The sequence below is a fragment of the Deferribacter autotrophicus genome, assembly GCF_008362905.1.
Classification (GTDB): Bacteria; Chrysiogenota; Deferribacteres; order Deferribacterales; family Deferribacteraceae; genus Deferribacter; species Deferribacter autotrophicus.
This window is the reverse complement of record NZ_VFJB01000009.1, coordinates 115344-173014: the sequence shown is the minus strand read 5'-3', so window position 1 is coordinate 173014 and position 57671 is coordinate 115344. Positions and strand designations below refer to the sequence as shown.

Below are 57671 nucleotides of genomic sequence, written 5' to 3'. Positions count from 1 at the left end.
AAATAGAGCACGTTAAATCTTATCTGTTTATTGAAGAGGCTCGCTTTAGTGACAGATTGAAAGTATTTTGGAATATAGATGAATCTCTCATGGATTTAAAAATACCAACCTTTACATTGCAACCTATTGTAGAAAATGCGATAAAACATGGCATCTCAAAAATGGTTAATCGTGGAATTTTAAGCATTTCTGCCTATAAAGATGACTCTAAATGCATTATTGAAATAAAGGATAACGCTGGGGCTTACAATCTTTTTAAAAATAAAAATGGATTGGGTATGAAGATTGTTGATAAACGAATAAAAAACCTTTGTGGATCAGAATATGGTGTTTTTGTTGAGTGTATAGATGGTGAGATGACAAAAGTGAAGATAGTACTACCGGAAAAGGGGTGCTTGTGAAACTAAAGGCAGTTATAATTGATGATGAACATTATGCAAGACAAGAGTTGAAGTTTTTACTTGATGAATTTGAGGAAATCGAGGTAATTGCTGAATGTTCAAATGCTTTTGAGGGTATCAAAATTATAAATAAGTTTAAGCCTGATATCATTTTTTTGGACGTTCAGATGCCTGGAATAGATGGTTTTGATATGTTAAAACTGATTGATGATGAAAAAATTCCTTATGTTGTTTTTGTCTCTGCTTATGACGAGTATGCCATTAAGGCGTTTGAAGAGGATGCTCTTGATTATGTGTTAAAACCGGTTGAAAAAGAGAGATTAAGTAAGACGATTGAAAAAATTCGTGGAGCTTTGATTCAAGGTAGCAAACCTCATTATAATATGGGAAAACTTTCAAAAATTCCTTGCAGTATAAAAAACGTTATAAAACTTGTTGATGTGGATGAGATCCAGTATGTAAAATCTGATATTACAGGTGTGCATATTGTTACAGAAGAGAGAGAGTATTTTACTGATTTAACGTTGAAGACAATAGAACAAAAAACTGATCTGTTCAGATGTCATAAGCAATATCTTATAAATCTTGATAAAATTGATGAAATACTTCTTCAAGAAAATGGTTCTGCTATAATTATCACTCACAACAAATTCCGTGTTTCTGTAAGCAGAAGATATTTTAAGGTATTGAAAGAAGTGTTAGGTATTTAGTTAATTCCGCTTATTTTCATTTTCTTACCTTTCATAAAAAAATAGTGCCTCTTAAACAAGTGTCAATTTAAACAGCTAAAAAATTTTTTTATTTTGTTGATTAAGAATGTTGGGAGGTGACAATATGTTAATATTTTTTGCATGTGTAGCGCTGTTAATTGGCGGATATTTCATTTATGGTAAGATAGTTGACAGGATTTTTGGCTCAGATCCAAACCGTATCACTCCAGCCAAAGAATTGAATGACGGTGTTGATTTTGTGGAGATGTCTCCGAAAAAAATATTCTTAATTCAGTTACTGAATATTGCTGGTTTGGGGCCAATATTTGGTCCTATATTGGGAGCATTGTATGGGCCTATTGCCCTGATATGGATCGTTATCGGTACAATTTTTGCTGGTGCGGTTCATGATTATTTTTCAGGTATGCTTTCCATCAGGTATAAAGGGGCAAGTATTCCGGATATTGTTGGGGAAAATCTTGGTTTTGGATTTAAGCAGTTTATGAGAGTCTTTTCTGTAGTTTTATTGCTGCTTGTTGGAATAGTTTTTGTACTTGGACCAGCAAAACTTCTTGCTAATCTTTCAGGAGCAAATACAGCTTTGTGGGTAGCTGTTATTTTTGCGTATTATTTTATTGCTACAATCCTTCCAATTGATAAAATTATTGGTAAGGTTTATCCTCTTTTTGGCGCGATATTACTTTTTATGGCTGTGGGCTTGATTACAGCATTGATGGTGAAGGGGTATCATTTCTACCCAGAGGTTTCTCTGACAAATTTGCACCCTAAACATTTACCTCTCTGGCCTTTGATGTTTATAACAATTGCTTGTGGTGCTATTAGTGGTTTTCATTCAACACAATCTCCTATGATGGCAAGATGCTTACCAAATGAAAAGTATGGTCGAATGGTGTTTTATGGAGCAATGGTTGGTGAAGGTTTAATTGCTTTGATTTGGGCGACGCTGGGTATGTCTTTTTACAATAATCCAGAGGCGTTGAACGCTGTTCTTGCGAAAGGGGGGCCTGCGCTGGTAGTTAAAGATATATCTACTACTTTGCTTGGCGCAGTAGGAGGATTGTTTGCAATTCTTGGTGTTGTTGTACTCCCTATCACCTCTGGTGATACAGCATTTCGTAGTGCAAGGCTCATAATTGCAGAATTTCTTAAAATTTCTCAAAAAGAAGGTGTTAAAAGATTATTAATTGCAGTTCCTCTTTTTATTGTAGGTTTCATAATTTCAAAGTCCAATTTTGGAGTTATATGGAGATACTTTGGCTGGGCAAATCAAACACTTGCAACGGTGACACTCTGGGCTGCTGCAGCATATCTCATTAAAGAGGGCAAATTGCACTGGATAGCAACAATACCTGCAACATTTATGACAGCTGTTGTTACAACTTACCTTGCTTATGCTAAGATTGGTTTTGGATTAAATCTGAACACTTCTACAATAATCGGTATTGTTGTGGCGATATTGTCTTTTATCACATTTATGATGAAATTTAGATTTCCTAAAATTGTTGAAGCGGAAAATGTAAGTTAAAAAGGAAGGGGCAGCACATTGCCTTTTCCTTAATTATGTTTTTTTCAAAAAATGAACATTTTATTGATGAAGAATTTTTCAGATCTTGCTTATCCACGAATTGGAATAAAAACTTTATTGGGGATATTTTGCTGACATTTATTGATTTTGTTAAATAGAGATGAAGGGACTAGGTTTTTAGTATGTAAATATTCTGTTATGGAAAAATTTATAGATCAGGATAAGTTTTCAGTAAAAAAGGAAAGTTGCTGATTATCTTTACCCACGTTTACAAAGAGTGAAAATAATAAAAATTAACAAAGGAATTTAAAGTACCTAAAGGTGGGATTTTGAATTAATTTTAACAGGGGATTTAATTTCAGAGAGTTGTTAAGATGACTATTATAAGCCTCTTTTATTGTATTACTTTGGATGAAACGCAAGGAGTATAGTATAGGAATTCTAAAATAATATTATAAATGTATTTAATTGAAGGTAGATTGTTAATTTCTTTTTTTAAGAGCAGCAAAAAAGATTATTGATAAATTCAATAAATATGTTTAAAAAATATAATAATGTTGTAAATTTATGTTATAATAAAAAAATATGGAAATAATATTTGTAATTTTATAAACTCCATAAAAAGGTAACGTTTATGAGAATAATTGATTTACTCACGGAAAATCAGATTGAAAAAGCAAGAAAATTTCTAAATGGTTTTGGACTGTCTTTTGAAGATACATATGATGAGATTATTGGGGTATATGTAGGAGAAAAGTTAATAGGAACTGGAGCTTACCACAAAAATGTTTTGAAAATGGTAGCTGTTGATAAGGATTATCAAAATCAGGATGTATTGGGCCTTATTTTAACCGAGCTAATTGATAGATGTTACAGGGCAGGATATGAGCATTTATTTCTATTTACTCTTCCTTCAAATATAGAAAGTTTTACCGCATTGAATTTTAAACTGCTCATCACCACATCTAAAGCTGCTCTGTTAGAATATGGAAATGATATAAATACATTTTTAAACAGATATAAAGATTATGTGCATGAAGGTGAAAATGGAGGGGTTGTTGTAAACTGTAATCCTTTCACCAAAGGACACAGATATTTAATTGAGAGAGCATCAAAAGAGGTTGATTGGTTATATGTCTTTGTTGTGAGAGAGGACAGGTCAACTTTCTCCTTTGAAGACAGATATAAGCTGGTGAAAAAAGGTGTGGAAGATTTAAAAAATGTTGTTGTTTTAAATACAGGGCCTTATGCTGTCAGTAGTGTTACATTCCCATCCTATTTTTTGCATGACAAAAAAGATACTATGATTTCTCAGATAGAAGTTGATCTAAAAATATTCTGTAAATACTTTGCTCCATTTTTTTATATTCGAAAAAGGTTTGTTGGGACAGAACCGTATTGTAACATTACTAACACATATAATGAGATGATGAAGAAGATACTACCTTCATACGGTATTGAGCTTGTTGAGATCGAAAGGCTTAAAAATGGTGAGGGGTTTGTTAGTGCATCAAAAGTGAGAAAATTCTTGGCAGAAAACAGAATAGAAGAAATAAAGAATTTGGTCCCAGATGTTACTTATAACTATTTGTTGGATTTGAAAGAAAAAGAAAAGTTATGTTCGATAAATATAAAGGGGAGACACTGATGGAGATCAAAAGAAAGGCAAAAGCAGGTACCATGCAGTCATCAGACTTGATGGTATTTGTAGAACCATTTCATGAGTTAAAAATAGAAATAGAATCCACCGTGAAAAAACAATTTGAGGATTTGATTAGAGAAAGGGTAATGGATGTGCTGAAAAGACTAAATGTTGAAAAGGGGTATTTCAAAATTTCTGATAGGGGAGCGTTGGATTATAGTATAGAAGCAAGGGTTGAAACTGCTGTGAGAAGAGGAGCGGAGTAGATTATGGAAGGAATGTGGTATAAAGAGTGTAGCCAGGGCAGAAGATTTATTATCAAAATCTCTCCTAAAGAGAGTATTGTTAAGAAGTTGATAGAGTTTGCTACAGAGGTAAAAATTAAAAATGCTGTGGTAGTTTCTGCCGTTGGTTCAGTAAAAGATGTTGTATTCAGAGGGATAAAGACAGGTGCAAAGCTTCCAATTACCGAGCCTAGGATGCACATTCATAGAGTTGAGGGTCCCTTGGAACTGCTTGGATTAGAAGGCAATATCTTTCCCACAGAGGACGATAAAGTTGATTGTCATTTACATATTTTGGTTGCCAAATCATCTGGCGAGGTTTTGGGTGGGCATTTGTTTGATGCAGAGGTGTTCGCTACTTGTGAAGTGGTTGTTACAGAGATTCTTGCTAGTGGAGTTGAAAGATATAGATCTAAAAGTGGCGGTGTAAAAACTATTTTTATTGAGGAGTAAAATGGCAAAAAATTTTAAGCTTATAAGATCCTTACTTTATGTTCCTGGTAATATGCCCTCAATGCTGCAAAATATCCCGATATTTGACTGTGATGGCGTGATTATAGATTTAGAGGACGCAGTTCCAATAAATGAAAAGGATGCTGCACGTATTTTGGTAAAAAGCTTTTTAAAGATATTTCATGATAGAAAACAATTAATTTTCATTAGAATTAATCCAATTGATAGTAAATGGTGGTATGAAGATTTGAAGGCAGTGTTACCAGAGAAACCTGATGGTATCAGGCTTCCAAAAGCAGATACTCCTGAGATTGTAGAAAGATTGGATACAGTTTTGACAGAGTTTGAGGAAGAGCTTGGATTTGAAATTGGTCATTTCAAAATAATCCCCTCAATAGAGAGTGCTTTGGGTGTTATTAATTCTATAAAAATAGCTCGTTCATCAAAACGTGTAATCGCCTTAGCTTTTGGTGCGGAAGACTATACAGCAAGTATGGAAATTGAGAGAACCAAGAGCGGTGAGGAATTGTTTCATGCAAGAACAAGGGTAGTATGGGCGGCAAAAGCTGCAGGGATCCAGGCAATTGATACGATTTTTGCTGATGTAAGTGATATGGATGGGCTTAGGAAAGAAACTGAGCTTATTAAAAAGTTGGGATTTACGGGTAAATCTCTGGTTAATCCCAGACAAATAGATGTTGTACATGATGTATTTGCTCCTAGCAAAGAAGAAATTGAATATGCTTTACAGGTTGTTGAAGCTATTGAGAGAGCAAGGGAGATGGGTACAGGTGTTGTATCGTTGAATGGTAAAATGGTTGATGCTCCTGTAGTAAGAAGAGCGGTAAGAGTATTAAAGACTGCCTATTCTTTAGGTTTGATTGATGAAGACATTGATGAAGAGGTAATCTATGGTGAAGAATAGTTTGGGCAGGATTATACCTGAAAGTTTTAATGGAAAAAAACTTATCCCTTATAAAGATCCATATAGTCTTATGCCGAAAGGGAAAAGAGCGGAAAAATCTCTAAAAAGAGTAGGCCCTGGACACAAAAAGCTGCTAAAAAGTCTTAAAGATGCAATTTTAGCTGCTGGTTTGAAGGATGGAATGACTATTTCAACTCATCACCATTTGAGAAATGGGGATTACCTGCTGAATATGATTATAAAAGAGATTGATGAGTTGGGTATTAGAGGGATAAAAATTGCTTCCAGTTCCATTCATCCCGTTCATGCTGCTCTCATACCATATATAGAAAAAGGGGTTATTGCCGGTTTTGAATGTGGAGTGAATGGCCCTATAGGTGAGCTTGTATCAAAAGGAGAATTGAAGTGCCCTGTTACTGTTAGAACACATGGAGGCAGAGCAAGGTCTGTAATTGAAGGAGACGTTGAGATAGATGTAGCTTTTATTGCTGCACCTACCTGTGATGAGTATGGTAATATAAATGGTTATTTTGGTCCTTCGGCGTGTGGTAGCCTTGGATATGCACATACCGATGCTATGTATGCAAAAACTGTGATTGCTGTTACTGACAATTTAGTAGAATATCCAGTTTCACCGATAAGCATTCCGCAGACATTGATAGATTATGTTGTAACTGTGGATAAATTGGGTGATCCAGAAAAAATTGTTTCAACCACAACAAGGATAACTAAGGATCCTGTAGGATTGATAATTGCAAAATATGCAGCAGAGGTAATTGAGGCATCGGGGCTGCTTAAGAATGGATTTTCTTTTCAAACAGGTAGTGGTGGGATCTCTCTTGCAGTAGCAGAAAATGTTAAAAATAAAATGATTGAGAAGAAGATAAAGGGAAGTTTTGGATGTGGTGGTATTACGGGATATTTTGTAGAGATGTTGGAAGCTGGGTTGTTTAATGTTCTTTTTGACGTTCAGTGTTTTGATTTAAAGGCTGTTCAGTCTATTGGGAAAAATATGAATCATATAGAAATAAGCGCAGATATGTATGCAAATCCTTTTAATTGTGGTGCTGTTGTAAATAAGTTGGATGCTGTTATATTGGGTGCCACCGAAGTTGATGTCAATTTCAATGTTAACGTAAACACTGAATCAAACGGTTATCTTCTTCACAATACAGGTGGACACAGCGATACTGCAGCTGGAGCAAAACTTGCAATTATCGTGGCTCCATCAATAAGGGGAAGACTTCCTATAATAAGAGATGAAGTTACTACAATCACTACTCCTGGAGAAACTGTAGATGTTATTGTGACGGAAAGGGGAATTGCTGTTAATGATAAACATGAAGATTTGAAGAAGGAGTTGATAAAGAGAAAGCTTCCTGTAAAGGACATAAGCGAGTTGCAAAAGGAAATTTATGCGATAACTGGCAGGCCAAAGCCTCTGGATTTTGAAGATGAAGTAGTAGCATTGATTGAATACAGGGATGGATCTATCATCGATGTCGTTAGAAAAGTTAAGGAATGATTTATTATTGGATAGAGAAAAGCGTGAGGAAAAGATATGTGAATTGTTGCAAAGAGTTAAAATACCTGTGGTCTTTTTTTCTTTGAATATCCCTGGGGAAAATAAAGCATTACCTGGGACAAAAGAACTTGCTTCTTTTGGTATAAAACTTATATGCACCAAGGTAAAAGATGTTCAGCTTATCGAGGATGGAGTGGATACTCTGGGCCATTATGCTCTTTTTATCGTGAATGGAGATGTTTGCCATATAAAGAGGAAGATGGTTGAAATAGAAGAGATGTTCGATTTTTGCAGGCTTTTTGACATTGATGTCTATGATGTTTCTGCAAGGCAGATTAAACGGAAAGATTTGGGACTTTCAGAGAGAAAATGCTTAATTTGTGATAAACTGGCTTACGAATGCATCACTGAAAGAAAACACAGAGAGGATGAACTTGTCAAACGTGTTTTTGAAATCATCGAAAACTTCTTATCTAAAAAAAGTAGCTTACTTTCTTAGAATAGGTGCATTGGTAGAGCTGTTTCTTACGCCAAAGCCCGGTCTTGTAGATTTAATTGATTCTGGTTCTCATAGAGATCTTGATTTTGACAAGATGTATAGATCTATTTTAATTATGAAAGATTATCATGATGAGCTAATTACGGGGCTTTGCGATGGCTTTAGTTTTGCAGATTTGCAACAGATTGGGATAAAAGCAGAAACAAGAATGTATGATATGTTTGGAACAAACACTCATAAGGGCTATATTTTTTTGAGTGGTTTATTGTTATGCAGTTTATATCTTTCTGATGATAGTCAGGATAATATAAGGTTAAAGATAATAGAGTTGTCTAAAGAGCATTTTTCAGATGATAAAAAGTTTACTAACACTTTTGGTGGTATTGCTAATGAATGTCTGAAAGGACTGCCTTCTGTATTTGAAGAAGGACTGCCGGCTTTGTCTTTTTACTACAGTTTTTCGAAAGATATTAAAACCTCTCTTTTTTATTTGTTAGCGAGGTTGATGCAGACTGTGGAAGATACAACTGCTATTCGCAGATGTGGTATAGAAGGCTTAAAAAGATTGAAAAGAGATGGTTTTGAAATTGAACGATCGATTTTATTGGGGGAAAATTATAAAAATTTGCTTATAAGCATAAATAGGGAATATCAAAAATTGAATCTTACCATGGGGGGAGTAGCTGATATTTTGGGAATATGTGTGGGATTTTTTTACGCTAAAAAGACTGGCATCACATTACTTTTTTAGTGTTTAATTTGCAATATTGCGACAAGATTATTTATTCTGGTGTAACTTCAATATAAAATTTATATATTATGACAGTAAGTTATGAGTTTTTTTGAGTTTTTCTATGAAAAAGCAGTAAAAATAGAATTTAATATTTAAATATAAAGACAGCGGTCAAAGTTTTTTACTCTTTTCGAAAGGGCGACGCGAATTAACAAATATCACTTAGGTTCCAGAGAATAAAAAATTTATCATTCAGCAGTTATTACTGATTAATTCGTTTCTGCTGAAAAAGTATATCTTATTAATAATTAAAAAATACTTTATTTATAGCATTTGTAATGGTGTAACTTAAAGGGGGTTAGCACCCCCTTTAGAACCCCCGAAAATGCTGAGTTTACAAAAAATTATATAAAATATAAAATTTTATTAATTGTGGGATAAAAACTAGCAAAATCATAAAAAAATATTATTTTTAAATTAGTTCTCACTGAAAAAGTGAGAACTAATTTATATTTTATAAAATTGATAGATAGAGATATTTGATTTTTTCCTAACTTCTTTTTAATACTTGTGTATTGATATATGAGTGTTTTGTGCTAAAATATCAGAAGAGGTGAATTTTGAATTTTATTAGGACCTTTCGTAATATTAATAGATTAAAAGAGATTCTTTTTGTAATAGCTAGCCACGGTTTTGGTAAATATCTAGATGATATTTATTTGTCATCTTTGATTGGTTTTGGGAAAAAAATCATAACGTTTGGAAGATATAAGAGAACGTCTGCATTACCTGTAGAAGTTCGTATCAGAGAAATGCTTGAAACTCTTGGACCTACTTTTATAAAACTTGGGCAGATGTTAAGCACAAGGGATGATTTAATCCCAGCTAAACTTGCTCAGGAACTTTCAAAATTACAGGATTCAGTTCTTTCTATCCCTTTTGAAAAAATAAATGAAAAGTTAAAGAGAATATACAAAGAACCATCTAAATATTTTGATTATATTGAAGAAACTCCTTTAGCAGCTGCTTCCATTGCTCAGGTGCACAGAGCACGTTTGAAGAATGGTCAAGATGTTGTCTTAAAAATAAAAAGGGAGGGGATAAAAGAACAGGTTGAAACCGATTTTGCAATTGCATTGTGGATTGCAAAGACTGCAGAGAGATATATCGAAGAAGCAGCGGAATTGAGAATAAGTGAGTATCTGGAAGAGTTTTACAACCAATTGCAGAAAGAGTTGGATTTTGAAATTGAAATTGCATATATGAAAAGATTTAAAGAATTCTTCAAAGATAATTCAAAAATTGTGATTCCTGAAGTCTTTGAAGATATAAGTAATGATGATGTCATTGTAATGAGTTATCATTCTGGTATCCCTATTGATGAAATAGAAAGATTAAAAAAGGCTGGTTTTGATACTAAAGAAATTGCTGAAGTTGGTGTAGATTTTTATATGCAGCAGGTTTTTGATTTACATCTTTTTCATGGAGATCCTCATCCAGGGAATTTTGTGATAGATGAGAAAGGACGAATTGTTGTCTTTGATTTTGGTATTGTAGGGAAGATAGATAGAGAGTTATTAATACATTTGAGTCATTTATTTAAGTGTTTAATAGAGTTTGATATTGAAGCACTTGTTGATGAATTTGTAAATTTTGGAATTATTAATGAAGATCAAGATATTAGAAAGATAAAAAGTGAACTTACCGATTTATTGCTTCCTGTTTATGGTAAAGAACTTGAAAGAGTAAATATGAAGAAAAGTATTGAAAGGATATTTGTAATTGGGAAAAAATTTAAGTTTTATTTTCCTAAAGATTATTTTTTAATTATGAAGACTTTTATGTTTTTAGAAGCTACTGGTAGAAAATTGTATCCTGATTTTAACATGATTGAATATGCAAAGGAGTATGCATATAAAGTGATCAAACATGAACTTTCGTTTGACATTTTATTAAATGATTTTAAAAGACTTATTGCTGATTACAAATATGTAATTGAAAATTTTCCTAAAAACTATAAGAGGTTGGTAAAAAAAATTGAAAATGCTGAATTAGGAGTAAATGTTATAATCAAGGAGCTTGATGAGTATATCAAGCATCATGATAGAGCATCAAACAGGTTAGGTTTTAGTATAATGATTGCTTTTACAGTTTTTTCAAGTACTATAATGTTGATAGAAAATTTTGGACCAAAAATTTATGGTATTTCAGCTTTTGGTATTGCAGGTCTTTTTGCTTCCATGATGATGGGGATATTGTTAGCAATTGGTTATTTTAAATCAGGAAGGTTGTAAATGTCATCTCGAATAATATTTCTCGGTGGTGCAGGCGAAATTGGTATGAATATGTATCTTTATGAAAGTGACAATAGTGCAATAATTGTAGATTGTGGTGTGAAATTTGCAGATAGTAGTTATCCAGGTATTGATATGATTATTCCTGATTGGGGATATATTGATAAAATCAAAGATAAGCTTTGCGGAATAATACTAACTCATGGTCATGAGGATCATATAGGGGGATTGAGCTATTTTCTTAAAGAATATGAATTGCCTATTTATGGAGGGGAGTTAACGTTAAGGCTTGTTGAACACAAATTAAAAGAGAGAAAGATTAAAGTAAAAGATACGGTTGTACATGATGGTGATATTTATAATTTTGGTGATTTTAAAGTTGAATTTGTAGGAGTAACACACTCTATTCAGGATACTTTTGGACTTTATATTGAAAATGAAGATTTTAAAGCATTGCATATTTCTGATTATAAAATGGATCAAGCTCCTGTAAATGGGAAACCTTTTGATGTTCATAGATTTATGGAGATTGGGAAAAGAGGAATTACTGTATTATTATCAGATTCTACGAATATTATTAATGATGGGATTACACCATCAGAATCTTCTGTCTTCAATGATTTGTTAGATGTTTTTCTTCAAGCAAAGGGGCGTGTTTTTTTTACTACTTTTTCTTCAAATATTGATAGAATTAAGCAGGTTATAGAAATTTGCCAGCAAATTGGTAGAAGAGTGGTGGTTGATGGTACTTCAGTGATTAAAAGTGTAAAAATTGGCAGGGAATTAGGCTTGTTAAATTTTTCCAATGAGTTGATGGTTAGTTTAACAGAGGCTAACAAAATAGACGATGATAAAATTTGCTATATAATTTCAGGTTGTCAGGGTGAGGTAAATTCGACTCTTTACAAAATAGCTGCAAATGAAAGAAAAAGTTTAAAAGCAAAAGAAGGAGATCTTTTTATTATTTCAGCAAGGGTTATTCCGGGAAATGAACTGAATTTAAACAACACAATAAATAAGCTTTATTATTATGGCGCAAAAGTGGTGGATATAGAAGAGAAGAAAATACATGTGTCTGGACATGCATCTAAAGAGGAAGCAAAATTGTTATTAAATTTTATAAGACCAAAGTATTTGATACCGATACATGGTGAATTTAGGCACATGAAAACTCACATTGAGCTGTTGGAAGAAGTGCATTATGATATTCAAACTGAAGGTATTTTTGTAGAAGATGGTGATGTTATAATTTTTGAGGATGAGAAACTGTTTGGCAAAGGCAAAATAGAAGTTGGTAGAAGATATATTGATGGAAGAGGTGATTTTATTTTAAGTGAGGAAGATTTAAAGATAAAGAAGCATCTTTCAAGGGATGGGATTGTGCTTGTACAGGAAATTAATGGAGACTTTAATTTTGAAATTATCGGTTTTAAGCTTGAGAGAAGAGATATTATAATGTTGTATAATTTTTTGGTAGATAATCTGATTGATATGGATATTCCTCGAGAGGAGCTTGTAGAGAAAATTGTAAAACGATTCTTTAAAAGAAGATTCGATAAAAGACCTATTGTAAAATATTTGATATAAAGGAGTGAAAAGTGAATATTAGTGATGCAGTACTTCTCGGATTTATTCAGGGAGTGACTGAATTTTTACCAGTAAGTTCAAGTGGTCATCTGGTGATTGCTCAAAGCTTAATGAAGAATTTTAATCAACCTGGTATTCTTTATGATATTTTGCTACATTTTGCTACTTTGCTTTCTATACTTGTTTATTTCCGAAAAAGAATAGGAAAAATTATTATTGCCTTTTTAGGGCTTTTTATGAGGAAATATAGAGTGGCATATTATGAGAATAAAAGGTTTTTATGGGGAATTATCATTGCTTCAATACCCACAGCAATTATCGGTTTATTTTTGGATAAGTATGCGGAGGTTTTATTTTCAAAGATAGTTTATGTTGGGTATGCTTTAATAATAACATCAATAATTCTTTATTTATCAGATAAAAGTAAGGGGCATCTTGAGATTGATGGAGCTAAGGCTTTCATTATTGGAATAGTTCAAGGTTTAGCAGTTGTACCAGGGATTTCGCGTTCGGGATCCACTATTGCTACTGCTCTTTTTTTAGGAGTGAAAAGAGCAGAAGCTGCAGAGTTTTCGTTTTTAATGTCTATCCCAGCTATTTTTGGTGCTACATTGCTGCAATTAAGGGATGTGAATATAGTGAGTTTGAATAATTTAAATGCATATCTATTTGGTATGGCTACGGCATTTATTAGTGGTTTGATAGCACTCTCCATGGTTATTAACTTTGTGAAAAGAGCTAATTTAAAGATATTTGCGATATACTGTTTAATTGTGGGGATAGTTGCAGTAGTATGGCTTTAGATGAAAAAAAAAGAAAGATATTAAAGCTCTTAATAGCAGTATTTATTTTTATTTTTGTTGCAATATCACTGTTTACATATTCAGAGAGTGATCCGTCATTTAGCAATTTGGTTTTTACAGATTTGAGTCTAAAGGTCAACAATGGATTTGGTAAAATTGGTGCGTATTTTGCTGATTTAATGGGTACAATTTTTGGTTGGGGTGCACTTGTATTTGTGATAGCATCTATTTTTGTTGTCAGGGATATTTGGAGAAATGAAAGTTGGTTTAAACTGTTTTCAAGATTTGTCTCGCTTTTTGCTCTATCTGTATTTTTAGCTTTTTTTAGTGGTATTGTAGGGGAACATGATATTTTCTTCAAAGGAAAGTTTGCAGGGGGGGTTTTAGGTATTTTTTCTCATTATTATATCGAAAGTTTTTTTGGTAAAATAGGCGGCATTATTTTGACCTTTTTTGGGATTATTGTTTCTTTGTTTTTTGCTTTAAATGATATAGCGCTTAAGGGATTTGATTTTAGTTTTATAAAAAAGATTAGTTTTAAAAGAGAAAATAAAAATGTAGTTTCTAAAAGGAAAAAAAATAAAAGTGAAAAGAAAAAAGAAGACGTGAAAGATGAGCAAGCAAATGAAGTTATGGAAATTGATAAAATAATTGTAGAAGATGACATAAAAATATCTCCGATGTCAGATGTAAAAGAAGCCAAAAAAATGAGATATACTGTGCCCATAGATTTGCTTGATGATTATAATGGTAAAGTTTTTACAGTATCTGAAAACGAGCTGAAAAGGAATGCTGCAGTTTTAGAGGAAAAACTAAGATACTTTGGTGTTGAGGGAAAGGTCAAAGATATCCAACCTGGTCCTGTAGTAACATTGTATGAATTTGAGCCTGCTCCTGGAATAAAAATCAGTAAAATTGCGAATCTTGAAGATGACCTTGCTCTTGCAATGAGTGCGGTAAGTGTGAGGATAATTGCTCCCATTCCTGGGAAATCGGTTGTAGGAATTGAATTACCTAATGATAAAAGAGCGACTGTATATTTGAAAGAGTTGTTAGCTTCTGAGCAATTTGTTAAGAGCAACTCTCCTCTTACTATTGTCCTTGGAAAAGATATTTCTGGTAAACCATACATTACCGATTTGACAAAAATGCCGCACTTACTTATTGCAGGTACTACTGGTAGCGGTAAAAGTGTATCGATAAACGGGATTATTTGTTCAATTTTATATAAATCCTCCTATGAGGAAGTAAAGTTTGTGATGATTGATCCAAAGATGGTGGAGCTAAGCGTTTATGACGGAATTCCTCATCTTGCAGCACCCGTTGTAGTTAATCCGAGAAAAGCAGCGAATGTTTTGAAAAATGTTGTGGAAGAAATGGAACAAAGGTATGCTCTTCTTGCTGAAAAAAAGGTAAGAAATATAAATTCTTACAACAAAATAGCTGAAAAGGAAGGATTTGAGAAGCTACCATTTCTCGTGGTAGTTGTAGATGAGTTTGCCGATTTGATGATTGTTGCGGGTAAAGAGGTGGAGCAGGCTATTATTAGAATTGCCCAAATGGCAAGGGCTGTGGGGATTCATCTTGTTCTTGCCACACAAAGACCGTCTGTTAATGTTATTACCGGAATTATCAAAGCGAATATGCCTGCAAGACTTTCTTTTAGGGTTTCATCAAAGACAGATTCAAGAACAATTCTTGACCAAAATGGTGCGGAAGTTTTACTTGGAAAGGGTGATAGTCTTTTTATACCACCAGGTAGTAGTGAGCCGATTAGGATTCACGGATGTTTTGTAAGTGAAAGTGAAGTTAATAGGGTGGTTAGTTATTTAAAAGGGGTCGCAGAACCTGTCTACAATATGGAACTTGTAAGGGATGAGAGTGAGGACACTAACGGAGTAGATGAGAGTGAACTTGACGATAAGTACTATGAAGCTTTAGAGCTTGTAAAAGAGAAAGGCTTTGCGTCCATTTCTATGATTCAACGTTATTTAAGGATAGGTTATAATAGAGCTGCGAGAATCGTGGAAATTATGGAGAGACAAGGGATTATAGCTCCAAGTGACGGGACATCAAAACCAAGAGAAGTTTTAATAAAAGAATGAGAGGTAAGAGATGGCTGATTTGAAGACATTTTATCTTGGGTATGAATTGAAAAACCCAATTATATTAGCAAGTTGTTCTTTAACAAAGAATGTTGATAATATTTGTCAAGCTGAAAGTGCTGGTGTTTCTGCAGTAGTTTTGAAGTCTTTATTTGAAGAAGAGATTAAATCTGAAATGGGTGCAGTTTCAAATGATTTTCACCCAGAAGCTTATGAATATGAATATTCTTCAGCAGGGCTTATGTATGGAGCCTCAAAGTATCTTGATTTGATAAAAGAAGCTAAAAAACGTGTAAAGATTCCGGTTTTTGCAAGTGTCAATTGTATTGATTCTGAAATATGGATTGATTATGCAAAGTCTATTGAAGATGCTGGTGCTGATGGTTTAGAGCTTAATATTTCTTATATTTCTTTCAATATAAATGATGATCCAAGAGAGGTAGAAAAAAGATACTTAAACATCGTGGAAAACGTTAAGACGAGTTTGAACATTCCGGTAGCAGTAAAAATTGGATGGTATTTTACTTCAATACCATATATGGTGAAAAGTTTAAAGGATGCTGGTGCTGATGGTATAGTGATGTTTAACAGGTATTATCAATTATCGTATGATATTGAGAAAGAGAAATTTATGCTAGTAAATTATTTCAGCAGTGATACTGAAACTTATCAGGTACTTAGATGGGTAGGGATTGTTCATAAACAGGTTGATATTGACATTGCTGCGACAGGGGGGATTCATAATGCAAAACAAATATTGGAACATATTTTTATGGGTGCATCTGTGGTAGAGCTTGCATCGGTCTTTTATAAGAATGGTATTAAATATGCAGAGAATTTATTAACAGAGCTTAATGAAATTATGGACGACTTAAATATGGCTTCAATTAAAGATATTAAAGGTAAGGGTATTGATACTATTGAAGAGTTTAAAAGTCTTGAAAGAGTTCAGTATATGAAGATTCTAGGTGGTGAAGAGTGAATTAAGAATGATGAATTTTAAATGTTGAATTGTGAATAATGAAGGAGAGTAGGAATAACTGGCGTCACCCCATTTTTTTGACACAGAACAAGAAGATGTTATTAATTTCAATAAATTACGCGAAAAAAGCCAGAGATAAAATATCTTCCTCATTCTCGTGGCACATCCAGTGCCACTGCGAGGTAAATCCCTCTAAAACCGCCGTCTATGGCTCATTTTTGGGGATTTAAACCCGGAAGATATTTTAACTCTAGCATATATAAACGAGATTTTGTAAAAAATGGGGTGACGCCAGGGTTAGGAATAAAGGAAATAGGAAGTTCAAGGTTCAATGTTCTAGGTTAGGTGGCAAGTTGAGAGGGAGGAGAAATTATTGTGTGAGAGTAGAGTGGGATGGATTTGTTAGAATGTGAGGTGTAATGGGTTCTATTGAGAGTTTGTTGAATGTTGATTACTTAATAACTTTTTTTTTAGTAATTATAAGGATAAGTGGTATTTTGTTTACTGCACCTGTATTTGGTAGTGGTGTAGTAGATTTACGTTTACGCCTCTTTTTTTCTATTATAATTGGATTGCTAATTGTTAGTAATGTTCCGATACTTTCTTTTCAAAATGTCTCAACTGTGTTGTTTATTTTAATTGTTTTAAAAGAGTTATTGATAGGGGTTGCAACAGGATTGCTTGCAAGATTTATCTTTACGGGAGTTCAGTTTGGAGGGCAGCTTATAGGGTTTCAAATGGGGTTTGGTGTAGTAAATATTCTTGACCCTCAAACAAATACACAAGTTTCCATCATTGCTCAGTTTCAGAATATCATTATGATTTTGATTTTTTTAGCAATTGGAGGGCACAGACTGATTATAAAAGCAGTTGCTTATTCTTTTAATACTGTTCCATTAGGATTGTTTGTATTTGATAGTAAAAGTTACTTTTTTCTCGTAAGTGAGTTTGGTTCTATATTTTTAACAGCCATTAAGATTATTGCTCCTGTATTTGTGACTCTTTTGCTGTTACATGTGGTTATGGGTATAATGGCTCGTCTTGTACCACAGATGAATATATTGATTGTGGGGTTTCCTGTTCAGATAGCCTTTGGGTTAGTTGTTCTTTTGTTAAGCCTAACATATTTCTATACAGTCTTTGAGAAAATATTATATCAATACTTTAAAAGTATTGATCAACTTTTTAGAATGCTGGGTGGCTGATGCCGGAAAGAAGTGATGCTGAAAGAACTGAAGAGGCTACGCCGCGAAGAAGGCAAAAGGCCATTGAGGAAGGTAATGTTCCTAAAAGTAGAGAACTATCTACGGCAGTAACTTTTTTGGTGAGTGTTCTTTTTTTGTATTTTTACACACCAGTTTTTATAGAAAATTTTGAAAAGTTTCTTAATCATGTTTTGAATTTTTCGAGGCCTGGTATTGATAAAGAGATTGCTATACAGGTATTTGATTTTAGCATTCAGTTTATACTGAGAGTTCTTGCACCATTTTTTGCACTGATGCTTGTGGTGGGGGTTTTGGTTAATATTGCACAATTTGGATTTATTATATCACCTAAAGCATTGGAGCCAAAATGGGATAGGCTAAATCCGGTAAACGGTTTTTCAAACCTGTTTTCGAAAAGAAGTTTTGCAGAGCTTCTAAAATCTTTATTTAAGATTTTTGTAGTGGGGATAGTGGCATTTTACATCATAAAAGGGAGGATGGTTACTATCCTCAATCTTGCTGATACGGATCCTTTTTCCAGTATGGCTTTTTTAGGTAAGTTGATTTTTGAGTTGTGTTTTAAAATAGGTTTGTTGATTTTAATAATGGCTATTTTAGATTTTTTCTATCAAAAGTGGCAGTATGAGCAGGATTTAAAAATGACAAAACAGGAAGTAAAAGAGGAATTTAAGCAAATGGAAGGGGATCCTTTAATCAGACAGAGGATTCGTAATATGCAGCGTGAAATGGCTAGAAAAAGGATGATGGAAGAGGTACCAAAGGCTGATGTTGTAATTACCAATCCTATTCATTATGCTGTTGCATTAAAGTATGAAACGGGGAAGGATAAAGCCCCAAAGGTAGTGGCAAAGGGGCAACGGCTTATTGCTCAACGAATTAAAGAGATTGCCAAAAACCATGGTGTGTTTATTCATGAGGATCCACCTCTTGCAAGGTCCCTTTATTCTCAGGTGGATATAGGTGATGAAATTCCTGAAAATCTTTATAAAGCTGTTGCTGAAATACTTGCCTTTGTATATAAAATGAAAAATAAGAAAATTTCCAATCAGTAGGTGTGTAATTAAATGGCTGAAAATATGATTATGAAATATTTTAAACAATCAGAGATGCTTATAGCTCTTGCTATTGTAGGCATTTTGATTGTTATGATTTTACCAATGCCTGCACTTCTTTTAGATTTTTTTCTAACACTGAGTATTACATTGGCAGTGATAATATTACTTGTTTCGGTTTACATAAAAGAGCCTCTTGAGTTTTCTACGTTCCCTTCCGTATTACTAATTGTAACACTTTTTAGGCTTTCGCTAAATGTAGCCACAACAAGAAGAATCTTACTCCATGGTAGTGAAGGGGAAGAGGCTGCTGGAGCTGTGATTAAAGCTTTTGGTCAATTTGTTGTTGGTGGCAACTTTGTAGTGGGTTTTATAATATTTTTAATTCTTGTAATTATAAATTTTGTAGTTATTACAAAGGGTTCTGGAAGGGTTGCAGAAGTTGCTGCCAGATTTACTCTTGATGCAATGCCAGGTAAGCAAATGAGCATTGATGCTGATTTGAATGCAGGCTTGATTGATGAGCAGACTGCTAGAAAGCGTAGGGAAGAGATACAGAGACAGGCTGACTTTTACGGAGCTATGGATGGTGCCAGCAAGTTTGTGCGGGGAGATGCGGTTGCTGGATTAATTATCACTGCAATTAATATTGTAGGTGGTCTTATTATTGGTGTGGCTCAGCATGGTATGACGATAAGTGATGCAGCAAAAAGATTTACCATTTTGACAGTTGGGGATGGGCTTGTGAGTCAGATTCCAGCGCTGATAGTTTCCACTGCTGCTGGTATTGTGGTGACAAGAGCAGGAGGAGAAGCTGATTTAGGGAGACAGTTGATAAGTCAGTTGTTTCAAAGTTCAAAAATTTTATTTGTTGCGGGTGGAATACTTTTCTTCTTTGCAATAATTCCTGGGATGCCTAAGGTCTCTTTTATATTACTTGCTATTCTTCTTTTTGGTATGGGTTATATGATGAGGAATGTAAAGGAGGGTGTTTCTGCTGAGGCTGAAGAGAAAGAAGAGGAAGAAGCTGAAGAAACGCCAGAAGAAGAGATGGTTAAAGAGCTTCTTGATATTGATTTGATGGAGCTTGAGATAGGTTTTAATCTGATTCCTCTTGTTGATACAAATAGAGGTGGGACTCTTTTAAACAGGATTAAATCGATACGCAGGCAAATTGCAATGGAAATGGGATTTATTGTTCCGCCAATTAGAATTAGAGATAATTTACAGATTGATCCAAATTCGTATTTGGTTTTTATAAAAGGGGTAAAGGTAGCATCTGGTACAGTATATCCAGATAAATACTTGGTTATGAACCCCGAAGGAGATCTTGAAAATATTGATGGTATACCTACAAAAGAACCAGCTTTTAATCTAGATGCGAAATGGGTGGATGAGATTGAGAAGGAGAAAGCTGAGCTTGAGGGGATGACGGTAGTAGATCCATCTACGGTAATATCTACCCATTTAACAGAGATAATTAAGACATATGCCTATGAATTGCTTGGAAGACAGGAAACTCAGGAGTTGATTGATAGGTTAAAAGAAAAGTATCCTAAGCTTGTTGAGGATTTGATACCTAATATTTTAGATATTGGTCTGGTTCAAAGGGTTTTACAGAATTTATTAAAAGAGAGAGTTTCTATTAGAAATTTGCCTACTATTTTGGAGACACTTGCATCTTATGGGACACAAAACAAAGATATTGAGTATCTTACGGAGAAGGTTAGAACTGCGTTGAAAAGGCAAATTACAGAAAGTCTTTTAGCGCCGGATGGTAGGCTGTATGTTTTTACCTTAGCACCTCAAATTGAGCAGATGATCGCTCAGAATATTCAGCAGGGAGATGATGGAAGGGAAGTGGTGATGGAGCCAACTACTGCACAGAAACTGTTACAACAGCTTATAAATAAAACAAAAGAGATAACTGAACAAGGATTTAATCCTGTTTTGGTAATATCACCACCTATAAGGTTTCCTTTTAGAAGATTTGTGGAAAAATTTGTACCAAATCTTTATGTTATTTCTCATAATGAGATTTCTGAGAATGTTCAAATTGAGTCATTGGGAACAGTGGAGATTAAGTGATGAAGATAAAAAAATATGAAGTTTATGATATGCGAGAAGCTATCGAATTAATAAAAAAAGATTTAGGGCCTGATGCAGTTATTTTATCCACCAAAAAGATTGTTAAAAATGGAAGTTTTGGCCTCTTTTCAAGGCCAATAATTGAGGTGACTGCTGCTATTGATTATGAACCAGAGGTTAAAAGTAAAAAAGAGAAACTAACTGATAATACTGTAGAAAGTAAAAAAACTGATATTGATATTGAAGAGCTCATAAATAGACTTGGACTTGATAAGTTTGAAGTAGTTTTAAAAGAAATAAGTGAAATTAAAAGACAACTAGCAGAGATGAAAAATCAGAGTAAAACAGAATTTAGTGGCATTGACCTGCCTGAAAGATTAGGTTCTTTTTACAGTGTTATGGTAAAAAATGGTGTTGATGATATTATTGCATATAAATTTTTGAAAAAAATAGAGAAAAGAATATCTGCAGATTTTAGTAAGGCTCAGATAAAAAAAATTGTCGTACAATTATTGGGAGATCTTATTCCTGTTGAAAAAGATTATTTTACATCACTTAAGCAAAAGATTGTAGCAATGGTGGGGCCAACAGGTGTTGGCAAAACAACTACTATTGCAAAGATTGCTGCAAATTTGAGCCTTAAATTCCAAAAAAAAGTTGCACTGATTACCATTGATACTTTCAGGATTGGTGCTGTAGAGCAACTCAGAACATATGCAGAAATTGTCAATATACCATTAAAGGTTGCATCAACGCCTGAAGAATTAAAGTCTCATATTGCTGAGCTTAAAGATTTTGAATACATCTTTGTGGACTCTATGGGGAGAAGTCAATATGATGATGCACAAATCAAAGAATTAGCTACTTTTTTAGATGCAAGCCCATTAATTACAACGGTTTTAGTGTTATCTATGAGTTCAAATCATGCTGAGATGTATGACACCTTTGACAGATATAAAATGTTGCATCCAGAATATTTAATATTTACAAAACTTGATGAAACCAGGCATTTTGGACCATTGATTAATGTTCCTATTATTAAAAAGGTACCGCTGTTACTGCTTTCCACAGGGCAAAATGTACCTGAAGATTTAGAGATACCAGATGGCAGGAAGATTGCTATAAAGTTGTTAAACGAAATTCAGAGGATGTGGAGAGAGTAGTGACTGATCAGGCAGGCCTTTTAAGAAAAATGGCTTGGGCTAAGAATAGAAAGTCTATTTATATATCTGTTTCAAGTGGCAAGGGTGGTGTAGGAAAAACAAATTTTGCGGTAAATCTTGCCTATCAGCTTGTAAGGAGAGGGAAAAAAGTTCTTCTCTTTGATGCTGACTTGGGACTTGCTAATGTGGATGTAATTTTAAATATTGCACCAATGAAAACAGTTAAGGATTTTATTTTGAATAATGCAAAAGTGGATGAGATAATAATAAAGAATGTAAAAGGGATTGACGTATTTCCTGCTTCAAGTGGTTTTATGGAGTTGGCACACTTTGAAATGGAAACTTTTGAAAAGATTTTGGATATGTTTGTGATGCTTGATAAAAGCTATGATTATATAATTTTTGATACAGCTGCTGGAATTGCTGAGAATGTTCTCAGGTTTGTTCTTTTTTCTGATCTTTTTATAGTTATAACACTTCCAGAACCCACAGCAATAACTGATGCTTATGCATTGATTAAGGTTGTCCATAATAAAAATAAAGCTATTACTCCATATTTTGTTATAAATATGGTCAAAGGGAAAGATCAAGCTGAAACGGTTTATGAGAATTTAAAAAAGGTTATTATAAATTTTTTAAAAAAAGATGTTAAATTATTAGGATTTATAAGAAGGGATGAAAAACTTGTAAAAGCAGTAACAAAGCAAAAAATTCTGTCAGAAGTTTTTCCGATGAGCGAATATGCCAAAGATTTGAACAAGATTGCTGATAATGTTTTGATATTTAATGATAAAAACAGAAGTATCAATATGGAAGAATTCTTTGTTATGAGAGGCTGATATGAGAGGAATTTATGGACATGTGGCATTGCTCATTGCATCTTTAGTGTTTATAATATCTTTTACTTATAAAGTGATACATTTGGACGAAGTAAGTTGCTCGGTTTTTTTTAGAGATTTGTTAATTTTTATAGTAATATACAATATAGCAAAATATTTCTTTCGATACATTGAGGAAATGTTTAATAATTACAGAAAAATAATATGAGTAGTTACTACAAATTAAACAACAATTACTTAAATCAAGAAGAATTGATTAACGAATTTATCCCTAAAATAAAATCATGGGTTATTAGAGCTGTAAATACTCTACCGGATAGTGTTGATGTGGACGAAATTTATTCTGCGGCATGTTATGGCTTTGTGGAAGCATTAAATAGATATGACAAATCGAAAGGTGTTGATTTTAAAGCGTATGCTGAGCGAAGAATAAAAGGTGCAATTTTAGATTGCCTTAGAAGTTTGGATCACCTTTCGAGAGGAATGCGTAGCAAGGTCAAAGATTTGGAAGAGAAAATTGCAAAATTATCAACAAAATTGGGAAGGAAACCAACGGTTGAAGAAATGGTAAAAGAATACAACATGGAAGAAGACGAGGTTAATAAGCTGCTAGAGCTGATTGAAAACTCTGATAAGACAAGTCTTGATACAGTTGTGGGAGATGATGAAAATAGCTCATTAGTTGATTTTATTAAGAGTGATATTTTAACTCCGGAAGAAAATATAGAAAAACGTGAATTAATAAATATATTAGCAAGAGAAATTGAAAGTTTAAAAGAGAAAGAGAGGCTTGTTATTACACTTTATTATTATGAAGAATTAACTATGAAGGAGATTGGGGAAGTTTTAGGTATTTCAGAATCGAGAGTGTGTCAGATTCATAACAGTGTAGTGGATAAGCTTAAGAGGAGGTTAAGGAAATATTATGAATAAGATAAAGGTGTTGATTGTAGATGACTCAGCTTTTATGAGAAAAGCTATAGAAACAATGTTAAGAAAAGACCCTGAAATCGATGTGGTAGGTTTTGCTAGAAATGGTAAGGAAGCTATTGAGTTAGTTGAGTCATTAAATCCAGATATTGTTACTCTTGATATAGAAATGCCTGTTATGAACGGGCTTGAAGCTTTAGAAATAATAATGAAAAAGTTTCCCAGACCGGTAATAATGGTGAGTTCGTTAACAACTGAGGGGGCAGAGGCTACTCTTAAAGCATTGGAATTAGGTGCGGTTGATTTTATTCCGAAAGATAAATCTTTTGCTACTTTGACGGTAATGAAAATAGAGAGAGATTTAATTGAAAAAATAAAGCATTTTGCAAGGAAAAGAATAACTGGAATTTTTCCTCATAGAGCTCAAGCTGTTACTTTCAAAAGAGAGCATACAGAGGTTAAACCTGTACAAACTCAACCTGTAAGTAGACCTGTAAAAAAAGTTCCTATTAATATGGTTTTGATAGGGACATCGACAGGTGGTCCTCAATCATTGCAGCGTGTTATACCACAGATAAGTCCAGATATAAACAAACCAATATTAGTTGTTCAACATATGCCACCAAATTTTACAAAGTCTTTGGCTAACAGACTTGATTCTTTGAGCAAATTGACTGTGATAGAAGCTCAAGGAAAAGAAAAAATTGAGCCAAATGTGGTTTATATTGCAAAGGGTGGATTTCACCTAAAGGTTCGTAAAATTGGGACGAATTATTATACAGAAGTTACAGAAGAACCTAAGAATGTGCTACATATACCAAATGTTGATGTGATGGTGAGTTCTGCTGTTGAGTGTATAGGTGGTAATGGCCTTGGGGTGATTATGACTGGTATGGGGTCTGATGGAAAAGAAGGGTTGAAAAAGTTGAAGCAGAAAGGTGGTATTGTAATTGCGCAGAATGATGAAACTTGTGTGGTATACGGGATGCCACGGGCTGTGGTAGAAGCAAAAATAGCTGATGAAGTGGTTCCTTTAGATAAGATTGCTGAAAGAATTGAATATTATTGTAAATAAAAAAAAATGGATAGAATATGGCTGATATCTTAAGTCAAGAAGAAATTGATGCTCTTTTATCTACAGTAGCTGAAGAAGGGCTGGATGAAAAGAAGGTTGATACTTTAGAGTTTGTTCCTAAGAAAGTATCGGTATACGATTTTAGAAGACCTGATAGGGTTTCTAAAGAACAACTTCGTTCTATCAGGAACTTGCATGATAAATTTGCTAGAAATTTCAGCTCAGCGTTGTCTAATGTTTTAAGAGCGATTACAGATATAAATCTGGTTAGTGTGGATCAGATGACATATGGTGAATTTTTGATGTCTCTTCCTGATCCCACAAGTTTTAATGTGGTAAGCATGATTCCACTGGAAGGAAATGTAGTTTTGGAGATTAATCCTTCTATAGTTTTTCCTATTGTTGACAAGTTGTTGGGTGGAACGGGCCAGCCGTTATACAAATTGCGTGAATTAACCGATTTGGAACAAAAGCTATTAGATGGAGTAATTAATCTTCTCCTTAAAGAGCTAGAAGATGTTTGGAGACAAGTTATTCCTAATGTGAAATTTAAAAAGGAAGTTAGTGAAAATAGTCCTCAAGTTATACAAATTGTTGCTCAAAATGAAGTTGTGGTTTTAATTGTGTTTGAATTAAAGTTTGGAGAAGCATCTGGTTTAATAAATCTTTGTTTTCCTGCAATAACTTTGGAACCAATTTTAGGGAAGATTAGTTCACAGGATTGGATAATAGGTGGTAAGAAAGGTAAGTTTGGAAATTATGAAGAACAGATATACCAATTATTGGAAGATATTTTAGTAAATATTCATGCAATATTGGGTGAAAACGTTTTGACAGTAAATGAGATTTTATCATTAAAAGCGGGAGATACTGTAATTTTAAATAATAAAGCATCTTTGCCTGCGATATTATATGTTAATAACTTGAGGAAGTACGAGGTTGAACTAGGTATTTCAGGTGTTAAAAAAGGAGTTAAACTTAAAAGAATCATTGAAGAAAATAAAGTTGGGGTAGGTTCGTGAAAAATATAATTAATTTAGATGAAATGCCAAAACTAAAGGAAGTAGTAAGTTTAATTAAAGAGCATTTTTCAAGTTCTTTACAGACTGTGATAAATCAAGATGTAAATTTGCAGGTGGAAGAGTTTTATACAGGCTACTTTGATGATATTATCGGAGATATAGAAAACCCTATTTTTATAAGGGGTGAAGATAGTGAAAATAACTTATTTTGTGGATTTATTTTTAATTTGAAAGATATAACAGCATTAGTTGATTATATGATGATGGGGGAAGGAGAATCGAAAGATGAGCTTGATGATGAGACAAGAGATGCTGCTAAGGAATTGACAAATCAAATTATATCATCGTTGAATGTTCCTTTATCTGGTTATGTTGGTAAAAAATTTAATTTTTCTGTGGTTGATGTTACATATGAGAAACCAGATTTTGAGGATGAGATTTCTGGGATCACATTTGACCTTAAAGCTGATAAGATTGATTCAAAATATATATTTTTTGTAGATGCTAAGTTTAATAATATGGTAAGCCTTAAAGATGAGGCAGATGATATTTCACCTGATTTTGGTGATTTTACAGGTACTTTAGGTGAGGAGGGGGAAATTGAAATTGGGGGTAATATAGATCTTTTGCTTGATGTGGAAATACCTGTTTCTGTTAAAATTGGTTCTACAAAAATGTATTTAAAAGATATTTTGGAGCTTGGGCCAGGTAAAATTATAGAGTTAGAGGAATACGCCGATGAACCAGTAGAGCTATTGGTGAATAATAAGGTTATTGCAAGAGGAGAAGTGGTTGTGGTAGACGGGTATTTTGGCCTGAGAATTCAAGAGATTGTTAGTAGAGCTGAACGGATAAAAAAATTAAAAGATTAATTTATTGAAAAATCTTGAATAAACTTAAGTTAAGATGTATTTAATTTTTAAATACAGTTTTAGGAGGCTTTAATGGCTTACGATGACGTTATTATAACTGTTGATGATTCATCAACAATGCGAAGAATTATAAAGAATACACTACATAAAATAGGGTTTTCAAATGTGTTAGAAGCATCTAATGGTGTTGAGGCATTGGAAGTTTTATCAAAAAACAAAGTAGACCTTATCATAACTGATTGGAATATGCCTGAAATGGATGGGTTAACTTTTGTTAAGACAGTTAGAGCGAATAGAGAGTATGATGAAATACCTATTTTAATGGTTACTACAGAAGCAGCTAAGGAAGATATCTTGATAGCATTAAAAAGTGGTGTAAACAATTATGTGGTTAAACCTTTTACACCAGATACGTTAAAGGAGAAGGTATTTAAACTGCTTGGATATTAAAATGAGTGAATATTTAAACGATTTAAATGAATTAATTGATATTGCAAAAAAGATTAATAGTGGGGATTACGATTTAATAGAGATTAATATTAAACCAGAGAGCGAATTATTTCAAATTGCTCAGTATTTTAATGAAGCTTTGAAAAAGCTTAAAATAGTAGATGATGCTTTTTCTGATGCTTACGAGGATTTACCTTTATTTGAGAAGATCTTGCGTGAAATAATCAATGATATGAAAAATGCTACTGAATCAATTTTAAGTGAGATTGATAAAATTAACTTTAATATAGATTCTATTAAAGAAAGTTTAAAAGGGTTGAAAGAAGCAATTAAAAATGGAGATTTTGATAGGGCAAAAATTTATTTAAATGGGATCAAAGATTCGGTTATGGAAGGGGAGGATATCTGCTTTGATATGATAGCTGCTTTAGAGTTTCAAGATATAACCAAGCAAAAAATTGATAAACTTATGATGATTTTGAATGAGATAGAAAATAGAATTGCGGATTTGATAATCAAGCTTGGGTTAAAAAGTAATAAACTTGATCCAGAAAAACTGAGTGAAGTGAAAGAAAAGAAAGAGGTGTTAGAGGACCAAGAATTAGTAGATAAATTACTTGAAGAATTTGGTCTTTAGGAGATTATAATGAATAATGAAATGAGTGATTTAATACAGGATTTTTTAATTGAGACAGAAGAACTTATAGAACAGCTTGATCAAGATCTTGTGGAACTTGAGCAAAGAAAGGATGATTTGGATTTATTAAATAAAATTTTTCGTGCTGCTCATACAATCAAAGGATCATCATCTTTTTTAGGTTTCGATAAATTAACAGAAGTTACCCATGTAGCAGAAGAGATATTAAATAAGTTACGTAAAGGGGATATGGTAGTTACTACAGAGGTGATGGATGTTCTTTTGGAATTTGTTGATTGTGTGAAAAGAATTGTCGAGGATATAAAGAATGGTACTGATTCTACAGATACAACAGAAATTGTAAAAAAATTAAAATTGGTAAATGAAGGTAAGGCATTAAAGAAAGAACCCCAGAAGGATGTTCAAAAAGCAGAAAAATCAAAGACTGCAAAGAAAAATGAGCCTTCACAGATAAGTAAAATAACAAAGGCTATAGAGCAAACAATCAGAGTAGATGTAAACAGACTTGATACATTGATGAATCTTGTGGGTGAACTTGTTTTAAGTAGAAACAGAATTGCTCAGATATCAGCAGAATTTGAAAAAAAATTTGATGGCGACTTTTTGGTAGAGCAACTCATTGAGACCACTTCACATCTTGGTCTTATTACAACAGAATTACAATTGGCCGTAATGAAAACAAGGATGGTCCCCATTGGAAAGGTATTCAATAAGTTCCCGAGAATGGTTAGAGATTTATGCAGAGAGCTTAACAAAGAGATAGATTTAATTATTTCGGGAGAGGATACAGAGCTTGATAAATCGGTAGTGGAAGAGATAGGTGATCCTTTAATTCATATGCTGAGAAATGCTGTTGATCATGGTATTGAGCCACCTGAGGAGAGATTGAAAAAGGGTAAACCAGAAAAAGGGACAGTTTATCTTACAGCATATCACGAAGGTAATCATATTGTTATAGAGATACGTGATGATGGAAGGGGGATGGATCCTGAAAAACTCAAGAAGAAAGCCATTGAAAAAGGGGTTATTACGCCAGAGGAAGCTAAAACATTAAGTAAAGAAGAAGCTTTTGGACTTATTTTTAAACCAGGTTTTTCCACTTCAGAAAAGGTTACTGGAGTTTCTGGCCGTGGTGTAGGAATGGACGTGGTTAAGACTAATATTGAAAAGCTGAATGGTATTATACAAATTGAGTCAGAAATTGATAAAGGAACTACCTTTAGGATGAAATTACCTCTAACTCTAGCGATAATACAGGCACTTTTGGTGGAAGTGTCTGGTGAGGTTTTTGCAGTTCCCATTGTATCTGTGATTGAAACTGTAAAGATTGATGAAAATGAAATACATAATTTTGAAGGAAGAGAAGTCTTAAAATTAAGAGAATCCGTATTATCTTTGGTAAGGATTAATGAAGTTTTTGAGTTAGAGCCCACTTTCAGCAATGAAATGTATGTAGTAGTGGTAGCATTGGCTGAAAAACGTGTGGGATTTGTGGTTGATAGACTTATAGGACAGGAAGAAATTGTAATCAAGTCATTGGGTGAATATTTGGGTGGAACTGTAGGAATAGCAGGTGCTACTATAATGGGTGATGGTACCGTACGGCTGATACTTGATGTCGCAGGGATAATGGATATCGCATCAAAGATGCCAAGAATTCCAAGAAAAAAGAAAAGTAAAAGTGTTACGACAGAATCTGTAAATGAAAAAAGATTAAGACTTATGCTTGTTGATGATTCTGCCACTGATAGAAAAATTATGAAAAGGTTATTGAGTGGTACAGGTTGGATAGATGTGATAGAAATTACAAATGGTAAAGATGCTATAGCTGCAATTAAAAATTTTGACGTGGATATGATAATAACTGATATTTTTATGCCAGGAATGGACGGATTTGAGCTGTCAAGGTCTTTAAGAGAAGCTGGATATAATGGACCTATTTTGGCAATTTCATCGAGAGGGGAAGTTAACGATAGTAAAAAGTTTTCTGCATACGGTATAGACGCGTTTCTAACAAAACCTGTAGGTTTGGATGACATTTTAAATAAGATAAATGAACTTAATTCAATTTATAAAAAATAGTATAATTTTTCTTTTACTTGTGTTTGTTTATGAGGTTACCACCTTGGATAGGAGGTTTCAAACTGTAAGCAAGTTGGATTACAAATCTTTTTATTTTTATAATGGTGGTGCAGATGTAATAAAAGAGTTAAAGATTGTTAAGACTTATTCCGATTTTGAATTTAAAAAGGCTTTAAGGGATTTTAAAATTGAAAAGACAAATTATAAGAAACTTCTACCTAAGTCTGTTGATCGTCCTGTTAAGTATCAATATATCTGGTGGAGATGAAAAATATAAATTTAAGGTTATTGCAGAGAAACCTGGTTCTATAATCACATCTTTTTACGTATACAGTAAAAGTAGTGAAGATGCTAAAGAAGAAGTTTCATTGAATGGCTGGAAAGTTATTAGTGTAGAGAGGATTGAATCAACGGAATATAAACAAAAGGTAGACAATGGTGTAGTAAAAAATGCATTACAAACTGATTTTGCAAAATTGAAGCTTATAAAAACTTTTTATTTCGATAAAGGAGCATTTTCATTTAATTTAGATAATGACACGATAAACTTTATTAAATCATTAGATAAGAATAAAGTTTATTATATTTATGGCCATACCGATTCATTGCCAGTAAACCCCAATGATAAGTATAAAAATAATTATGAGTTATCTATATTAAGAGCAAAGTTTGTAAAGGATCTTTTAAAAAAATATGCGGATATTGATGAAAATGCAAAAATTGTTGGTTTAGGTGAGTTTTATCCTTTAGTATCTAATAGTTTTGAAGGAGCTGTTCAAAATAGACGGGTAGAGCTTTATGAATCAGATTAGAAAAATAGATCCAAAAGATTTGTATGATATCAACATTGCTAATTTTTATAATTATGTTGCCGAGATAATGGATGATTTTCATTATGCATTTCATATCAGTATCAGAGAGATCCCAAATAAAACTAGGTGTGAGATTTGGAAACATAAAAGAAGTGACGATGAGGCTTTGGTGTGGGTGGAGGTTGTTAAAGAAAGCAAAGATGTGGCTTCTGATACTGTTGTAGAAGTGCTTAGAGTTATGAATGACAACAATCTTACAAAGTTGTTCTTTTTCACTAATGGTTCATTGAAGGATGGCGATAGACAGATTTTAGATGATGAAGGGCATTTTATTTTTACAACTGATGAAATTATTGAAACGTTGATTGCTTTGGATAAGAAAAAAATTCCTAAAAAGAAATATGTAAGAAAACAAGTGAAGATTCCATCTGGTTTTGTTTTAATTAGAAATTATCTTCGTAGCAGAGAACTACCTAAAGAAAAGAATGTGATTAGAATAAATTTGATAAAAGATATAGTTGATAAGTATATATCTCTTTATGAACCAATTAAGAACATAATTTCAAATATAAAAAATTATGATGAAATACCTGATGATATAAAAGAGAGATTAAAAAGGGAACAGTTTAAATTACTTCCTAATTTAATTGTTATTTCTACATATAGTTTTATGGATAAATTTCAATACTTAAAAGTAGATCTATTTAATTATGTAAAGCTGTTAATCATGTATATTGGAGCCATCATAGAATATGAACCAATGGAAGATGTGGAGAAATACAAAAGTGAGATTGAAGAATATCTTGATAGATTTAGCAAAATAGAGGAAGAGATTGATCAGTATAAAAAAGAATATATTGATGAAAATAAACGATTATCTGTGAGATTGTTAGTATCTTCAGTTTTGTTTATTATTATCTTTTTAATATTATTAATAATGTTGGTAGTTAAAGGATGAAAGGTTTTGATTTTTCTGCACTGCTAGACAGTGTTGATGAAATAGTTATGGTGATTGATGAAAATTATAGTATTCAGTTTGTAAACAATAAGTTAAAGTTATTAACAAATAAGACTCCATCTCAAGTCACAGGGAAAAAATGTTATTCAGTATTATTTAAAAGAACAGAACCTTGTGAGAATTGTCCGTTGTCCTATTTAAAGGAAAAATGTTTTGCTAAAGATATTATACACGATACTATTGATTTTAGAGGTTTTAGAAAGATTTTTAGAGGAAAATTTGAATGTGTTGGTGATAGATATTTTGTAGAAGTTTTTGATGATATTACTGAAGGAAAGGTATTGGTAGATAAACTTACACATCAAGCAAAGGAGTTAAAAGCAAACAATGTAATTTTAAATCTTAAAAAACTGGAGGTTGAGAAAAAGCATCGGTTTTTAACTAAAGTAATAAACAGCATTAGTGACGGTTTAATGGTAGTAGAAAAGGATTATTCAATAAATATTTTAAATTATAAAATATCTGAGTTCGTTGGGAAACATTCTGATGAACTAAGAGCAGGTAAGTGTTATGAAGTTTATGGTTTTTCTGAGCCATGTAAAGAATGTCCTTTAATAGACAAAAAAATAACAAAATCTGTTAGAAAAGTTAATAAGAAAACTCTTACCCTGCAGTTTAATAGATTTGATGATTATATTGTTGAAAGTATACGTGATACAACAAGAGAGATTTTGCTTCTTGATGAAATTAAAAGGCAACAGCAGGATTTAAAAGAGAAACAGCATCAGATGATGAAACTTAATGAAGATTTATTAAAAATGAATGAGAAGCTTAAAAAAGCTCAAGAGATTATTGATGAGGAGTTGCGCCAAGTAGGTGAGATTCAGTCGAGTCTTTTACCTGAAAAATTACCGGAAATAGAAGGGTATGAGTTTGGAGCTTTTTATACTCCTGCTGAGCAAGCAGGTGGTGATTATTTTGATTGTATTGAGATGAGCAACGGTTATTGGGGATTTACTGTGGCTGATGTTAGCGGTCACGGGATTCCTGCTGCAGTAATAATGGCAATTACGAGAGCTATAATGCGCTCTTATACTTATGATGTGATATCTGCAGCAGAGGCCCTAAATATGGTAAATGAAATTTTGTGTGATAATATCTATACGAACGATTTTGTTACTATGTTTTATCTTGTAATGAACAGTCTTACTGGTGAGTGCAATTATGCGAGTGCAGGTCATAATCCTCTACTTTATTTTGATAAATCGGAAATGGTTGTAAAAAAAGTTACAGCAAATGGATTATTTTTAGGTACTTTTGATATGGTGGAATATGAAGAGGGGAGTTTTACCTTTGATAATGGTGATATTGCATTCATGTATACTGACGGATTGGTAGAAGCTATGAATAAAAATGATGAACAGTATGGATATGATAGATTAATAAATAAGATAATTATGTTTCACAATGAAAAGTGTGATGATATAATAAAATATATAATGGAGGATGTAAAAGAGTTTACGGAGGGTAGACCATTTGAAGATGATATAACAATATTCATAATAAAGAAGAAGGAGGTTTAATTATGTACGAAGTGAAAGATATTGCGGGGAAAAAAGTTGTTTATTTGACAGGGGAAATCAATGCTCAAACAGGGCAGGCAATGAAAAATGAAGTGTTAAAGTTTTTCAATGATGTGGATACAGTTGTTCTTTCATTCAAAGGTGTTGTTTATATGAATAGTTCAGGATTGAGAGAAATTATAGATTTATACAAACAAAGCAATAAGAATAAGAAAAATTTAAGAATTTGTGATTTATCAAGTGATTTAAAGGAGATGTTTTCTTTCACAGGATTAGATAAGATATTTAAGATTTTTCCTACCGAAAATGATGCATTGAGGTAATTTATGTCATATAGATGGGATAAAAAAGGTGATGTTTTAAAGGTTATTTTAAGCCCAAATATTACTTCTAATGATTTTAAAAATATTGTGGAAGAGTTGAAATCCTTTGACGATATAAGAGAAGTTAGGCTTGATTTAAAAAGCTGCGAATATATTCAAAGTAAAGTTTTGACTGGTTTTGTACAGTTGAATAAATTTTGTAAGGAGAGGAGTTTAAATCTCATCCTTGTAAATGTTAATGAAAGTATTGTGCAGTTGCTTGAATTAACAAATCTATATTCAATCTTTAAAATCGAGCGAGATTTTACTTCTTATACACCAGAAGAATTGATAAGCTTCTTTGAAGATGTGGAGCTTGCAGATAAAGTGTCGGATTTTATCGCGGAAAATTATAATGACAATTATAAGTCTTTGATGAAAAGTCTGATTAAAAGTGATGATCCTATCTTAAAAGAGTATGCAATATTAACCGTAGGGAAAGCTCACGATTATGATTTTTTAGAAGATGTTAGAGCAGCATTACAAGATGAAGTGGGAAATGTGGTAAAAGCAGCAATAACTGTCTTGGGCTGGTTTCAAGATTTTGAGTCTAAAGAAAAGATATATCCTTTCTTAAACAGTGAGTTTGTGGATGTGGCTGAGGCTGCAGCTGCTACAATTGCTTTGTTAGCAGAAGAAGATGATGCTGAAAGATTAGCTGAGCTACTGGAAAGAAAAGATGAGAGATTGAAAAAGATAGTGATTCAGGCGCTTACCCTAATAAATGATGATAAATGTTATAAAATTGTTAAAAGGGAGTTAGAAACAGAAAAGAATGAACTACTTATTGCCTATATTATAAAAATGCTTTCCTTTTTTAATAAAAAGGAAGTGGAAGATATTTTGATTAACTATCTATCTCATAATTCTAATATTGTTAGAGAGACTGCTGCTTCATCATTAGTGAGGATAAATGCTGTATCGAAAATAGAAGATATTTTAAAGAAAGTTACAGATTCTGATAGTATGGTAGGATATTTTTCTACCAAAGCTGTGGGAGAATTGTGCAAGGATAAGAGTTGTGCAGATTATTTAATGAAGGTTTATCATAGTGTAGCTGAAAATGTGAAATTGGCTATTATTGAGGCTCTTGGAAAAATAGGTGCTGACTGTGCAGATTTTTTATATCAGGCACTTTCTGAAAAAAATGAGGATATTAGAAAAGAAGCTCTTAACTCACTTTATTTGGTTTTAGGAGATAAAGTTAAAGATATAGCACTAGAGTGTTTGAAAGATGAAAGTTGGTTAGTTAGATACAAGGCAGTAGAAGTTCTTGGGAAGATCAATATTGCAGATTTAGAAAATATTTTAAATGAGCATTTAAAAGGTGAAAGTAACAAATTTGTAAAAGAAAAAATATATTCATTATTGGGAGAGTTATGATTAATTCTGGAATAATAAAAATTAAAGATGATGAGTTTTTTGAACTTGCAGAATTAATTTATAAACATTCAGGTATTTTTTTCACTCAAAACAAGAAATATTTATTGGAAAATAGATTATCTAGATTACTTCATGAGCATAACTTCACTTCTTTTAAGGATTATATTTATTATCTTAAATATAATTCAAGAGGGAAGGGTGAACTAGAGAGGTTAATAAATTTAGTAACAATTAATGAAACATATTTTTTTAGAGAAAAAGGGCAAATAGATTATCTAGTTGGTAAGGTCATTCCTTCAGAAATTCAAAAAGGAAAGAGAAGCTTTAAAATCTTATCAGCTGCTTGTTCCACTGGAGAAGAACCTTATAGTATTGCAATGGCGTTAAAAGAAAAGATGCTAGATACAAAAGCGAGATTTGATATTATTGGGGTAGATATAAATACTGACGTTGTTAGGACTGCACAAGAAGGTATTTTTCGTTCTGTATCATTTAGAGGAGTGGATCCAAAGATTATTGCAAAGTATTTTAAAAAAGATGGATTTAATTACTATTTATCCAATGAAATTAAGCGTATGGTTAGATTTATGCAAGGGAATATAACTGAAAGAGCCCTTTATTTGAAAATAGGTAAATGTGATGTCATCTTTTGTAGAAATGTACTGATATATTTTGATGTAGAGACGAAAAAAAAGGTGATAGAGCATTTTTATAACTCATTAAATAATCCAGGCTATTTATTTTTAGGACATTCTGAGACAATGAATAGACTCAGTGATAAATTTGAGATGAATAATTTTAGAACTGGTATTGTGTACATAAAAAACAAGTGAGAGAAGAATGGGATAGGGCCAAAAGACTTGCAACATGTAATAGGGAAGATAAGTTTTCCTGAAAAAGTTCAGGATGTTCTTGATAAGAGTAGTTTTAATAAATATGGTTTTGTTTCTAAAGAATTCATAGAAGGTAATCTGGTTAATTTATCGGTTATTACGAATATTAAAAAGATTGAAATGCCCGTAATTGATAGTAGAAAGAGAGTAAATAAGTTTATGAAAGGTAAGTCTAGTGATAAAAAAGTGATGAGTAAAAAAAGAAAATTTATTATAGAAGAAGAAGTGGGCAAAATAATAGATACAGAGGGTTAGGTATGAATAAAGTTATTTTAAAGGTTTATCAACCAGAAGATGTAAAAACAGTTTATGCTATGTTTGTGGATGAAAGAAATTTTGGTATAAAATCAAACAGCTTAAGTGAAGATTTATTTATGGATTCATTGAAAATTAATGCATTGTGGTATGAAGGGGATGTTTTGGTTGGAGCTGATGTAGAGTATACGAGAAAAGATAAAGATATATATTACTTTAAAATAACCTCAAAAATAGAAAAAGGATTAAAAAGGGAGCATTATCGTATAGATTATAAAGGTAATTACTATATTAAATTGATTGACATGGATTCAGTGAGTGAATTTAAGAGGTTAATAGATAGAAAGAGTATTCAGGCAAAAACAACAATGTCAAATAAAATAAAAAATATAATCCAAAAAGAAACTACTAACATGCAATATGTTCTGAGATTTTTATTAGAAATTGATTTAAAGCTGGATGCTATTCTTGAGATGGTAGGGGACAAAGAGGTGGACTTAGATTTCATGTTGGTTGATGCAATTGATATCAGCGGTGGCGGTTTAAGTTTTTTCTCACCAGAGCAAATCAATAAAGATTTGTATTTATATATTGAAGGTGATATAAGAGAGGCGATGAATAGGGTTAAGTTTTATGCCTTAGGTAAGATAGTTACAGAATTTAAAACACCTAAAGGGTATATATACGGGGTCGAGTTTAAATATATAGATTATGAATTGAGAGAAGATATAATAAAATTTGTTTTTGAAAAGGATAGAGAACTTATAAAAAAAGCATTGCAAAGCTGATGAGGTAATAAGTGAATTATAGTTTGATTTTAATAATCGCTTTTTTATTGATAGGTATTTTATATATTTTTATTTTTATTTTGTTAGTAAAATTAAAATCTATCGAAAAAAAACTAATTGATATATCCTATGAGGATGTGCAGATCATTGTTAATGACTTGAAAGAATTACTAGTGGAGAGTGAGAGGGTTTCAGAACAAATCGATAATAATCTTAGAGAAAAGGAAGCTTTGCTTGAAGATCTTGTGGATCTAATTGATGCAAAAATAAACAGGCTTGAGGCAATTTCCTCATCTGTTCCGTCAGAAAAGGATTTGAAATCTCAAATTATAGCTCTTTATAAAAGTGGTAAAAACGTTTCAGAAATTGCCAAAGATTTAAATATATCTGTTACAGAAGTTAATCTTGTTTTAAAATTGCTCTATGAAAATTGAGAACAGTAATCTTTCACATATTCTCAGTAAAGAACTACCTCCGTTGAAAAAAGGTGAAGTAGTAAATGTAAAAGTAATAAGATTAATTGATAAAAACCGGTTTGTAGTAAGTATTAAAGGGAAACTTTTAAAAGCTATGATTAATTCTGAGATTACTTTATCTAAATTTAAAGCTGAAGTTATAAAAACAGAACCATTTTTAGAGCTGAAAACTGTAAAAGAGCCGGTTCAAAATCTTGACGCAATTTTTTTAAAAAAGATTGCTGTAAAATTTAGTAAAGATGAGATTTTTAAATTTCTAAGATCTTTTACTCACTTTGATTTAAAAAAGTTAGACAAAGAAGAGATAATGAAATTAATAAAGGATAGCGGTTTGTTTTTTGAAAAGAAGATTGCTGATGGTGAGGATGTGTCTAACGATGTGAAGGGGCTTATTTATAAAGATAATAGTAACTTAAAAGATATGTTTTTGAAGTTACAGGTAAATCTTTTAATGCATGGGGAGATTTTTTTGCCCTTTAAATCAGTGGAGTATGGCATAAAGGATGGAGAGATTAAAATAAAAAAAAGTAGAGAAGGTTTTTATATTACGATAAAAACAACTTTTTCCAAACTTGGGACAATAATGGTTAAACTAAGAGAATTTCAAGGAGAAATAACAGGTACTATATTTACGGAAAGTAGGTTTAAAGAATTGATAAATCAGATAAATATTGAAAATGTTAGATTAAACTGGAAAGAACTTAAAGTGGAAGAAATAGAAAAAGAGTTTGATTTCGATTCAAAGTTGATATCATCTTTAGGGCATTTTGAGACGATTGTATAAAAAACTGGAGTTACACCGTTTTTTGTGAAGAGATAGTGAAATAGGGAAATATAAACAGTTCAAGGTTCAAAGTTCGACGTTAGCACTAAGCATTAAGTATTAAGTTTTTGCGAAGAGCGCTAGCGACGAAGCAATCTACATAATAATTTTTTCAGTATAAGCGCGTTGAGTTGTTATAATGTATTTCCAATGTATTGTTTTTGCGTAATTTTGTAGATTTTGGGGTGCTCAAAATAAAAAAGTCCTTTACAAATGAAAAGTATGTTGTTATATTTTACATATGATGAGTTCAATATTTTTTAACGCTAATTTGACATCAAATTTTAAAGCTTGGTGGTGGACAGCATTGGATAAGTAGGCTGTTCACCATAGATGTGCGATTAAAAGGGCCGTGTGGTGGACAGCCACACGGCCCTTTTTGGTATACAGACTTTAAGGGCCGTGGGATGAAAAATCTCACGGCCTTTTTTTTTGAAAACTGGAGGTTGAAATGATAAACATTACTTTTGATGAATTTAATAAATTGTCAGAAAAATACACTCATATTCCCATTGTCAGGGAAATTGTGGGAGATATTTATACTCCCATTTCGCTTCTTAGAAATTTTTCCAATGAGAAATTTTTATATCTCTTAGAAAGTGCGAACATTGATAAGAGTTTTTCAAGATTCACATATTTTGCAAAAAGGCCTGAAAAAGTGTTACTGTTTCAAAAGGGGAAACTTATTGAAGTTGCAAATGGTAAAAAAAGTGAGATTCTTTTAAATCCCATTGATTACCTAAATTATGAGATGAATGCATTTAATGGGATGAGAGATGAAAATATAGGAGATTTCTGCGGTGGTTATGTAGGTTTTTTTGGATATGAAATGGCAAATTACATGGGAATTTTGCGTAAGAGGATAAAAGAACCTGATGAGTTACTTATGGGATTGGCATTGATAAATGAGTTTTACGTTTTTGATAATCATTTAAATAAATTTTATGCTGTTTCAGTGGTAAAGACAGATTTAGATCTGGAAGAAGCTTACCGAATGGGACTGGGTAGAACCATTGAAATGGTGGATGAGCTTCACAGGGTAAACTTTGACCTGTCAAACTCAGATGAAATTATCTCTATAAAAAAGGATTTTGATAAGGAAGATTTCATAGAAATTGTGGAGAAAGTGAAGAGAGAAATAATTAATGGTGAAGCAATACAGGTTGTTATATCAAATAAATATGAAGTAGAAGGGTTTATAAATCCCATTAATTTTTACAGAGCGTTACGCAATATAAACCCTTCGCCGTACATGTTTTTCTTTAAATTTGAAGATTACATTGTATGTGGTTCATCCCCAGAAATTCATCTAAAAATCAAAGATAATAAAGCAATTTTAAAACCCATTGCAGGCACTTATCCTGTGGAAAAAGATATAGAGTCTGTAAAAAATAGTCTTTTAAATGATGAAAAAGAAATTTCAGAACACCTTATGCTTTTGGATCTTGCAAGAAATGATCTTTATAGCGGTTGTTATCCGGAAACGGTAAAAGTTAATTCTGCTTTTATCCCTGAGGTATATTCCCATGTGGTGCATATAGTTTCAGAAGTGGAGGGAGTGAAAAAGAAAGAAATAAGCAATCTGGATTTATTTATCAGAACGTTTCCTGCTGGCACAGTTTCAGGTGCTCCAAAGGTGAGAGCTATGGAGTTGATAGATGAGTATGAAAGGAGTGCAAGGGGGTTTTATGCAGGATGTGCTGGATATTTCTCTTTTGCAGGGGATATGGACACGTGCATTACCATCAGAAGTGCTGCTTTCCTGAAAGGGAAAATGGTATTGAGGGCGGGAGCAGGTATTGTGTATGACAGTGTGCCTAAAAAGGAATTTTACGAGGTAGAAAACAAGTTGGGGGCTTTGTTCAAAGCAATAGAAGTAACAAAAAATATGGAGAGTGGTCATGTTTTTACTGGTAGATAATTACGATTCTTTTACTTACAACCTTTTTGCACTTTTTAAAGAGGCAGGTGTTGATCTTGATGTGATAAAAAATGATGAATTTAAAGATGCATCAAATTATGAAGGAATAATTATTTCGCCGGGGCCATCAAATCCTCAAAATTCTGGTTTTTCAATGAAATATATTGAGGAATATGCCGGGAAAAAGCCTATCTTTGGCGTCTGTCTTGGTATGCAGTGTATTGCCTATTATAAAACCGGAATAATTCGCAGTGCTAAGACTATTATGCATGGGAAGATTGATGAGATAGTTAAAACTAATGACTCAAGGATTTTGAAGGGGTTACCTGATAGATTTAAATCTGTTCGTTACCATTCTCTGGCTATAGAAGTAAGTGAGCAGTTTGTCTGTGCGAGGGCGTTATCTGATAATGAAATTATGGCCATAGAGTTTAATGAGGAAAAGCTCTATGGAGTTCAGTTTCATCCAGAATCTATCAAAAGTGAGTATGGCTTACAAATTGTTAATAATTTTATAAAAATATGTAGGGAGGATGTGACATGAATGAAATAATCAAAAAAGTATATAGTGGGCAAAAACTTACTGAGAATGAAGCATTATTATTCTTTGATGCAATGATGACTGGCAGTTTAAGTGATGCTCAGATAGGTGGAGCATTAATAGCTATGAAAATGAGAGGGGAAAGTGCTGATGAGATTTTTGCAGCGGCTAAAGTATTAAACAAATATAAAATTAGATTTGAACACAGCAAACAAAGATGTATTGATACATGTGGGACTGGTGGTGACGGTAAAAGTTGTGTGAATGTGTCATCAGCAGTGGCTATTATACTTTCGTCCATGGGATATCCTGTAGTAAAGCATGGAAATGTGGCTATAAGTGGTAGAGTAGGTTCTGCAAATATTTATGAAGCTTTTGGTATCCCTGTGAAAATGGCGCTTGATGAAGCTCAAAAGTTTTTTGATAACCACAATTTTGTTTTTCTTTTTGCACCAAATTTTCATCCTGCAATGAAGTATGTTGCCCCAATAAGAAAGGATTTGATGGTGCCCACAATTTTTAATCTTCTTGGACCTTTAGCAAATCCTGCAGAGCCAGAGTATCAGATAATAGGTGTGGGGGATTCATCCAAATTGAGCGTTTATGCTGAGGCAGTAACAAGGTTTAAGAATAGGAAATTTATAGTTTATTCATCAAAAGATGGATATGACGAAGTTTCAACAAAGGATATGACAATCTGCTACAAGATTGTTAATGGGGTGGCCGAGCACTTAACCGTTAACCCTGAGGAGTTTTTTGAGCCTTTTGATATGCCTTGTGTAAGGGATGAAGTTGAAGCAAAGAGACTTTTTCTTAATGGAATAACTGGAGAAGATGAAAACGTGGCCAAACTTTTTGCACTCAATACTGCCCTTGCTCTTCATCTTTTAGAAGATATAGATTTGAAGAGTGGATATTTGAAAGCGTATGAAAAAATAAAAAGTGGTGAATGTTACAATAAGATGAAAATGCTATCAGCTGTTGAGGTATAAAATGTTTTTAAAAAAGATTTATGAGCTTAAAAAAGCTGAGGTTAAAGAACTTAAAAAAGGAACTGAGAAAAGAGTTAAAGAGGTTATCCCTTTTGAAAGATTTCTTCCTGATAGAAGGATTATAGCTGAGGTGAAGCAGGCTTCTCCGTCACTTGGTGAAATAAAGAAGGTGGATGTAAAAAGACAGGCTGAGTTGTATGAAAAAGGTGGTGCAGCAGCTATTAGTGTACTTACGGATAAAAATTATTTTAATGGTGATTTCAAATTTTTAAAAGAAATTTCTAGTGCGGTAAATTTGCCCATTCTTTGTAAAGATTTTATTGTTGATGAGGTTCAGATTGATTTGGCTTATGAGTATGGAGCTGATGTAATTTTGCTCATAGCTTCGATGTTAGAAGGTGATGAGCTAAAAAAATTGTTTGATTATTCTAAGAAATTAGGTCTTGAGGTGCTTGTGGAGATACACGAATATGAAGAGCTCTATAAGTTAAAAGACCTTGATGTGAAATTTCTTGGAGTCAATAGCAGAGATTTGACCACATTGAAGGTGAATAAAGAAAAGGCGTTGAAAACGATGTCCAAAATAAAGGGTAATTATATCAAGATTGCTGAAAGTGGAATTGAGACTAAAGAAGATATAAAAAGATTTAAAGAGGCTGGGGCTGATATGTTTCTTGTGGGTACATCTTTGATGAAAAGTGATAATCCTGTAGAGTTGTTAAAGGAATTATCTGAGGGGTATTCATGTTTGTAAAGGTTTGTGGTATTACAGATTTTTGTCAGATTGACTGGGCAGTGGAGCTTGGTTTTTCTGCTATTGGCGTAGTTCTTTATCCAAAAAGCAAAAGATATGTGACCAGTGATTTCGCAAAAAAATTGAGTAGTTATGCAAAAGGGAAAATACTCACAGTATGTGTGAGCCTCACTTATGATGACATGAAGGATTGTGCTAATTTTTTTGATTATGTGCAAATTTATGAATACAGAAAAGTTAAAGGCTTAATATATGCTTCTTCTGCTGAACCAGCTCATAGAGATTATGAATATTTTATGTTTGATGCAAGTATGGGAAAAGGTATTTTTGATGAGGATATACCTGATTGGATATACAATTATAGAGAGAAGCTGATTTTTTCAGGTGGTCTTGATGAAAACAATGTTCGTAGCGTGATAGAAAGGATTAAGCCTTTTGGTGTAGATGTGTCCTCATCAGTTGAAGAGTCTCCCGGGATTAAAAGCTATGATAAAATGAAAAGATTTATTGAAGCATGTAAAAATGCAATGACAGAAAAATAACTGGCGTTGCCAATTTAGTAATTAGTTCTCACTTAAAAAGTGAGAACTAATTATTCAATAAAAAATTTTTTATGATTTTAGTTTTCGTTTTATGAAATGCATTTTATAAATACTTAAAAAGGGTTACATCCCCCATTTTTTTTGTAAAAATTATTCAGAAACTGGGGGAATTTTTATAGAAATATTGAAATAAATCAATTATTATAAATTAGTTGCCACTTTTCAGTGGCAACTCCTACGTTTTTTTGTTGTATAAGAAAATTATATTATGTAATGAATTAAGAATGGGACAGAGGACTACAGTGGGAATAAGCTTAAAAGCTTCATATTTAGTCTGTCCCCCGTCCCGAAAGTCCCTATTGGTTGATTTGGCTATCAAGCCACTGTCAAACGGGAGTTTGGATTCGGGACTAAAATATTTTAAGTGAGGTTTGACATGAAAAATGACAAATTTGCTTTCTTTATAGGTGTTGATGTTTCCAAAGATAAGTTTAATTGCGCTATTATTAACAATAAGCTTGAACTTCTCAAAGAAGCTGAATTTCAAATGGACATTGATGGTTTTAACAGCTTCTATGACTTGATTAAAAAGTATGACTCCTCTATCATTGCTCTTGAATCTACTGGCAGCTATCACATTAACCTCTTAGCATCCCTTGTATCCAAAAAGAAAGATGTCTGTCTTATTAATCCAGCTCTCATCAAAAAATTTGCCCAATCCGTTACTCTCAGAAAAACCAAAACCGATAAAATTGATGCTGTTATCATTGCTAAATTTATAGCTAAGAATATTGAACATTTCAATTATTTTGCTCTTCCTGAGTCCAATGATATTATCGCACTTGCCAGGATGAGAGAACATATTACTCAGCAGATTGCAAGAGTTAAGACTCAGCTTAAACAGCATCTTACTGTAGTATTTCCTGAACTTGTGGCAAATGCCAATGTATTTACTCAATCCATTTTGCATATCCTTAAACATATGCCTACAGCTGAAATCATCAGGAATGCTAATGAAGATGATATTCAAAAGATTCTTGATGAATTGAAGTTTGCACATAAGTCAAATATTACCCCTCAGAAGCTCATATCCCTTGCTAAATCCTCCATTGGTATTTCCTCTGATATCTGGGCTACTGTCATCAAAGAAGATGTTGAAATGCTCATATTTCTTAATAGCCGACTTGATAATATTACGAAGGAATTTATTGATAAAATAAAATCTTCCAAAAAAGATGATATGGAGATTATTACTTCTATCAAAGGAATTAATGATATTACCGCTGCCCATTTTCTTGCAGAAATTAAAGATATAAACAGATTTGCCAACAAAGGTAAACTTGCTGCCTATGCCGGGATAGATCCTGCTATTAAACAATCCGGAAGTATGTATAGTAACGGCAGAATAAGTAAAAAAGGATCCCGGTCCCTTAGGCGTATTCTTTATCTTATGGCAAGTGGTGTTATGAAGTTTAATGAGTATTTTAGAGCGTATTATTTGAAAAAGAAGGAGGAAGGTATGCCTCATAGAAAAGCTATGATTGCATTGTGTAACAAACTTGTGCGTGTACTTTATGCCATGCTTACAAAAAAAGAGGTTTTTCATATGCCTAAATTATCTTAATAATTTTTAATATTTATAGTTGACTAATTAGAAGTTGATAATAGATAGATTGCATGTACACAGAGGAAAAACATTTTTCGGGAAACCTGCCTCGCAGTGGCACCGGACGTGTCACGAGAATGAGAAAAATGTTTTCCCTCTGTAGTTTTGTTATTGTTGTTTTGGGAGATGAAGGAGAAAATATAGAGGTGGAAAATGGAAAAATTATTTTATGGTGAGTTTGGTGGCCAGTTTGTTGCAGAAACCCTTATACCTGCTCTTGATGAACTTGAAAAAGCATTTCTTAAAATAAAAAATGATAAAAGATTTAAAGAAGAGCTTGATGATTTGTTAAAAAATTATGCAGGTAGACCAACCCCTGTATATTTTGCAAAAAATCTTTCAAAAAAATATGGGGTAAATATTTATCTAAAAAGAGAGGATTTACTTCATACAGGTGCTCATAAAATTAATAACACACTTGGTCAGGCTCTTCTTGCAAAATATATCGGGAAAAGCAGGGTTATTGCAGAAACCGGTGCAGGTCAGCATGGTGTAGCCACTGCAACAGCTTGTGCACTCTTAAATCTTGAGTGCACAGTGTATATGGGTAGCGTTGATGCAAAAAGGCAGGCTGTGAATGTGGAAAGGATGAGGATGCTAGGTGCTGAGGTAAGAGTGGTAGATGAGGGGAGTAAAACTTTGAAGGATGCTGTGAGTGCTGCTCTTAGAGATTGGGTTAGCAGTGTGGATAATACACATTATCTCATTGGCTCAGCAGTGGGGCCATACCCATTTCCTGAAATAGTGGCTCATTTTCAATCCGTAATTGGTAATGAAGCAAAAGAATACTTTTTTACAAAAGGGGTTATGCCGGATGTTGTGGTGGCCTGTGTGGGTGGTGGAAGCAATGCCATAGGTATTTTTAGAGGTTTTGTGGATGATAAAGATGTGGAGTTGATAGGGGTAGAAGCAGGTGGTATTTCTGATGAGCCTGGAAACCATGCTATGAGTATTGGAAAAGGTAAAAAGGGGATTTTTCAAGGTAGTCTCTCTTATGTGATTCAGACAGACGAAGGGCAAATTGCAAGGGTTCATTCAATTTCTGCAGGGCTTGATTATCCTGGGGTGGGTCCAGAGCATGCCTATTTAAAGGAGATTGGTAGAGTGAAATATGAATGTGTGAGAGATGAGGAAGCTCTCAAAGCTTTTTTTGAGTTGACAAGGAATGAAGGGATTTTACCAGCTTTAGAATCGAGTCATGCTGTTGCCTATGTTCTTAAAAATTGTGAAAAATTTAAAGGTAAAAATGTGTTGATAAATCTTTCGGGAAGAGGGGATAAGGATTTGCATATTATACATGAAGCAAAGGAGTTGATATGAAAGGGGTATATATTGTTTTGAATTATCCAGATAAAGAGAGTTTTAGAAGAATTTATGATTATTTGATTAATAGTAATTTAATTGATTTTATTGAAATTGGATATCCATTCAATGATCCTGTGGCTGATGGTGCAGTGATAGCTGAGGCTGTGGAAAAAGTGCATGATAAAGTGAGCTATAATGATTTGAAAAAAATATTGGAGATTTCGTGCAATAAAAAAAAGTATGTGATGACTTATGCAAATGTAATATATAGTTATGGGATAAAAGAGTTTAGCAGAGATTTTACACCTTTCTTAGATGGTTTAATCATAGCTGATTTACCAAACCGGATGCATACATTTTTTAAAGAAAGAGATTTTAGAATCAAAATTACCCCTTTTGTGACACCTGCAAGCAGACTTGAGGATATTGAAAGTCTAAAAGGAAGTGATGCAGATTTTATCTATTATGTGGGGGTAAAGGGAACAACTGGCACATTTACAGATGGTAATAAAAGTTTAAATGAGGAAAAAGTGAAACTTATAAAAGAGGTTACTGGTAAAAAGGTTGTGTATGGCTTTGGAATAAGAAGCAGGGGTGATGTTGAGAGAATTTTAAAATTTGCCGATGGAGTGGTGATAGGCACTGAGATTGTGAAAAGACAGCCAAATTTTGAGGAATTAAAATCATTTGTTGAGGAGGTTTATCAAGAGCTTTAAAATATAAAGCAGATTTTATTATACAACGAGCATTGATTATACTAATTTAAGGTGATGAGTTTAGTAAGCTCATTGTTGGATTATGCCTATTTGGCAATCTGTTATATTGGAATTGCAACCATTTTTTAGACACAAAGTTAAGCAATCATTTCATTTAACTTACAAAAACTCTGATATTTCTCATCAGGTGTCAAATAACCTATACCAGAATGTAATCTTTTCCGGTTATAAAAACATTCAATATATTCAAAAATTGCATTCTTCATCATTTCCCACGTCATACCTTTCAGAAACTGAACCAATTCTACCTTTACAGTCTTAAAAAAACTCTCAGCATACGCATTATCATAACAATGGCCATCAGATGTCATACTTTGAGAAATCTTTAATCTCTTCAATTCATTACGAAATTCTAAACTGCTATACTGGCTCCCTCTATCTGAATGAAATATTGATGGTATCCTTCCACAATGTTTAACTGCAAAACGAAAGGCTCGTAACACTGTCTCTCTCGCACTCATACCAGTAGAAAATGCATAACCAACAATCTTACGACTATACAAATCCATTATCGTCGTTAAATATTTCCAACCACCTGATACTTTCAAATACGTTATATCTGATACCCATACAGAATCTGAACCATGAATAACATCATTCTTTTTCAACAAATTCTCACTGTATTTATCCTTATAATTCCTGATTGTTGTTCGTTTATAACTCTTACGAATCCTGCTCCTGATTCCAGCCTTGCGCATTATATCTGAAACCAATTTGCGACTGCATTTATAACCAATACGAATTAATTCGGCATGAATACGTGGACTGCCATATAATCCCCGGCTGTCCCCATATATCTCTCGTATTTTAGATAATAATTTTTGCCTGTAAATCCTTCGTTTACTCAAACCTTGACATCTCCATTTATAGTAACCACTGCGACTCACTCCTAATAATCGGCACATTCTCTCTACACTATAATTCCTCATATTATCCCTTATAAACCTGTATTTTTCGAGCGAGCTGATGAGAAAATGGCCAACGCCTTTTTTAATATTTCTCGCTCCTCCTCCAAATCCAATACCTTCTTGCGAAGCTCATGATACTCTTTCTCCGATGGCTTTAAATTACCTTTGCCTGGAAAACATTCCTCATTATCAGACTTGTAAGCAGAACGCCACTTACAAAGCAATTGATACGATATGCCAAGATCTGAGGCTATCTCTTTTACGCTCTTATCACTATTAAGTGTCAGTTGGACCGCTTCCAGCTTAAATTCCTTGCTGTAACTTCTTCTTGATTTAATCATAACTGAACCTGCCTTTCTCCTTTAGTCTAATACTTCCTTAACTCTTTGTCTACTTTATTGTAGCAAATCCATATTTTTTGCTGTTAAAATTTATCCTCAGCAAATTATCCCTTTTTAAAAAAGCTACTAATCCTCATTATCTAATGAGAGATCAAAAATATGCATATCTCCCACATATTTCATAATACTGTATTTTTTTAGAGAGGATAATTTGTCTACAATCTTTGAAATTCTTTCAGCAGAATCTTCGCACATCTTCAGATATTTATCGATAGTCTTAAGAGCTTCTGGATGTTGAGTTTCTAATAGAGTTCTTATTATTTCAAATCCCATGGTTAAAACAGTTAGAGGTTGATTAAAGTGATGGGCAATACCTCCACCAAGCTGGAGTGCAACCTTATCCCTTTCATAATTTAATAGCTCTTCTTCCATTTCTTTAGTGCGTAAAATCCTTTTTACTCTTGCAAGAAGCTCATTTTCATAAGATGATTTTAAGATATAATCATCAGCTCCTCTTTCAAAGGCTTCGTCAATGGCTTCAGCATCAGCTTTTACTGTGAGTATTATGACAGGTATTCTTTTTAAGTTTTCATCATCTTTTATTTCAGATAGAACTTCAAAACCACTTTTTTCAGGCATTAATAAATCAAGGAGAATTAAATCTACATGGTTTTCTCGTATGAAATTTAGCGCTTCATCTGAATTTTTAAAGCCATAGAAATTGCATTCAATAAATTTATTTAGTTTTTTTTCAAGATTTATTAAAACAGATTCTTCATCATCAATGGCAACTATATTTTTTTTCCTAAATGTCATATTTCACCTCATTATTAAGATAATTTAAAATTTATATGATTTAAAATTATTTTTTTTATTGCTTCTTTGTTAGCTAACGGCTCAAATGTACTATTAATATTCAAAAATTTCAATGCAAGCGTAAAAAAGACTCTTGCATTTTCTAGGTCACCCAGCGCCTTTAATGAAAGGGCTTGATAAAAGTAATATACATAATCATCTTTTAACATTGCAGCTTTTCTGAAATTATCAAGAGCATTTCTGTAGTCCTGTTTGAGATAATAATACATACCTGCCAAAAAGAAATATTCATCATCTTTTAAAGAGTATTTGAATTCATTTAATTTTTTTTCTAAATTGTATGTATCCTCAGAATCAATGTGTATCATCAATTCTTCTAATTTGGAGTCTTTAAGTTCATGGGATGATTCAACACTTATATTGTGTAGATAATTTAAGGCGTCATCTTTTCTGTTTGATAATAAAAGGGCATTTATATCCTTTTTAACTTTCTTGAAATTGATAACAGGTTTTGGTTTTTTATAAGTAATGTCTGTGATATCACCAGTCTTTTTATATACAAATGTATCTTGAATATTTAATGGAGTATAACCTGATTGATTTAGCAGAGTAAACTCTCCTGGAGCTAAAAATAGATAACCATTATCAACCAGGGAATCATTTATAAAGCGTTTTAGTATGTGGGCAATATTTTTTTGAGAAAAGTATATTAATACGTTTCTGCAAAGGATAAGATGACAATTTGGGAAAAAAGGGTCGTGCAATATATTATGTCTTTTGAAAGTTACCATTTTTTTTATGTTTTCTTTTATATGGTAAACGTTGTCTTTTTTATCAAAATAGGTGTTTAAAATATTACTATCGAGATTTCTTATATGCCACTTTGAAAATTCTCCCTTTTCAGCCACTGCAAGGGCATCTCTGTCGATATCTGTACCGATAATGGTAATTCTGTCTTTAAGATGAGGATATTTTTTGTCTATAATTATAGCAATGGTATAGGGTTCACATCCTGTGGAGCAACCTGCAGACCAGATTTTGATGTTATTGAAGTTTTTAGCAATTTCAGGAATTATAACATCTTCAATAGCTCTAAACTGGTTTTCATGCCTGTAAAAAAAAGTCTCGTTTATGACAAGAGATTCGATAATATCTTCTAACAGATTTGTGTTTTTCAGTGATTCTTCAATTATATCATCGATGGATGATAATCTTTTTTCAGCTATACGATTTAAAATTGTATGCAGGTTAGATTCATAAAAACCATAAACCCTAAAGCCACTCACATTTTCTATTTTTTTGCAAAGCATGTTGAAGAGAGTCCTATCCATTTAGTAACACCTCATTCAGTGAGCACAACTCAAATACTTTATCACAAAATCCAGCATTAAGTACAGATTTAGGCATTGTATCAATTAAAGCCTCATCAGGAGATTGACAAAATACCATGCCTCCATATTTTTTCACAGCTTCAGCACCTTTTAAGCCATCAGAGCACATTCCGGAGAATATGGCAAATATGGTTTTTTCTCGAAAAATTTCAGCAACACTGATAACGAATGGGTCAGCAGGTGGGGAATAAAGGTCTGTTTCTAAATGGGGCTTGGTGATAAATTTTGTAAGTATTGTTTTCTTTAAGGTGGTGTGATAATTCGGATGAAGGACATATAAACAATCTTTTATTTCAAAAGGGATGTCAAAATCTACTGCTATCACCTCTTTGTTGGTTTTAGAGCGCAGCCAATCTATATAACCATCAAACATCATTGGTTCTATATGTTGTATTAATACAAAAGGTGAGGGAATGACCTCTATTTGTTTTAAAATGTCAGGTGTGATTTTTGGACCACCTGTAGACATGGCAAAAATGATAATTTTATTAGAATCAGTTTCAAATGGGTCAGGTATTATAATCTCTCGTTTTACTTTCTTTTTCTTATTCTTATACTCTGATATCCGTTTTTTCATAATAAAGGCATTTTTAATTTTTCTGAGTAGAATCTTTGCAAAACTTTCATTTATATTTTCAGGTTTATTTATCACATCAATACAATAGTTGTGTATCAAATCAAAAGCTTCCTTTATTATGTTATTGTCTAAAGAAGTGAGAACTATAATAGGCAATCCAAATTTCTCAAAAATAATCCTTGATGCCTTTTCACCATCCATAACAGGCATATCAAGGTCCATAAATACCACATCTATTTTTTCTTTTTCACAGATTTCTACGGCTTCTTTACCATTTTCAGCTGTAAAAATTTGATTTATTTCGTCATACTTTGAAAGCAACTCCTTTATTGTTTCTCTAACAAAAAGGGAATCATCTGTTAATAAAATGTTAATATTGTGCACCTATTAAACTCCTTATCTTGTCTAAAAATTCTTCACCGGAAAATTGGCTTTTTGTTATGAAAAAATTTGCACCACTTTTTAACCCTTTATTTATGCTTTCTTTATCAGAGAGAGTTGAAATAAGTATGATAGGGATATTTGGATTTTTTACACCAGTTCTTATCTGCTTTGTCAGAGTATAGCCATCCATTTCAGGCATCTCAATATCAGATATAATAATTTTTATATCATCCCTATTATTGAAAATATTCAATGCTTCTTTTCCGTTTGTTGCTTCAATGACGTCAAAACCAGCTGTTAAAAGAATGTGTTTTTCAAGTTCCCTTGTGGCAAAAGAATCTTCTACAAGAAGGACTTTTGGTCGTTCTTTTGTGTCTTCTATGGTAATTTGCTTAACAGGTGTTATTTGATTGATTTTTTCATACAGATAATCAAGATCTATTAAAGGTATAACTGAGCCATCATAGTTTGCGATGAAATGAGAATAGGTTTTTAAATGTTCAACAAGCCCACCATATTTGTAAAGCTTCATTTTTGAGTTTGTTTTTATATCTTTAGCTGTGATACCAAAGATTTTACCACGGTAGTTTATGAAGATGATGTAGTTATTTAAGTCATTTTCACAGTTTAAAATATCAGAAGTGTAAGAGAATTTATAAGCATTGTCATTTACCGTGTAAAGCATTGCATTGTCACTGTAAATAATTTTTGATTCATCAAAAGTCATTATTGATTCGATAGAATTTAAAAAAAGCGCAAAATCTAACCCAGCATAGTGAAATATTAGGACTTCAGTTTCCATAAAACTAACAGGAACAATAAGAGAAAATTTTGTAAATAAATCAGTTTTGTGATCAATCTCGATTTTACCACCGACTTTATTCATTACATCCTTTACAATGTATAGTCCTTCACCTCTACCGGAGATATCTGTGGTTTTATCTTTTGTGGAAAAGGAAGATTGAAAAATGAGATAAATTACTTCATTGTCGCTCATATCATCTACGTTGTATCCTAAAGACTTAGCTCTATTCCTTATTTTGTTTATATTGATACCTCTACCATCATCTTTTATGGTAATTTTTGCATAATTTTTATCAGCTATGCATTCTATCTCAATTGTCCCTTCGGGATTTTTATTTTTTTTAATTCTTTCAGCCGGTGTTTCCAAACCGTGATCCACACTGTTTCTTATCAAATGGATAAGAGGCTCCTGCAGTTTCAGTAAGATATCTTTGTCAAATTTTATATCTTCGCCTTTTATTATAATTTTTACGTCTTTTCCAAGCTCTGCTGCCAATGTTTTAGCACTTTCTTTTAATGTTTGTGTAATTTCTTTAAATTTTAGCATTTTGAAAGAGAGTGCAGTTTCATGGTTTATTCTACTGCTTATTTTTATATCGGTAATTATTTTTTCCAAATCATTTGAAAGATTATGGAGTTTTATTTCATTTGTTTGAATGATATTTTGAATAAAGTTTTTATATTTTTCATCTGCTATGTTTGATTTTAGTGACTTAAGATTATCAAATATTGACTCAATTAATGAAATAATGTTGCTTTTTAAAAAGAATAAATTTTCAGATTTAGATATCATATTATAAAGGTTTTGTAGATGTTGGTTCAGCTCTATTTCATGTATTTTGTAAATATTTTGTTTTAATAGGTTACTATTGTCTTCCTCAAATGGCAAAGATGTTATTTTGTCGTTGGTTGTATGGCTGTAAGAAGAGAAATCCTGCAGTTTTGAAATCTCTTCTGTTAGACTTTCTATTTCTTCATCAGACACATTGTCAATGTCACTAAGTATAGAAATGATTTTATCAGCTACTGAGTATAAAAAATTTATAAAACTGCTATCAATTTTATCAGGAATATTTCTCATTGATTTTACTTTATCTTCAATGGCATGAATAAAGCTGGAAAAAGCCTTGTAACCCATCATTCGGGATGAGCCTTTTATTGTATGGAGATATCTAGCTATGAGTTCGAGATTATCCTTTTGCTGTTTAGGATCAAGTAGTTTACTGGCAGCAGATTTAATGTTTACAGTGTTATCTATGCTTTCTGAAAGAAAAATTTCTTTCAGTCTTTTATTCATTATCTACCTGTTTCATAATTTCTCTTAGTCTTATAATATTTTCTGAAATAATGTTTGCTGATTCTTTAGTTTCTTCACTTGATTTAGTAATATCAGTAATTGCCTGAGAGATGTCTTTTACAGTGGCTGTTATATCATTGAGCCCTATTGTGTGGTCTTTAAAAGACTCGGTAATGTCAGTAATATTTACAGCTATTTTTGAAACTGAATCTTTGTTTTTCATTATAAGGTTCTTTAACGGTTCAAAATAATCTTTGGAGTGAAGGATGTTTTTCAGTGCTTCTTCTGTAGTCATAGTGGTTTTGTTTATACTGGTGATTATATCATTTACCATTTTTTTAATATCAGATGACGTTGATTCTGCTTTGTGGGCAAGTTCTTTTACCTCTTGCGCTATAATAGTAAATTTTTCGGATTCGTCTTCAGATTTTGCTGCTTCAATGGCTATATTAATTGCAAGAATCTTTGTTTGATTAGCTATGTCAAAGATACTGTCAACAAAGGAGGTAATGCTATAAGCCTTTTCTGTTAGTCCTGCAATTTCATTTGATATAAAAGTTGCAGATTGATTTATTTTATCTATAACTTTTTCAAATTCTAACAGTTTATCTGTGCTCTCATAACTGCTTTCTTCAATATTTTCTATGAGTTTTTTCATTTTTTCTAAAGAGATATCAAGATTTTTTACCACATTTCTTATTTCATCAAGGGCAGAGCTGATTTCTGAAAGTGCTGAGCTTTGTTCTGAGAGAGAGGATGAAGTGTTTAGTACGGTAGATTTCAACTCATTAGATATAGAAGTCAATTCGTAAATGGTAGATTCTATCTGCTCAATATTTGATTTCAAGCTATTATATTTATTAGATATAAATTCAATTTGCTTTTTAAACTTTGTGATGTCAGTTATGATAAAAAGTGTGTTATTATCAGAGGTTGTCCTTTTGCGAAGTAATAAAGTGTCATTTTCAAATTGAAATTCCTTATTGTCTTCCAGTACATCAATGATGTTAAATAAATCATTAAAAGATTTGTGTTTTAAAAGTTCATCTTTTTTACCAACTTCAACACCAAAATATTTGTAAACAGAATCTGAAACAAAAATAATCTCATTTTCTAGATTTTTTAGTAAAACAAGATTTGTGGTAGTTCTGATAATATTTTTAAAAGCATTTTTTTCCTGAGTTTCTTTATTAATCTCATCAATAAAGGTTTCGAATATGTTTTTAAGTTCGTCAGGCAGATTTTTTATATCAATATCCTTAAGTTTTTTATTTTGCAAAGATTTTAAAAGGTTGTATAAATAATCCACTTCTGATTGATAAATTTTTGAATACCTGATTACACCCCACAAACCTACTAACAGAATTAAGGCAATGATAAAGGTGAAGAGTAATGCTTTATTAAAGATGTTTGCACTGTTTTTAATGATTATTTGATTGTTAAATGCGTAATGTTTTTCTGTTTCAACAGGTTGTTCAGGATCATTAATGCTCTGATAAACTGGATAAAAAGCAACTTTGCTGTTTGAAAAGGTGATTTCCTGACTAATAATGTATAATGTTTTTTCGTCCAATCTATAAAAGGTATTAATATTTATTTTGTTTTGGTTGCCTGTAACAGCAGTAACTGGTTTGCCAATGATAAGATCATTGTAAATGAATGATATTTTTGTGACAGGAGTTGTCTTTATCTCATTAATTACCTGGAGAGGAAGAAAATTATCATCACTATTTTTTATAAGTTTCACTATTTTGTAATTTTCAGAAGGTTTAAAATCTTTCAGACCATTTTCAAGAATAGACTTTAAAATAGTAAAATTTTCTGCTTCTTTTGATTTTATTATGTTTTCAAGTTTTAGTGATTCAATCTGTGCTAAAGCTTCATATTTGTTTTTAAGGTATTTATAAAAATATGTGGATGAAACAAATAATAAAAATGCTGAAAATAATATATAAATATAAATAATTCTGTTTAAATATTTAGCAGTGGTACCTTTATTCATTTTATGCCTCCTATTCTCTAATTTTCAATTCAGATGCCTGAAAAAGCATATCATGATTTAGTAAAAAATGATTTAAATTGTTATAGAGTAAGATTTTATTTTTATTTAAAAATGAAATGTTTGTAATATTTTCGCTGCTTATAATTTTATAATCAGTAGCAGTATCGATTTTTTCGATTGCAAAGGAGATAAATATATTATTTTTAGAGAAAAATAGTAAGTAGTTAATGTTATATGAAGTTATGTCAAAGAAATGACCTAAATTGTAGACAGGTGTGATTTGCTCGTTAAAAACGGTGAAAGTTAACAGTTGAGGTGGTAAGTTAGGCAGTCTTTTGAGATTTGAAATAGACGTAGATTTGTAAATATATTTTAACTCTATTGCGAAACCTATATTTTTTATATAAAATAAAGACATTGTATCCATTAAATAAAATTATATACAAATAGGTATAAATGACAACTATTTTGATAGTTGATGATTCTTTGTTTGTTCAGGAAAGTTTGAAAGAAGAGTTATTCAAGATAGATAAGGATTTAGTTGTATTGTGCGCCAAAAATCCTGTGGAAGCGGAGAAGATTTTAAAAGAATACATTATTGATTTAATGCTTCTTGATGTGAAGATGCCTATAAAATCAGGAAATATTTTTTTAAAAGAGATTCGCAGTTTGAGTTATTATTCAGATTTACCCATTGTGATGTTGACAAGTATTACTGAAAAAGCGCTTATTTTGGAGTTGGCAAAGTTAGGAATAGATGGATATGTGGTTAAGAATAATTTAGCAAATATAAGAGATAAGATTGAAAAATTTATTAAAAATCCATCAGAGATAAATAGACTGAAGCAGTTTTCAAGAGTTAGTGAATTTATTTCTTTGAAGGATAGATGGTTTCAGCAGCTTTTTGATTTGCTTTATGATGGAGATTATTCTTCTCTAGACATGGATGTTTTAGAGGAACTTAATAGAGGTTTGAAAGTAGTAAATAAAAGTTACAAACTTAGTAATTTAGAAAATGATCTGAGAATAAGGATTTTGGCAGGTGCTATTTTTCTTAAAAAGCAGAAACCTATTTTTGTATGGCAGGAGTATTCATTTATTGAAAAGTTAAAAGAGAAAGTCATAGGACTTTTGTTAGGATTTTACCTTTATGTGATATTGAAAGGTATTTATGAGACAGAGATGTACTCTCTTATTATAACGTATATTTTGAATCTATTTATAATTGGAGAATATTGCGGTAGGCTTAAATATGATGTGGAGATATTAAGCCAATTAATTAAGAAGCAGTTTTTACTTTTTTATAAAATGTTTCTTCAGAATTGCCCAATAAAAATGCCAAACTTTTTTGAAGATTTACAAAGAAAATCAGTTAAAGAGATACTATTTATGATAGAAGATGTCAGTAGTAATTTATTTCCGGATAACCCTTTTGAATTAAGTGTTGAGAAGGGGTTTAATAATAAATTCGAGGAAATGCATCAAATTATACTGAAAGAAATTTATAAAAATATATAAAAAAAAGAGGCCTTTTGGGCCTCTTTTAGATTTTATTTTTCAACTTCAATTTTTACTGTTTTTTCCTTTTCTTCTTCAGCTTTTGGAAGCTCTATCTCAAGAACTCCGTTTTTAAATTTAGCTTTAACTTTGTCAGATTGCACTTTTTTGGGGATCTGGATTTCTCTTAAGAAGCTACCAAATACCCTTTCTTTTCTATAATAATTTTTATCTTTTTCCTCTTTTTCTTCTTTTCTTTCACCTTTTATTGTTAGTATGTTGTTTGTAAGGCTGACTTCAATATCTTTTTCAGATAATCCTGGTAGGTCAGCTTTAATGATGAATGCATCTTTAGTTTCTGCAATATCAATGTCAGGTATAAATTTAACGACATCATCTAATGTTTTTGGTACTTTAAAGAAATCATCAAACAGTTTGTTAATTTCTTCCTGGAATGCTAACAACTCTTTAAAAGGGTTTGTTACTGCGGGTTTATTACCTCTCCATCTCTCTAACATAACCCACCTCCTATTTTTTTTTATTTTTTCTATTTAATAAAATATGCTTGAGCCAAACTGTGTCAAGTTTTTTTTGTTATGTGGACTAATATGTTTTTTGTGCCTGAAATTAAAGTGGTTCTAAGTATAATCATATAAAATAAAAAAAGGTTATGAAAATAAGCGGTAGGTAGTGACGCAAATATAACAATGTGATAAAATTGATGAATAAAAATATATGTGATAGCAATAAATTATATATGTTTGAATACTGTATACAATATACAATACACAGTATACACAAATTGAGTATTTTTAGCGCCAATTTAATAGTTGACAAAATTAAAACATTGTATTATTCATATAACCGTTGCAGCATCG

Annotated in this window: 58 protein-coding genes (1 of these 58 only partly in view); 49 read left to right on the top strand and 9 right to left on the bottom strand. The window is 32.4% G+C overall.

Annotated elements, in window-relative coordinates; translation table 11 throughout:
- The 48 genes from FHQ18_RS11260 to trpA all read left to right on the top strand — a co-directional run.
- Positions 1–401, top strand: the end of a protein-coding gene (locus FHQ18_RS11260) for a sensor histidine kinase (RefSeq protein WP_149267386.1). The gene continues 1273 nt to the left of window position 1, outside the view; the window shows 401 of its 1674 coding nt (coding positions 1274–1674); the start codon falls outside the window, past its left edge; it ends in the stop codon at positions 399–401.
- Positions 398–1111, top strand: coding sequence for a two-component system response regulator BtsR (gene btsR / locus FHQ18_RS11255; protein ID WP_149267277.1), 714 nt, complete (start codon positions 398–400; stop codon positions 1109–1111). Before FHQ18_RS11260 ends, btsR begins: the two co-directional genes overlap by 4 nt.
- 124 nt (positions 1112–1235) lie before the next feature.
- Positions 1236–2657: a carbon starvation CstA family protein gene (locus FHQ18_RS11250; protein WP_149267276.1), complete on the top strand. Its 1422-nt coding sequence runs from the start codon at positions 1236–1238 to the stop codon at positions 2655–2657.
- A 634-nt stretch (positions 2658–3291) separates the two neighbouring features.
- Positions 3292–4305: a [citrate (pro-3S)-lyase] ligase gene (gene citC, locus FHQ18_RS11245; RefSeq protein WP_149267275.1), complete on the top strand. Its 1014-nt coding sequence runs from the start codon at positions 3292–3294 to the stop codon at positions 4303–4305.
- Positions 4305–4565, top strand: coding sequence for a citrate lyase acyl carrier protein (gene citD, locus FHQ18_RS11240; RefSeq protein ID WP_149267274.1), 261 nt, complete (start codon positions 4305–4307; stop codon positions 4563–4565). Before citC ends, citD begins: the two co-directional genes overlap by 1 nt.
- A 3-nt stretch (positions 4566–4568) precedes the next feature.
- On the top strand, positions 4569–5036 hold the full coding sequence (locus tag FHQ18_RS11235; RefSeq protein ID WP_149267273.1) for a PPC domain-containing DNA-binding protein: 468 nt from the start codon (positions 4569–4571) through the stop codon (positions 5034–5036).
- 1 nt (position 5037) lies between these two features.
- The gene (locus tag FHQ18_RS11230; RefSeq protein WP_149267272.1) at positions 5038–5961 is read left to right on the top strand and encodes an HpcH/HpaI aldolase/citrate lyase family protein; all 924 of its coding nucleotides are present in this window, start codon (positions 5038–5040) and stop codon (positions 5959–5961) included.
- Positions 5948–7486, top strand: a complete 1539-nt coding sequence (gene citF / locus FHQ18_RS11225) for a citrate lyase subunit alpha (RefSeq protein ID WP_149267271.1) — start codon at positions 5948–5950, stop codon at positions 7484–7486. Before FHQ18_RS11230 ends, citF begins: the two co-directional genes overlap by 14 nt.
- On the top strand, positions 7461–7985 hold the full coding sequence (gene citX, locus FHQ18_RS11220; RefSeq protein WP_188020403.1) for a citrate lyase holo-[acyl-carrier protein] synthase: 525 nt from the start codon (positions 7461–7463) through the stop codon (positions 7983–7985). Before citF ends, citX begins: the two co-directional genes overlap by 26 nt.
- Positions 7930–8736, top strand: a complete 807-nt coding sequence (locus FHQ18_RS11215) for a triphosphoribosyl-dephospho-CoA synthase (RefSeq protein WP_246798768.1) — start codon at positions 7930–7932, stop codon at positions 8734–8736. Before citX ends, FHQ18_RS11215 begins: the two co-directional genes overlap by 56 nt.
- Positions 8737–9338: 602 nt before the next feature.
- Entirely contained in the window at positions 9339–11012 is a 1674-nt protein-coding gene (locus tag FHQ18_RS11210) for an ABC1 kinase family protein (protein WP_149267268.1), read from the top strand.
- Positions 11013–12599, top strand: a complete 1587-nt coding sequence (locus FHQ18_RS11205) for a ribonuclease J (protein WP_149267267.1) — start codon at positions 11013–11015, stop codon at positions 12597–12599.
- Between the two features lie 11 nt (positions 12600–12610).
- Positions 12611–13402: an undecaprenyl-diphosphate phosphatase gene (locus FHQ18_RS11200; protein ID WP_149267266.1), complete on the top strand. Its 792-nt coding sequence runs from the start codon at positions 12611–12613 to the stop codon at positions 13400–13402.
- Positions 13393–15507, top strand: coding sequence for a DNA translocase FtsK (locus FHQ18_RS11195; protein ID WP_149267265.1), 2115 nt, complete (start codon positions 13393–13395; stop codon positions 15505–15507). Before FHQ18_RS11200 ends, FHQ18_RS11195 begins: the two co-directional genes overlap by 10 nt.
- Positions 15508–15517: 10 nt before the next feature.
- Entirely contained in the window at positions 15518–16489 is a 972-nt protein-coding gene (locus tag FHQ18_RS11190; RefSeq protein ID WP_149267264.1) for a dihydroorotate dehydrogenase-like protein, read from the top strand.
- 419 nt (positions 16490–16908) lie between these two features.
- A complete protein-coding gene (gene fliR / locus FHQ18_RS11185) occupies positions 16909–17694 on the top strand; it encodes a flagellar biosynthetic protein FliR (protein ID WP_149267263.1) in 786 nt (261 codons plus the stop codon).
- Positions 17694–18767, top strand: coding sequence for a flagellar biosynthesis protein FlhB (gene flhB / locus FHQ18_RS11180; protein WP_149267262.1), 1074 nt, complete (start codon positions 17694–17696; stop codon positions 18765–18767). Before fliR ends, flhB begins: the two co-directional genes overlap by 1 nt.
- Before the next feature lie 12 nt (positions 18768–18779).
- Positions 18780–20855 (top strand): flagellar biosynthesis protein FlhA, encoded by a 2076-nt coding sequence (flhA, locus tag FHQ18_RS11175; protein ID WP_149267261.1) that lies wholly within the window; start codon positions 18780–18782, stop codon positions 20853–20855.
- A complete protein-coding gene (gene flhF / locus FHQ18_RS11170) occupies positions 20855–22018 on the top strand; it encodes a flagellar biosynthesis GTPase FlhF (protein WP_149267260.1) in 1164 nt (387 codons plus the stop codon). The genes flhA and flhF overlap by 1 nt, the downstream gene beginning before the upstream one ends.
- Positions 22006–22857 (top strand): MinD/ParA family protein, encoded by an 852-nt coding sequence (locus FHQ18_RS11165; RefSeq protein WP_149267259.1) that lies wholly within the window; start codon positions 22006–22008, stop codon positions 22855–22857. Before flhF ends, FHQ18_RS11165 begins: the two co-directional genes overlap by 13 nt.
- Before the next feature lies 1 nt (position 22858).
- A complete protein-coding gene (locus FHQ18_RS11160; RefSeq protein WP_149267258.1) occupies positions 22859–23065 on the top strand; it encodes a hypothetical protein in 207 nt (68 codons plus the stop codon).
- Entirely contained in the window at positions 23062–23790 is a 729-nt protein-coding gene (locus FHQ18_RS11155) for a sigma-70 family RNA polymerase sigma factor (RefSeq protein ID WP_149267257.1), read from the top strand. Before FHQ18_RS11160 ends, FHQ18_RS11155 begins: the two co-directional genes overlap by 4 nt.
- Positions 23783–24862 carry a protein-glutamate methylesterase/protein-glutamine glutaminase gene (locus tag FHQ18_RS11150; protein ID WP_149267256.1) on the top strand — a complete coding sequence of 360 codons (1080 nt, stop codon included), beginning with the start codon at positions 23783–23785 and terminating at the stop codon, positions 24860–24862. The genes FHQ18_RS11155 and FHQ18_RS11150 overlap by 8 nt, the downstream gene beginning before the upstream one ends.
- Before the next feature lie 17 nt (positions 24863–24879).
- The gene (gene fliM / locus FHQ18_RS11145; protein WP_149267255.1) at positions 24880–25884 is read left to right on the top strand and encodes a flagellar motor switch protein FliM; all 1005 of its coding nucleotides are present in this window, start codon (positions 24880–24882) and stop codon (positions 25882–25884) included.
- Entirely contained in the window at positions 25881–26756 is an 876-nt protein-coding gene (gene fliN, locus FHQ18_RS11140) for a flagellar motor switch protein FliN (RefSeq protein WP_149267254.1), read from the top strand. The genes fliM and fliN overlap by 4 nt, the downstream gene beginning before the upstream one ends.
- Positions 26757–26828: 72 nt before the next feature.
- On the top strand, positions 26829–27206 hold the full coding sequence (locus tag FHQ18_RS11135; RefSeq protein ID WP_149267253.1) for a response regulator: 378 nt from the start codon (positions 26829–26831) through the stop codon (positions 27204–27206).
- 1 nt (position 27207) lies between these two features.
- A complete protein-coding gene (locus FHQ18_RS11130) occupies positions 27208–27843 on the top strand; it encodes a protein phosphatase CheZ (RefSeq protein ID WP_149267252.1) in 636 nt (211 codons plus the stop codon).
- Between the two features lie 9 nt (positions 27844–27852).
- Positions 27853–29946, top strand: coding sequence for a hybrid sensor histidine kinase/response regulator (locus tag FHQ18_RS11125; RefSeq protein ID WP_149267251.1), 2094 nt, complete (start codon positions 27853–27855; stop codon positions 29944–29946).
- Between the two features lie 43 nt (positions 29947–29989).
- Positions 29990–30214, top strand: coding sequence for a hypothetical protein (locus FHQ18_RS11120; protein WP_223144618.1), 225 nt, complete (start codon positions 29990–29992; stop codon positions 30212–30214).
- Positions 30174–30758 carry an OmpA family protein gene (locus FHQ18_RS11115; RefSeq protein ID WP_188020401.1) on the top strand — a complete coding sequence of 195 codons (585 nt, stop codon included), beginning with the start codon at positions 30174–30176 and terminating at the stop codon, positions 30756–30758. Before FHQ18_RS11120 ends, FHQ18_RS11115 begins: the two co-directional genes overlap by 41 nt.
- Positions 30745–31716 (top strand): hypothetical protein, encoded by a 972-nt coding sequence (locus FHQ18_RS11110; protein ID WP_149267248.1) that lies wholly within the window; start codon positions 30745–30747, stop codon positions 31714–31716. The genes FHQ18_RS11115 and FHQ18_RS11110 overlap by 14 nt, the downstream gene beginning before the upstream one ends.
- Complete coding sequence (locus tag FHQ18_RS11105) at positions 31713–33299, top strand: SpoIIE family protein phosphatase (RefSeq protein WP_149267247.1); 1587 nt, start codon at positions 31713–31715, stop codon at positions 33297–33299. Before FHQ18_RS11110 ends, FHQ18_RS11105 begins: the two co-directional genes overlap by 4 nt.
- Positions 33300–33301: 2 nt before the next feature.
- Complete coding sequence (locus FHQ18_RS11100; protein WP_149267246.1) at positions 33302–33622, top strand: anti-sigma factor antagonist; 321 nt, start codon at positions 33302–33304, stop codon at positions 33620–33622.
- 3 nt (positions 33623–33625) lie between these two features.
- A complete protein-coding gene (locus FHQ18_RS11095) occupies positions 33626–35044 on the top strand; it encodes a HEAT repeat domain-containing protein (protein WP_149267245.1) in 1419 nt (472 codons plus the stop codon).
- Complete coding sequence (locus FHQ18_RS11090; protein ID WP_149267244.1) at positions 35041–35877, top strand: CheR family methyltransferase; 837 nt, start codon at positions 35041–35043, stop codon at positions 35875–35877. Before FHQ18_RS11095 ends, FHQ18_RS11090 begins: the two co-directional genes overlap by 4 nt.
- Positions 35878–35904: 27 nt before the next feature.
- Complete coding sequence (locus FHQ18_RS11085; protein WP_149267243.1) at positions 35905–36192, top strand: hypothetical protein; 288 nt, start codon at positions 35905–35907, stop codon at positions 36190–36192.
- A gap of 2 nt (positions 36193–36194) precedes the next feature.
- Positions 36195–36980: a PilZ domain-containing protein gene (locus tag FHQ18_RS11080; protein WP_149267242.1), complete on the top strand. Its 786-nt coding sequence runs from the start codon at positions 36195–36197 to the stop codon at positions 36978–36980.
- A gap of 11 nt (positions 36981–36991) precedes the next feature.
- A complete protein-coding gene (locus tag FHQ18_RS11075) occupies positions 36992–37414 on the top strand; it encodes a DUF6115 domain-containing protein (protein WP_149267241.1) in 423 nt (140 codons plus the stop codon).
- Positions 37404–38240 (top strand): hypothetical protein, encoded by an 837-nt coding sequence (locus tag FHQ18_RS11070; protein ID WP_149267240.1) that lies wholly within the window; start codon positions 37404–37406, stop codon positions 38238–38240. Before FHQ18_RS11075 ends, FHQ18_RS11070 begins: the two co-directional genes overlap by 11 nt.
- 490 nt (positions 38241–38730) lie before the next feature.
- On the top strand, positions 38731–40200 hold the full coding sequence (locus tag FHQ18_RS11065) for an anthranilate synthase component I family protein (protein ID WP_149267239.1): 1470 nt from the start codon (positions 38731–38733) through the stop codon (positions 40198–40200).
- Positions 40181–40744, top strand: coding sequence for an anthranilate synthase component II (locus tag FHQ18_RS11060; RefSeq protein ID WP_149267238.1), 564 nt, complete (start codon positions 40181–40183; stop codon positions 40742–40744). Before FHQ18_RS11065 ends, FHQ18_RS11060 begins: the two co-directional genes overlap by 20 nt.
- The gene (trpD, locus tag FHQ18_RS11055) at positions 40741–41733 is read left to right on the top strand and encodes an anthranilate phosphoribosyltransferase (RefSeq protein ID WP_149267237.1); all 993 of its coding nucleotides are present in this window, start codon (positions 40741–40743) and stop codon (positions 41731–41733) included. The genes FHQ18_RS11060 and trpD overlap by 4 nt, the downstream gene beginning before the upstream one ends.
- A 1-nt stretch (position 41734) precedes the next feature.
- Positions 41735–42487 (top strand): indole-3-glycerol phosphate synthase TrpC, encoded by a 753-nt coding sequence (locus FHQ18_RS11050; RefSeq protein WP_149267236.1) that lies wholly within the window; start codon positions 41735–41737, stop codon positions 42485–42487.
- Positions 42478–43029, top strand: a complete 552-nt coding sequence (locus FHQ18_RS11045) for a phosphoribosylanthranilate isomerase (protein WP_149267235.1) — start codon at positions 42478–42480, stop codon at positions 43027–43029. Before FHQ18_RS11050 ends, FHQ18_RS11045 begins: the two co-directional genes overlap by 10 nt.
- Before the next feature lie 436 nt (positions 43030–43465).
- On the top strand, positions 43466–44653 hold the full coding sequence (locus FHQ18_RS11040) for an IS110 family RNA-guided transposase (RefSeq protein ID WP_149265355.1): 1188 nt from the start codon (positions 43466–43468) through the stop codon (positions 44651–44653).
- 53 nt (positions 44654–44706) lie between these two features.
- A complete protein-coding gene (locus FHQ18_RS12665) occupies positions 44707–44871 on the top strand; it encodes a hypothetical protein (protein WP_188020400.1) in 165 nt (54 codons plus the stop codon).
- The gene (gene trpB, locus FHQ18_RS11035) at positions 44849–46015 is read left to right on the top strand and encodes a tryptophan synthase subunit beta (protein WP_149267234.1); all 1167 of its coding nucleotides are present in this window, start codon (positions 44849–44851) and stop codon (positions 46013–46015) included. The genes FHQ18_RS12665 and trpB overlap by 23 nt, the downstream gene beginning before the upstream one ends.
- Complete coding sequence (gene trpA / locus FHQ18_RS11030) at positions 46012–46716, top strand: tryptophan synthase subunit alpha (RefSeq protein WP_149267233.1); 705 nt, start codon at positions 46012–46014, stop codon at positions 46714–46716. The genes trpB and trpA overlap by 4 nt, the downstream gene beginning before the upstream one ends.
- 137 nt (positions 46717–46853) lie before the next feature.
- On the opposite strand, the gene FHQ18_RS11025 is transcribed toward trpA, so the two are convergent.
- From FHQ18_RS11025 to FHQ18_RS10990, 8 genes are all read right to left on the bottom strand, one after another.
- The gene (locus tag FHQ18_RS11025) at positions 46854–47717 is read right to left on the bottom strand and encodes an IS3 family transposase (protein ID WP_246798767.1); all 864 of its coding nucleotides are present in this window, start codon (positions 47715–47717) and stop codon (positions 46854–46856) included.
- Positions 47714–48025, bottom strand: coding sequence for a transposase (locus FHQ18_RS11020; RefSeq protein WP_149267231.1), 312 nt, complete (start codon positions 48023–48025; stop codon positions 47714–47716). The genes FHQ18_RS11025 and FHQ18_RS11020 overlap by 4 nt, the downstream gene beginning before the upstream one ends.
- A 126-nt stretch (positions 48026–48151) precedes the next feature.
- Positions 48152–48841 carry a response regulator gene (locus FHQ18_RS11015; protein WP_149267230.1) on the bottom strand — a complete coding sequence of 230 codons (690 nt, stop codon included), beginning with the start codon at positions 48839–48841 and terminating at the stop codon, positions 48152–48154.
- A 14-nt stretch (positions 48842–48855) separates the two neighbouring features.
- Positions 48856–50172, bottom strand: a complete 1317-nt coding sequence (locus tag FHQ18_RS11010) for a CheR family methyltransferase (RefSeq protein ID WP_149267229.1) — start codon at positions 50170–50172, stop codon at positions 48856–48858.
- Complete coding sequence (locus FHQ18_RS11005; protein ID WP_149267228.1) at positions 50165–51193, bottom strand: chemotaxis protein CheB; 1029 nt, start codon at positions 51191–51193, stop codon at positions 50165–50167. Before FHQ18_RS11005 ends, FHQ18_RS11010 begins: the two co-directional genes overlap by 8 nt.
- Positions 51180–53294: a hybrid sensor histidine kinase/response regulator gene (locus tag FHQ18_RS11000; protein WP_149267227.1), complete on the bottom strand. Its 2115-nt coding sequence runs from the start codon at positions 53292–53294 to the stop codon at positions 51180–51182. Before FHQ18_RS11000 ends, FHQ18_RS11005 begins: the two co-directional genes overlap by 14 nt.
- On the bottom strand, positions 53287–55296 hold the full coding sequence (locus tag FHQ18_RS10995) for a methyl-accepting chemotaxis protein (protein ID WP_149267226.1): 2010 nt from the start codon (positions 55294–55296) through the stop codon (positions 53287–53289). The genes FHQ18_RS11000 and FHQ18_RS10995 overlap by 8 nt, the downstream gene beginning before the upstream one ends.
- 10 nt (positions 55297–55306) lie before the next feature.
- Complete coding sequence (locus FHQ18_RS10990) at positions 55307–55723, bottom strand: chemotaxis protein CheW (RefSeq protein ID WP_149267225.1); 417 nt, start codon at positions 55721–55723, stop codon at positions 55307–55309.
- Between the two features lie 29 nt (positions 55724–55752).
- Between FHQ18_RS10990 and FHQ18_RS10985 the strand changes: the two genes are divergently transcribed.
- Positions 55753–56814 (top strand): response regulator, encoded by a 1062-nt coding sequence (locus tag FHQ18_RS10985; protein WP_149267224.1) that lies wholly within the window; start codon positions 55753–55755, stop codon positions 56812–56814.
- A 32-nt stretch (positions 56815–56846) separates the two neighbouring features.
- On the opposite strand, the gene FHQ18_RS10980 is transcribed toward FHQ18_RS10985, so the two are convergent.
- On the bottom strand, positions 56847–57311 hold the full coding sequence (locus FHQ18_RS10980) for an Hsp20/alpha crystallin family protein (RefSeq protein ID WP_149267223.1): 465 nt from the start codon (positions 57309–57311) through the stop codon (positions 56847–56849).
- Positions 57312–57671: the final 360 nt, after the last annotated feature.

Bases quoted from the DNA above. Each gene is read 5' to 3' on its own strand.
- FHQ18_RS11045 (WP_149267235.1), top strand. From the start codon at position 42,478: ATGTTTGTAAAGGTTTGTGGTATTACAGATTTTTGTCAGATTGACTGG.
- fliM (WP_149267255.1), top strand. From the start codon at position 24,880: ATGGCTGATATCTTAAGTCAAGAAGAAATTGATGCTCTTTTATCTACA.
- citD (WP_149267274.1), top strand. From the start codon at position 4,305: ATGGAGATCAAAAGAAAGGCAAAAGCAGGTACCATGCAGTCATCAGAC.
- FHQ18_RS11205 (WP_149267267.1), top strand. From the start codon at position 11,013: ATGTCATCTCGAATAATATTTCTCGGTGGTGCAGGCGAAATTGGTATG.
- flhF (WP_149267260.1), top strand. From the start codon at position 20,855: ATGAAGATAAAAAAATATGAAGTTTATGATATGCGAGAAGCTATCGAA.
- FHQ18_RS11130 (WP_149267252.1), top strand. From the start codon at position 27,208: ATGAGTGAATATTTAAACGATTTAAATGAATTAATTGATATTGCAAAA.
- FHQ18_RS10980 (WP_149267223.1), bottom strand. From the start codon at position 57,311: ATGTTAGAGAGATGGAGAGGTAATAAACCCGCAGTAACAAACCCTTTT.
- FHQ18_RS11250 (WP_149267276.1), top strand. From the start codon at position 1,236: ATGTTAATATTTTTTGCATGTGTAGCGCTGTTAATTGGCGGATATTTC.
- FHQ18_RS11070 (WP_149267240.1), top strand. From the start codon at position 37,404: ATGAAAATTGAGAACAGTAATCTTTCACATATTCTCAGTAAAGAACTA.
- citC (WP_149267275.1), top strand. From the start codon at position 3,292: ATGAGAATAATTGATTTACTCACGGAAAATCAGATTGAAAAAGCAAGA.
- FHQ18_RS11195 (WP_149267265.1), top strand. From the start codon at position 13,393: ATGGCTTTAGATGAAAAAAAAAGAAAGATATTAAAGCTCTTAATAGCA.
- FHQ18_RS11190 (WP_149267264.1), top strand. From the start codon at position 15,518: ATGGCTGATTTGAAGACATTTTATCTTGGGTATGAATTGAAAAACCCA.
- FHQ18_RS11230 (WP_149267272.1), top strand. From the start codon at position 5,038: ATGGCAAAAAATTTTAAGCTTATAAGATCCTTACTTTATGTTCCTGGT.
- flhA (WP_149267261.1), top strand. From the start codon at position 18,780: ATGGCTGAAAATATGATTATGAAATATTTTAAACAATCAGAGATGCTT.
- FHQ18_RS11125 (WP_149267251.1), top strand. From the start codon at position 27,853: ATGAATAATGAAATGAGTGATTTAATACAGGATTTTTTAATTGAGACA.
- flhB (WP_149267262.1), top strand. From the start codon at position 17,694: ATGCCGGAAAGAAGTGATGCTGAAAGAACTGAAGAGGCTACGCCGCGA.
- FHQ18_RS10985 (WP_149267224.1), top strand. From the start codon at position 55,753: ATGACAACTATTTTGATAGTTGATGATTCTTTGTTTGTTCAGGAAAGT.
- FHQ18_RS11000 (WP_149267227.1), bottom strand. From the start codon at position 53,294: ATGAATAAAAGACTGAAAGAAATTTTTCTTTCAGAAAGCATAGATAAC.
- FHQ18_RS11155 (WP_149267257.1), top strand. From the start codon at position 23,062: ATGAGTAGTTACTACAAATTAAACAACAATTACTTAAATCAAGAAGAA.
- FHQ18_RS11060 (WP_149267238.1), top strand. From the start codon at position 40,181: ATGTTTTTACTGGTAGATAATTACGATTCTTTTACTTACAACCTTTTT.
- citX (WP_188020403.1), top strand. From the start codon at position 7,461: ATGTCGTTAGAAAAGTTAAGGAATGATTTATTATTGGATAGAGAAAAG.
- trpB (WP_149267234.1), top strand. From the start codon at position 44,849: ATGGAAAAATTATTTTATGGTGAGTTTGGTGGCCAGTTTGTTGCAGAA.
- trpA (WP_149267233.1), top strand. From the start codon at position 46,012: ATGAAAGGGGTATATATTGTTTTGAATTATCCAGATAAAGAGAGTTTT.
- FHQ18_RS10990 (WP_149267225.1), bottom strand. From the start codon at position 55,723: ATGGATACAATGTCTTTATTTTATATAAAAAATATAGGTTTCGCAATA.
- FHQ18_RS11090 (WP_149267244.1), top strand. From the start codon at position 35,041: ATGATTAATTCTGGAATAATAAAAATTAAAGATGATGAGTTTTTTGAA.
- FHQ18_RS11020 (WP_149267231.1), bottom strand. From the start codon at position 48,025: ATGATTAAATCAAGAAGAAGTTACAGCAAGGAATTTAAGCTGGAAGCG.
- FHQ18_RS11160 (WP_149267258.1), top strand. From the start codon at position 22,859: ATGAGAGGAATTTATGGACATGTGGCATTGCTCATTGCATCTTTAGTG.
- trpD (WP_149267237.1), top strand. From the start codon at position 40,741: ATGAATGAAATAATCAAAAAAGTATATAGTGGGCAAAAACTTACTGAG.
- FHQ18_RS11015 (WP_149267230.1), bottom strand. From the start codon at position 48,841: ATGACATTTAGGAAAAAAAATATAGTTGCCATTGATGATGAAGAATCT.
- FHQ18_RS11150 (WP_149267256.1), top strand. From the start codon at position 23,783: ATGAATAAGATAAAGGTGTTGATTGTAGATGACTCAGCTTTTATGAGA.
- FHQ18_RS11100 (WP_149267246.1), top strand. From the start codon at position 33,302: ATGTACGAAGTGAAAGATATTGCGGGGAAAAAAGTTGTTTATTTGACA.
- FHQ18_RS11080 (WP_149267242.1), top strand. From the start codon at position 36,195: ATGAATAAAGTTATTTTAAAGGTTTATCAACCAGAAGATGTAAAAACA.
- FHQ18_RS11010 (WP_149267229.1), bottom strand. From the start codon at position 50,172: ATGGATAGGACTCTCTTCAACATGCTTTGCAAAAAAATAGAAAATGTG.
- FHQ18_RS11235 (WP_149267273.1), top strand. From the start codon at position 4,569: ATGGAAGGAATGTGGTATAAAGAGTGTAGCCAGGGCAGAAGATTTATT.
- citF (WP_149267271.1), top strand. From the start codon at position 5,948: ATGGTGAAGAATAGTTTGGGCAGGATTATACCTGAAAGTTTTAATGGA.
- fliR (WP_149267263.1), top strand. From the start codon at position 16,909: ATGGGTTCTATTGAGAGTTTGTTGAATGTTGATTACTTAATAACTTTT.
- FHQ18_RS11110 (WP_149267248.1), top strand. From the start codon at position 30,745: ATGAATCAGATTAGAAAAATAGATCCAAAAGATTTGTATGATATCAAC.
- FHQ18_RS10995 (WP_149267226.1), bottom strand. From the start codon at position 55,296: ATGAATAAAGGTACCACTGCTAAATATTTAAACAGAATTATTTATATT.
- FHQ18_RS11050 (WP_149267236.1), top strand. From the start codon at position 41,735: ATGTTTTTAAAAAAGATTTATGAGCTTAAAAAAGCTGAGGTTAAAGAA.
- FHQ18_RS11065 (WP_149267239.1), top strand. From the start codon at position 38,731: ATGATAAACATTACTTTTGATGAATTTAATAAATTGTCAGAAAAATAC.
- FHQ18_RS12665 (WP_188020400.1), top strand. From the start codon at position 44,707: ATGTACACAGAGGAAAAACATTTTTCGGGAAACCTGCCTCGCAGTGGC.
- FHQ18_RS11105 (WP_149267247.1), top strand. From the start codon at position 31,713: ATGAAAGGTTTTGATTTTTCTGCACTGCTAGACAGTGTTGATGAAATA.
- FHQ18_RS11095 (WP_149267245.1), top strand. From the start codon at position 33,626: ATGTCATATAGATGGGATAAAAAAGGTGATGTTTTAAAGGTTATTTTA.
- FHQ18_RS11135 (WP_149267253.1), top strand. From the start codon at position 26,829: ATGGCTTACGATGACGTTATTATAACTGTTGATGATTCATCAACAATG.
- FHQ18_RS11040 (WP_149265355.1), top strand. From the start codon at position 43,466: ATGAAAAATGACAAATTTGCTTTCTTTATAGGTGTTGATGTTTCCAAA.